The organism is Roseateles flavus, from assembly GCF_039872765.1.
GTDB classification, from domain to species: Bacteria; Pseudomonadota; Gammaproteobacteria; order Burkholderiales; family Burkholderiaceae_C; genus Roseateles_B; species Roseateles_B flavus.
Genome location: NZ_JBDPZC010000001.1, coordinates 785,046 through 841,217 on the forward strand (window position 1 = coordinate 785,046; position 56,172 = coordinate 841,217).

Consider the following 56,172-nt stretch of genomic DNA (forward strand, 5'->3'; position numbering starts at 1 on the left):
TCCTCCAGCTCCGGCGCGCGACCGCCCTGGCGCGCGGCCACGGCGAAGCGCTGCAGGCCGATGCGGCCCAGCGTGGCCGGTGCGCCCAGCAGCTCCAGCGCGCCCTGCGGATGGGCGAAGTGATCGCTGCGTGCCAGGGTCCAGGGGTGGGCGACGGGCACCTCGGCATCGGCCAGTTCGGCGGCGAAGGCGTGCTCCTCGAGGATCTGGGCCTCGGTCCAGCGACCCGGGCGGTAGAACTTGGCCACGGCCACGCGCCCGTCTTCCAGGTGGACCTGGAGCACGCGGTTCTCGTAGGAATTGAGCTGCAGCAGGCGGCCGTCGCCGCGCAGGCCGGCCGCCTCCAGGGCGTCCAGCATGAATTCGGGCGTCAGCTCGCCAAAGGCGCGGTCGGTGTCGGGGGTCATGCGTGGCGCCCGGCGGATCAAGCCGGCAGCATCAGGAAAGGGAAGGGCGCGGCCGGGTCAGCGGCCGTCGGGGAAGCGGGGGCTGTCCACCACCACGCCCACGATGTCCCGGGCGGCATCCGGGCCTTGCGGGGTCTGGTCCAGGCTGATGTCCAGGCCGCCGGAGTCCGTCTCTTCCGCCCCCGCCAGGCTGGGGCGCTCGCCGGTGGCGCTGTCGAAGCGCGGGTCCGGTGCGAAGAAGGAGTCCTGGAACACGGACGAGTCCTGCCACAGGCTGGCGCCTACCGTGTTGATGGGGCGGCCGTTGCCGGCGGGCACCAGCGGTGTGCCAGCGCCAGCGCCTGCGGGGCTGGCGGCCGGCGCGCGTGCGGGCTTGGTGCCGGCCTGGGGGCCGCGCACATGGCTGTTGTTGTAGGGCACCAGCAGCTGCAGCTCGGCCGCGGTGGGCAGCTTGTCCAGGGGGCAGCGCAGGTAGCGCACGCGGCAGGCGTTGAGCACCGACTGCTTGATCTGCAGGCCGCGGCCCTGTTGCTGGCGCTCGGTGTCCAGGTCGATGGCGGCCAGCACCCGGCCGTTGCTGCTGCAGATGGCAAAGCCCACGTTCAGCGCCCCGAGCAGATCGAACCAGTAGCGCGTCTCGCTGGCCTCGCTGGGCTGGCAGAAGCGCACAAGGGGCAGCTTGCACAGGATCACATGGTGAGGCAGGGCCTCGCGCAGCAGGCGGTAGACGCGGCGCTCGTCGGTGCTGAAGACAGGGCGGGGCGTCAGGGGCCACTCATCCGGGAGGCGGCGCCGGGCGCCGCGAGGGCGTTTCCAGAGCCAGACGGCACCCAGGGCTGCAAGCCCCAGGCAGGAGGCCAGGGCAAAGATCCACGGGATGAGGGTCGGCATGGGCGCTGGGGGCTGCTGAGGGACGTGTCGGGCCGTCAGGAAGGAGTCCTGCCGGGCCGGGCGGCCGTCAAAGTGTAACCACGGCGGAACCGCCGTCGCGACCAAGCGTCGCCGCTATTGCTTGGCGGCCTTGCCGGCGTCGCGGTATTGCGACTTGACCTCGGCCACGCCATCGATGAAGTCACCGAAGGCTCGCACGTGGCGCTTGAACTGGAAGTCCAGTTCGGCCATGTGCCGCTCGATGGCCTCGCCCACATGGGAGGACACCGAATCCGGCGGCAGGCGCAGCCAGGCCTCGGACTCGCTGCCGTCGCGCTCCACGGTGGCGCCGGCGCTGCGGGCGATCTTGAGCATGGGCGCGTTCTCGCTCAGCGCATGGATGAAGAGGGTCTCGATGCCGCGGTTGCGCGCATGCAGGGCCGCATGCTCGAACAGCCGGGCGCCAAAGCCTCGCCCGCGGGCGCTGGCCAGCACCGAGACGCCGAACTCGGCCATGGCAGGCTTGCCCTGGCGCTGCGGCGCCGGCTCGTAGGCCAGGTGGGCCATGGCCACCAGCTGCAGCCGGCGGTTGAAGATGCCCAGGACCTCGTCGCGGGCGAAGTCCAGGCTCATCGCGTACTTGCTGATCTGCTCGTCGCTGGCCGGGTAGCCGAAGCGCAGGTAGCGGTCGCCTTCGTTGAGGCTCAGCAGGTGAGTCAGGATGCGCTTGCGATGGCGGCGCGCCAGGGAGCGGATGGGCACCCAGCTGGCAAATCGCTGCAGGCCCAGCTTCTGAGGCAGCCAGGCCAGGGCGCTCGACTCGGGCTCGGGTTCGGTGTGGCCGGGATCGGCCAGGGACGACGGTTCTTGGGCAGTCATGGGGGCCTCCGCTCGGCCAGGAGCACAGCCGGGAGCGCAGCCGGGAGGGCTGCGGCATGGGCGCATATTAGCGGTCCGGCTGCCGGGGGACCTTGATCTGGTCGGCATTCCAGCCTGCTCGCAACTTGCCGGACTGGCCGTACTTGGGTACACTCGCGGGCTTTCCTCGTATTTGGCTGCGGGGAAAGATGCGCCTTGGCGTCATGAACGTGAGAGGCCGCGAGCGGGCTGAACCCCTGAAAAGTGGGTCGGCAGGCAAAGAAGCGGCACCGAACGGTGGCCCAGGTGCAGAAGTTTCAGCCAGCGACTGCTGCGAGCGGGTGTGATGCCGGCCGCAGCCAACGAAAGCAACTCATGAAGACCTTCAGCGCCAAGCCGGCCGAGGTGACGCACGAGTGGTTTGTGATTGACGCCACCGACAAGGTGCTCGGACGTGTTGCCAGCGAAGTGGCACTCCGTTTGCGCGGCAAGCACAAGGCCATTTACACGCCTCACGTGGACACCGGTGACTTCATCGTCGTGATCAACGCAGACAAGCTGCGCGTGACCGGCAACAAGGCCACCGACAAGGTGTACTACCGCCACAGCGGCTTCCCCGGCGGCATCTACGCCACCAAGTTCAAGGACATGCAAGCCAAGCATCCGGGCCGCGCCCTGGAGAAGGCTGTCAAGGGCATGCTGCCCAAGGGTCCCCTGGGCTACGCCATGGTGAAGAAGCTGAAGGTTTACGCTGGTGGTACCCACCCGCATACCGCCCAGCAGCCCAAGGCTCTGGAAATCTAAGGAACGGCAATGATCGGAAACTGGAATTACGGTACCGGCCGCCGCAAGTCGTCGGTCGCTCGCGTCTTCATCAAGAAGGGCACGGGCCAGATCATCGTCAACGGCAAGCCGCTGGATCAGTACTTCGGCCGTCAGACGTCCATCATGGTCACCCGCCAGCCCCTGGTGCTGACCAACAATGGCGAAGCCTTCGACATCAAGGTGAACGTTCATGGTGGTGGCGAGTCCGGCCAAGCCGGTGCTGTCCGTCTGGGCATCACCCGTGCGCTGATCGACTACGACGCAGCCCTGAAGCCCGAACTGAGCCGCGCCGGCTTCGTCACGCGTGATGCGCGTGAAGTCGAGCGTAAGAAGGTCGGTCTGCACGGCGCTCGTCGTCGGAAGCAGTTCAGCAAGCGCTGATCTTCCTGGCTGGCCTGGTGCCAGCCCCGCCTGGAAAGTCTCCTCGGAGCTTTCCAGTGCTCCAAAAGGCCGCTTCATGCGGCCTTTTGTCGTTGTAGAGGCTGTCTTTTGCGGCCTCTTTGCGGACTCTTTGTTTTCACCGCCGCGTGCAGACGTCACGCCGGCCGTCGCCGCTGTGTCATCAAGGCCTCAAAGCCCTTCGTGGCGCCGGGTCATGCAGGCCTTTGGCGAATACCTGAGTCCGACGCTGGGGGATAATCCAGCCATCTGACCTCTCTCAAGCAGGACACAAGCGATGAGCGCAGTTCTCGAATCCACCACCGCCGGCCCCAGCGACATCCCGGCGCCCATCATCTTCACCGACAGCGCCGCCGAGAAGGTGCGGGACCTGGTCGCCGAGGAAGGCAATCCGGAGCTGAAGCTGCGCGTCTTCGTGCAGGGCGGTGGCTGCTCGGGCTTCCAGTACGGCTTCACCTTCGACGAAGTGGCCAACGAGGATGACACCCAGATGATGAAGAACGGCGTCACCCTGCTGATCGATGCCATGAGCCTGCAGTACCTCATGGGCGCCGAGATCGACTACAAGGAAGATCTGCAGGGCGCGCAGTTCGTGATCAAGAACCCGAACGCCTCGACCACCTGCGGCTGCGGTTCCAGCTTCTCGGTCTGACGCTTTTCGCGGGCCGGGTCGCCCAGGTGGCGCCCGGTGATACGCTGACAACGCCGCACGGCCTGGCCGCTGCGGCGTTTTGCATTCCGGGTCGACCCTTGTGCTGCCGCGCGGCCCGCGGTGAATGTGAATGTGGAGGTGAGGGTGCGGGGATGGCGGCGGGCTCAGGCGGGATGCCAGGCGCCCAGGATCCGCGGCCCGCGCGCGCCGGTGACGGCCGGCAGATTGCCCGCCAGGCCCTCGCAATGCCGCATGGCCAGCCAGGCGAAGGCGGCGGCTTCCACCTGCATGGCGGGCAGGCCCAGGGCGTCGCTGGGCTGCAGCGTCCAGCCGGGCAGGGTCTCCGCCAGGCGCTGCATGAGCCGGCCATTGAGCGCGCCGCCGCCGCACACCACCAGCCGACCGCCGGTTCCACCATGGGTCAGCAGGGCCTGGGCAATGGAGAGGGCAGTCAAGTCCAGCAAGGTGGCCTGGACGTCCTCGGGCGCGGCGGGCGGGGCCAGGGCCGTCAGGCACGCCTGCAGCCAGTCCGGATTGAAGAGGTCCCGGCCGGTGCTGCGCGGTGGCGGAAGACGGAAGAAGGGCTCGTCCAGCAGGCGGGTCAGCAGCCCGGGCAAGACCTGACCCTGCGCGGCCCAGGCGCCATCGGCGTCATAGGGCAGGCTGCGGTGCTGGCTGATCCAGGCATCCATCAGGCAGTTGCCGGGGCCGCAGTCGAAGCCACGGGGTGCAGCGCCGGGCGCCGCGTCCAGCAGGCTGATATTGCTGATGCCGCCGATGTTCAGCACGGCCTCGCAGCGCCCTGCAAACACCGCCTGGTGGAAGGCGGGCACCAGCGGGGCGCCCTGGCCGCCGGCGGCCACGTCGCGGCTGCGCAGGTCGGCCACCACGCCGATGCCGCAGCGCTCGGCCAGCAGCGAGGCATTGAGCAGCTGGGTCGTGTAGCCGCTGCCATCGAACTCCCCCGGACGGTGGCGCACCGTCTGGCCGTGGGCGCCGAGGGCGCGGATGGTGAGGGTGGGGTGCCGCAGGGTCAGGGCTTGCGTCAGGTCGGCATAGGCGCGGGCCACGCCATTGGCCGCGAGGGCCGCGCGGTGCAGCTCCTTCTCGCCCGGGGTGTTCAGGGCCAGCAACTCGGCCCGCAGGGCGGGATCGAAAGGCGCAAAGGCGTGGTCCAGCACCTGGAGGGTGCCACCCGGGGCGCAGGCCGCGAGCACCGCGTCCACGCCGTCCAGCGAGGTGCCGGACATCAGTCCGATGTAGTGCTGCATGCCTTGCGGAGCGCTCACGCCGCGGCCAGGGGGGCGATCAGTCGGCGTCGCTGACGCCCTGGCCCAGGGAGCGGGCCACGTCGATCTGCGTGCGGGCGGCCTGGGCCGTCTGCTGGAACAGGCCCTTGGCGTAGCCCGGCAGGGTCAGGGACTCGGAGGCGCGGGCGATGGCGCGCGGGTCCTGGTGCTGGCCCTTCACGCGGAATTCGAAATGCAGGTGCGGGCCGGTGGCCCAGCCGGTGGCGCCCACGGCGCCGATCTTCTGGCCCTGCTCGACGCGCTGGCCCTTCTTGACGTCAATGCGGCTGAGGTGGGCGTAGACCGTGACGCGGTCATTGGCGTGCCGCACATGGATCACGTTGCCGAAGCCGTTCTGCCAGCCGGCGGACTCCACCACGCCGTCACCCACGGCCTGCACGGCGGTGCCCGTGGGGGCGCCGTAGTCCACGCCCAGGTGGGCGCGCCAGGTCTGCAGGATCGGATGCATGCGCATCGAGAAGCCGGAGGTCACGCGCGAGAAGGGCAGGGGGCTGGCCAGGAAGGCGCGGCGCTTGCTCTGCCCGTCCATGGTGTAGAAGTTGCCCTTGCCGGTGACGCTGTCCCGGAACCACACGGCGCTGTAGCTGCGGCCGTTGTTGACGAACTCGCCTGCCAGCACCTTGCCGGCGCCGCCGTCCCATGTGATGGGCTCGCCGTCGGCAGTCAGGCCTTCGTAGACCACGGAGAAGCGGTCGCCCTTGCGGAGCTCGCGGTGGAAGTCGATGTCGCCCGAGAACATCTCGGCGATCTGGGATGCGATGGCGTCGGGGATGCGGGCGTCGTCCGTCGCGGCCCACAGGGAGCTGCGGATGGTGCCGCTGGCCAGGCGCACCTGGGACTGCAGCGGGGCGGTCTCCAGCACGCTGCGCAGGCCCTTGGCGTCGCGCTCGATGCGCAGGCGGGTGAAATGCGTGGCCTGCTGCTCCGGCTTCTCGGCGGGGAAGCGGGCGATGAGGGACTCGACCCGGCCCGAGGGGCGGGCATTGATCTGCACCAGCTTGCCGGCGCGGCCCTGCAGCACGCGGCGGGCCGTGGCGTCGCTGCGCAGGAAGGCCGCGAATTCCGGATCGAAGGCGCCCATGCGCTTGAGCAGGCTGTCGGCGGTGTCGCTGGCGCGGGTGAGGTCGTTGCGGCTCAGGGCCACCTCGTGCTCGGCCAGGTCGGCGAGCTGGGCGGCGAGGTCGTGCGTCTGCACGGCCTCGGCGATGGTGGTCTGGGGCAGGTCCTGGGCGTCGGGCGCCAGCGGTGCCACGCCGAAGGCGGTCACGGCGAATCCGCTGAGCAGGCCTACCAGGCTGCCCGTCAAGGCACGCGGGTGGCGAGCCGCGAAGGCTTCGGCATGCCCCAACACCTTGTTCAGTTCCTTGGTCCAGTCAGTCACGCTTGCGGGTCCCGGTCTTCTCTGTGCTTGTTCTGGACCGCACCTGCGCGGGTAGCCTGGAAGCGACGCGGTCCGAGGGGGACCGTCCACTAGAATCCAGCACTTTTGCGGCCGTCCAAAGATGGCCGCTGAGGCCAAAACTGGCGCCGAGTATACCCAGGGACCCCCTAGATCAAGGGCTGGGAAACCCGTCATCCGGCCGATTTCCGCTGCGCATCGCCCTCACGAGAGCTCTTCATGTCCGAATCGCGAACCGACACCCCCGCCAAGCCGGCCTACCCCGTCACCGAGCGCGTGCAGGAAGCCCTGCGCATCAGCCTGCGCGGCTGCGAAGAGCTGCTGCCGCAGTCCGACTGGGTGCAGAAGCTGGCCCGGTCCGAGGCCACGGGCACGCCGCTGCGCATCAAGCTGGGCCTGGATCCCACGGCGCCGGACATCCACATCGGCCACACCGTGGTGCTCAACAAGATGCGCCAGCTGCAGGACCTGGGTCATCAGGTGATCTTCCTGATCGGCGACTTCACCTCCATGATCGGCGACCCCTCGGGCCGCAACAGCACGCGCCCGCCGCTGACCAAGGAGCAGATCCAGGCCAACGCCGAGACCTACTACAAGCAGGCCAGCCTGGTGCTGGACCCGGCCCGCACCGAGATCCGCTACAACAGCGAATGGAGCGAGCCCCTGGGCGCCAGCGGCATGATCCAGCTGGCCGCCAAGTACACCGTGGCCCGCATGATGGAGCGCGACGACTTCGCCAAGCGCTTCGCCAGCCAGACGCCCATCTCTGTGCACGAGTTCCTCTACCCGCTGATGCAGGGCTACGACTCCGTCGCGCTGAAGTCCGACCTGGAGCTGGGCGGCACCGACCAGAAGTTCAACCTGCTGATGGGCCGCCACCTGCAGGCCGAGTACGGCCAGGAGCCGCAGTGCATCCTGACCATGCCGCTGCTGGAGGGCCTGGACGGCGTGGACAAGATGTCCAAGTCCAAGAACAACTACGTGGGCATCACCGAGCCGGCCAACTCCATGTTCGCCAAGATCCTGTCCATCAGCGACGAGCTGATGTGGAAGTGGTTCAACCTGCTGTCCTTCAAGAGCCTGGACGAGATCGCCGCGCTGAAGCAGGAGATCGAGGGCGGGCGCAACCCGAAGGACGCCAAGGTCATGCTGGCCAAGGAGATCACGGCCCGCTTCCACAGCGCCGCCGCGGCCGAGAGCGCCGAGGCCGACTTCAACAACCGCGCCAAGGGCGGCATTCCCGATGACATCCCCGAGGTGAGCCTTTCCGGCGCGCCGCTGGGCATCGCGGCCGTGCTGAAGTCCGCCGGTCTCGTGGCCTCCAACAGCGAAGGCATGCGCATGATCGAGCAGAACGGCGTGCGCATCGACGGCACCGTGATCAGCGACAAGGCCCTGAAGCTGGAGGCCGGCACCGTGGTCGTGCAGGTGGGCAAGCGCAAGTTCGCCAAGGTCACGATCGCCTGAGATCGAGCGCACCATGAAAAACGGGAGGCCGTCGAGCCTCCCGTTTTGTTTGCGCCGGCCCCTGTCCATCGGGGCCAGGTCTTGCCTCAGGGTTTGACGGGGCGCGGGTAGGGGCCCGGCTTGGGCTGCACCACCGGCTGCTCGGCCATGCGCTTCTTCAGCTCGGCAATGGCGCGGTCCAGCTGCGCGTCCTGGCCCTGGGCCGTGGCGCGCGGCGGGTTGTCCACCTCGATGTCGGGCGTCACGCCCTTGCCTTCGATGAGGAACTTGCCGTTGATGTCCATCTGCCCGGTCTCGGCGGCGCGCATGATGCCGTTGTCAAGCAGGCGGTTGCGGTCAGACAGCCACACGCCCGCGCCCGAGCTGGTCTTGCCGATCACGGGACCGATGCCCAGGCGCTTGAAGCCCTCGGAGAAGGTCTCGCCGTCGGAGTAGGTGTCCTCGTTCATCAGCACCACGGCGTGGCCGCGGAAGACGTGCTGCATGTTCGGATAGGGCTTGGAGCCCTCCGGCGAACGGCGCTGCCAGAAGGCCCAGGCACGGCGCAGCAGCTTCTCCAGGATCCAGCTGTCGATGTTGCCGCCGTTGTTGTAGCGGACGTCGATGATCAGGCCCTCGCGGTCGCTGGCGGCGTAGAACTCGCGGGCGAAGTCGGCGATGTCGTTGGGGCCCATGGCACGCAGGTGCACATAGCCGATGCGGCCCTCGCCGGCCTTCTCCACGGCCTTGGCGCGGCTCACGCGCCAGTCGTTGTAGCGCAGCTCGTTGTCGCGCCGTGCTGCCACGGGAACGACGATCTTCTGCACCGCCTTGCCCTCGGCCGTCTTCACCTCCAGCAGCACCTGCTTGCCGGCCTGGCCGCGCAGCAGCTCGAAGACGTGCGGCGCCTCGGTGGCCTTGCGGCCGTTGATGGCCGTGATCACGTCCCCGGCCTTGAGGCCCAGGCCCGGAGCGGCCAGAGGGCCGGCCTCGCCAGGCAGTTCGGGATCGGCTTCGTAGAGGTGCTCGATGCGCCAGCCCTCGGCCACCTTGGTCAGGCGTGCGCCCAGGCCGGCCAGGCCCGGCTCCTCGGGACCCTGGCGGGTGTCGCCCGGATTGACCTGGCTGTGCAGGGCGCTGACCTCGCTCACCATCTGAGCCATCAGGTCGGCCAGCTCGTAGCGGTCGGTCAGGCGGTCCAGCAGGGGCTCGTACTTGGCACGCACGGCCTTCCAGTCCACACCGTGCATGGCCTTGTCGTAGAAGTGGTCGCGGTGCATGCGCCAGGCGTCGGTGAACATCTGCTTCCATTCGGCGCGCGGCTGGGTGGCGATCTGCCAGTCGCTCCAGCGCACCTGGAACTTGGCGAGCTCCGAGGGCAGCTTGGGCGCGGTCTCGACGATCAGCACCTCGGGTGCGGCCGGGCCGGCGCCCCGCACCAGCATCAGCTTCTTGCCGTCGGCACTGAGCTCGTAGCCGCGCACATCGCCAGACAGCACCTCGGCAGGCGTGCCCTGGTTGTCGATGGCGATGCTCTTGAGGCTGGTCTTGCGCTCCAGGTCCTGGTCCAGGAACCACAGGCGCTTGCCGTCGGTGCGCAGGGCGCGGTAGTTGCCGGCTGGGACCGGCAGCTCGTACAGGCGCTGGGCCAGCCCTTCGGTGACGAGGGCCGGTTTGGCCTTGCTGTCAGGCTTGGCGTCGGCCTTGCCCTCGGCCTTGGGGTCAGGTTTTGCCTCCGGCTTGGCGTCTGCCTTGGGCTCGACCTCCAGCTCGTCCTTGGGCGCGAAGGGCGAGCGCAGGCCCGGCTGCAAGGCCAGGGCGTAGAGCTTGCCGCGCTTGTCGAAGAAGGGGCCCATGTTGCGGTCGCCCCAGGGGCTGCCGTTGCCGGTGGCCTGGAAGTTGCGGTCGGAGGCGAAGTAGAGCCACTTGCCGTCCGGGCTGAAGGCGGGCGAATGGCTGTCGTAGCGGTCGCTGGTGAGGCGGTGCGTCTTGCCGTCCGCCAGCGTGTAGAGCATCAGCTGGTTGCGGTCCGGATTGCGCAGCGGCATCACGAAGGCCAGGGCCTTGCTGTCGCTGCTCCAGGTGAGGTCGCCGGGGCTGCCCTCCAGCTTGTCCTGGGCGATCAGCTGTGTCGTGGGCTGGGGCTGTGCCTTGAGGTCGGTCAGGTAGATCCGGCCTTCCTTGTCGGTGTGGGCGATGTAGCGGCCGTCCAGCGAGGGCACGAGGCCGGTGCGCTGGGTGCTGGCGTCATGGGTGATCTGCTGCGGCTTGCCCAGGCCGTTGGCGGGGAAGCGCCAGATCTCCTGCTCGTCGCTGAAGTCGCAGATGGCGAAGACGCTCTTGCTGTCGCTGCTGAACTCGCCCTTCTTGCAGGCGCCGTCGGCCTGCGCCGGCAGCTCGGCGCGGCGCAGCGGGCCTACGCCCTGGGTGGCCAGGTGGCCGCGCGAGGCCAGCAGCACGCGCTCGCCATTGGGGGCGAAGGCGGTCTCGGTCAGGAAGTCCTGGGGGCGCTTGATCCAGCGGGCGCGTTGCTGGTCGAAGTCGCCACCCAGGGCGATGTCCAGCTTGCGGGGGGCGCCGCCCTGCGCGAGGTCGGTCAGGTAGAGGTCCGCGCCCAGGGCGTAGACCACGCGGCTGCCGTCGAGCGAGGCATGGCGGATGTCCCAGCCCTTGTGCTGGGTGTGCTGGCGCAGGTCGCCGCCGCGGGCGTTGACGGACCAGAGGTTGTAGGTCCCGTCGCGGTCGGAGAGGAAGGCCACGCGATCCTCGCCGCCCACGCGATAGGGCATGGGGCGCCGGTCGTTGCTGCCCTCGGCGACGAAGGGGCGGGCCTCGGCCTCGCTGGAGAGGTCCAGGGCCCACAGCCGGGCGAGGCCGCCGCCGCGGTACTGGCGGGCGTTGTCGCCGCGCAGGCCGCCGCGGGTGAAGTAGAGGGTCTTGCCGTCAGCGCTCAGGGCGCCATCGGCCGCCTGACCTACGGGCAGGGTGCGGCGCTGCAGGGTCTTGGGGTCGACGGCGAAGAGCTGGGTGCCCGGGCGGCTGTCCAGGCCGGTGTAGATCACCTCGCCGCTGGCGCTGAAGCCCCAGACACGCATGCCGCCGCCTTCCCAGGTCAGGCGCTTGGGGACGCCGCCACTGGCGGACATCACGTAGATCTCGGTGCCACTGTCGTACTGGGCGGTGAAGGCCAGCCACTGGCCGTCAGGCGAGACGGCGGGCTGGGTCTCCTGCCCGGCGTGGGAGGTGATGCGCTGGGCCTCGCCGCCCTGGACAGGGACGCGCCAGAGGTCGCCCTCGCCGACGAAGTAGACGGTGTTGCCCTGCAAAGCGGGCTGGCGGTAGAAGCCGTTCTGGCCGGCCTGTGCACCCGTGGCCAGGCCCAGGGCGAGCAGGGTGCAGGCCAGGGTCAGCGGCGCGGGGCGGAAGCGGGATGTTGTTGTCATTGGGTCTCCTCGATGGGGCCGGTGGGGCCGGGGCGCCCGGACGCACCTTCCAACACCGGAGCACCCGCAGCGCGCCGGATTGTGTCGCAGCTCGAGGCCTTAGCAGTTCGTCACACCGCCGCTGACATGTCCGGAGGGGACATGAGGCGCTGCGCTCTGCACATGGCCGACCTGGTCGTCGAAGAAGAAATCCGGCTCGAACTCCCGCAGGAAGGCGCCCTTGGGCAGGCCGCCCAGAAACATGGCTTCGTCGACCTCGATGGCCCAGTCCATGAGCGTGCGAATGGCGCGCTCGTGGGCCGGCGCGCTGCGGGCCGTCACCAGGGCGGTGCGGATGCGCATGTCGGTCTGTGGATGCCGCTGCAGTTCATGCAGGGCCCGCAGCACGGGCTTGAAGGGGCCGTCGGGCAGCGGGCGCATCACGTGCTGCTGCTCGTGGGCCTGGAAGGCGTCGAGCCCCTGGCGCTGGTAGATCAGCTCGGCTTCGTCGGAGAAGAGCACGGCGTCGCCGTCGAAGGCGATGCGCAGCTCCTGGGGGTGATCCGCCGAGGCGCGCGCCGACTGCGGGAAGACCCGGGCCGCGGCCACACCGGCCGCCAGGGCCTGGCGCACGTCGTCCTCGTTGGCCGAGAGAAAGAGCTGGGCGTTCAGCGGTCGCAGATAGCGCCAGGGCGACTGCCCGCGGGTGAAGACGCCGCGCAGGATGGGCAGGCCCAGCTGGCGGGCCGAGCGGAACACGCGCATGCCGGAGATCGGGTCGTTGCGCGAGAGCACCACCACCTCCACGCGCTGCTGCTGCGGCGTGTTGAAGCCCAGCAGCTTGCGCACCAGCGAGTAGGCCACGCCGGGGGTTGCCGGCAGGTCCAGGCGCTGCTGCTGCAGGGCCATGTAGGCGCGGTCGTCCCCGGCCTCGAAGACTTCGTTCTCCTCCTCGAAATCAAAGAGCGCACGGGAGGAGATGGCGATGACGAGCTTGTCGTCCAGGGAGGCAGGCATGGCGGCGATGATAGCCAGCCATGCCTGCCCCGGGCACCCCTCAGTGCATGAAGCCGATCGGCTGGCGCTTCGCGGTGCTGGTCGGCAGGTCCTCGCAGATCACGGTGGCGCGACCGGCGAGCTTGGCATTGCCGAAGGCCGTCATCCAGGCGCGGCGCATCTCGCGCGGGGCGACCTCGGCCATGCGGTCCAGCACGGGATCGCTGGGCGTCTCGTCAAAGCGCTTGCCCCAGTCGTGCTGGCCGCGGATGCCTTCGTAGAGGCGGCGCGCGATGCGCCGTGCGGCCTCGACGTCGGGGGCCTGGACTTCATACACATTGACGCGGTTGAGGATGGGCTCGGGGATGCTGCGCGCTTCGTTGGCCGTGGCCACCCAGATCACCTGGCTGGCGTCCACGGCCACCTCGGCGAACTCGTCGACGAAGCTGCCCGCGGTGTCGTGCTCCAGCAGGCTGTAGAGCGAGCCCAGCGGGTCGTAGGTGGCCTCGCCGCCGGCCTTGTCGATCTCGTCGATCACCATCACCGGATTGGCGTAGTCGCCATCGACCAGGGCCTCGAAGACCTTGCCGGGCCGAGCGCCCTTCCATTGGCTCGACGCGCCGGACAGCACCCAGCCTGCCGTGAGCGAGCTCATGGAGACGAAGCCCATGCCCGTGTTCAGCAGCTGCGCCAGCTGGCGCGCGAAATGCGTCTTGCCGACGCCGGGCGGCCCCAGCAGCAGCAGGGGCGTGATCTCCAGCGCGTCGCCGCTGTCGGCGCACAGGGCGATCTGGCGGCGGATGTCGTCCAGCACCTCGTGGAAGTTGGGCAGCTCGTCGTAGAGCCGGTCCAGGCTCAGCAGGCCGGAGGGCTTGACCTGGAAGCGGTCCGGTCCCTTTTCCAGCATGCGCTGGTAGGTGCTGCGCAGGGGCTCGTGCTCCTGCGGCGCAAGCTTGGCGAGCTTGCGCTCGACGTCCTGGACCTCGAACACCCGCCGCATCTGTGCGATGGGGATGCGCGGCGGCATGCAGGCGATGGCGTGGCTGCTCATGATGAACTCCATGCGGGCTGGCTGAGTTCATTCAAGCAAAAAGCACCCGCCGCCGTGCACTGGAGAAAGCCCGGATTTGCCGGGCTGTGTTCAATACCTCACGGCCGCGCCGCGCCCGCGTTCGCCAGGCGTGGTGTCAGTGCACCATGGCGTTCATCTGGATGATGGGCTGCAGCACCGCCAGCACGATCAGCATCACCACGCCGCCCATGGCCACGATCAGCAGCGGCTCCAGCAGGGTGGCCATGGCCATGGCCCGGCGCTGGACCTCGGCGCTGAGCTGGGTGGCGGCGCGCTGCAGCATCTCGGGCAGCTGCCCGGTCTGCTCGCCCAGCCGGGCGAACATGGCCAGGAGGCCGGGGAAGCGCTTCTTGCCGGCCAGGGCCGGGCCCAGGGGCGCGCCTTCGCGCACGAGCACGAGGGCGTCCATGGCGTCCTCGCGCATGGCGGCATTGGAGAGCGTCTCGGCGGCGGCCTGCAGGGCCTTCAGGATGGGCACGCCGCTGCCGGCCAGCATGGCCAGGGTGCCTGCGAAGCGCGCGGCGTTGTAGCCCCGGGCCAGGCGGCCCAGCAGAGGCAGACGCAGGAGATGAGCATCGAAGCGGACCCGGAAGGCCGGCCGCTGCAGGGCCTGGCGCAGGGCCAGCAGGCTCCCCGTCAGCAGCAGGGCCACGAGCCAGCCCCAGTGCCGCACCAGATCGGAGAGCGCGAGCACGAACACGGTCAGCGGCGGCAGGGCCTGCTTGCCGCTGACGAAGACGGCCGCGACCTTGGGCACCACATTGGTCAGCAGGAAGGTCACGATCAGCACGGCGATCACGCAGACCACCAGCGGATAGGCCATCGCCCCCACGACCTTGGCGCGCAGCGCCTGGCGGTCCTCGAGGTCATCGGCCAGCTTCTCCAGCACGCGGCCCAGCGCGCCGCTCTGCTCGCCGGCGGCCACCACAGCGCGGTAGACGGGATCGAACTCGCGCGGCGCGGTGGCCAGGGCGCGGGCGAAGGCGGCACCGGCATTGACCTCGGCGCGCAGCTGGGCCACCAGCTCGCGCTGGCGCTCGTCCTCGCATTCCTCGGTCAGGGAGGTCAGGGCCCGCTCGATGGGCAGGCCCGCTGCCACCAGGCCGGCCAGCTGGCGCGTCCAGACCGTCAGCGTGGTCTGGTTGAAGACGCGACGTGCGAACAAAGAGGGCTTGGCCTCGGCGCTCTGCTGAGCCACGGCCTCCACGGCCACGGGCACCAGCTTCTGCGCGCGCAGGGCGGCGCGCGCGGCGCGCGGGTTGTCGGCCTCGATCAGGCCCTTGCTGCTGCGGCCGTCCTCGCTGAGGGCTTCGTACTTGTAGGCAGGCATGCGGCCTCACTCACTCGCGCGTGACGCGCAGCACTTCCTCTTGCGAGGTGATGCCAAGCGCCACCAGGCGCTCGCCGTCCTCGCGCATGGTGCGCAGGCCGGCGGCCTGGGCAGCCGCGAGCAGCTCGCTCTCGGCGGCACGGTTGTGGATCAGGTGCTGGACCTGGTCGGTGGCCGTCATCAGCTCGTAGACCCCCGTGCGGCCCTTGTAGCCGCTGTGGCCGCACTCGGCGCAGCCGACGGCGCGATAGCGGATCACCCCGTTCTCATCCGCGGGCTCCGGCCGTTTGCAATGCGGGCACAGCTTGCGCACCAGGCGCTGCGCCAGCACGCCCAGCAGCGAGGAGCTCAGCAGGAAGGGCTCCACGCCCATGTCGATCAGGCGGGTGACGGCGCTGGGCGCATCGTTGGTGTGCAGGGTGGCCAGCACCAGGTGGCCCGTGAGCGAGGCCTGGATGGCGATCTGCGCGGTCTCGAAGTCGCGGATTTCACCGATCATGATCACGTCCGGATCCTGGCGCAGGATGGCACGCAGGGCCTTGGCGAAGGTGAGGTCGATCTTGGCATTGACCTGGGTCTGCCCCACGCCGGCCAGCTCGTACTCGACCGGATCCTCGACCGTCAGCACGTTGGTGGTGCTGGTGTCCAGGGTCTGCAGGCCCGCGTAGAGCGTGGTGGTCTTGCCCGAGCCCGTGGGCCCCGTGACCAGCACGATGCCATGCGGCTGCTGCAGCTGGCGCTTGAATTCGGTCAGCAGCGCGCCGTCCATGCCCAGGCCTTCGAGGCTGAACTTGGACTCCGACTTGTCCAGCAGCCGCAACACCGCGCGTTCGCCATGGGCCGAGGGCAGGGTCGAGACCCGCACGTCCACCGCACGGCCGCCGATGCGCAGCGAGATGCGGCCGTCCTGCGGCAGACGCTTCTCGGCGATGTCCAGCTCGGCCATGATCTTCAGGCGCGAGATCAGCGCGGCATGCAGGGCGCGGTTGGGCTGCACCACCTCGCGCAGCGTGCCGTCCACCCGGAATCGCACGGAGCTGGCGCGCTCGTAGGGCTCGATGTGGATGTCGCTGGCGCCATCCTTCGCGGCCTGGGTCAGCAAGGCGTTGAGCATGCGGATGATGGGGGCGTCGTTGGCCGCCTCCAGCAGGTCTTCCACGGCGGGCAGGTCCTGCATCATGCGCGAGAGGTCCACCGCGCTTTCGACCTCGCCGACCACCGTGGCTGCGCTGCTCTCGGCGCCGGCATAGGCATTGCTGATGCGCTCGGCCAGCAGGGCCTGGGGCTGGGACTCCATGCGGTCCACCTGGTAGAGGCGCTGCACCTCGGACAGGGTCGCGAAGCTCACCTCGGGCGCGGCCCAGAGGGTCAGCTGCTGGCCGTCGTCTTCCAGCAGCACCGTGTGGCTGCGGGCGAAGGCATAGGGCAGGGGATGACGGCTGGCCATGGGGTCAGTTCTTGCTGGGGCCCAGGGGCAGGCCGGGCTTCTTCTCGTCGGCACCGGGCAGCAACGGCGCGCCGGTGTTGGGCAGGGCGAACTTGGACTCCGGCTGGCCCGCCTGCTGCAGCGCGCGGATGAACTCGTAGCGGTCCAGGGTGATCTCGTCGGCCGACTTCTGGTCACGCATGATCACCGGGCGCAGGAAGACCATGAGGTTGGTCTTCACGCGGCTGCGGCCGGTGTTCTTGAACAGGTTGCCGATGATGGGAATGCTGCCCAGGCCGGGCACGCGGCCCTCGCTGTCGGCGAACTCGTCCTTCAGCAGGCCGCCCAGCACGATGATCTCGCCGTTGTCCACGGAGACGGTGGTCTCGATGGAGCTTTTCTCGGTGGCCGGGCCGCTGGTGTCGGCCTTGGTGGTCGGGTCGATGGAGGAGTTCTCCTGGTAGACCGTCATGCGCACCGTGCCGCCCTCGCCGATCTGGCTGCGGATGCGCAGGGTGATGCCCACGTCCTTGCGGTCAAAGGTCTGGAAGGGATTGACCGTGCCGGAGCTGCTGCCGGTGTTGGTGAAGGAGCCGGTCACGAAGGGCACGTTGCGGCCCACGACGATCTTGGCTTCCTCGTTGTCCAGCGCGACCAGATTGGGCGTGGACAGCACATTGGCGCCGGCCTCGGTCTCGAGGAAGTTGGCGATGGCGCCGAGGGTGTACTTGTCGCCGATCTTCTTCAGCAGGCCGAAGTTGAGGCCGGCCGGCGCATCCTTGACGGCAGAGGCCAGGCTGGCCGAGCCGCCATAGAGCGCGGCCGAACCCTGGATGATGTTGCCGGCGCCGGTGCCGAAGTTGGTGCCCAGGCCGGGGAGGGTGTTGTCCCCCTTGGTGCCGAAGAGGTTCTGCCACTGCACGCCGAAGGCCCCGGTCTTGGAGGCGTCGACCTTGACGATCAGGGTCTCGACATAGACCTGCGCGCGGCGGCCGTCGAGCTGGTCGATGACGTTGCGGATCTGGCGGTACAGCGGATCCGGCGCGGTGATGATCAGCGCATTGGTGGACGGGTCCGCCTGCACGAAGCCGCCGGTGGAGGGGCTGGGCGAGGACGAGACGGGCTGCGTCGCCGCTGCGGAAAGACCCGAGCTGCTGGTGGTGCTGTTGCTGCCCTGCCCGCTGCTGGTCATCGGGGCGTTGGGATTGCTGCCGGTGCCGAAATTGCCCAGTCCCGAGCCGCCCGGCGTGCTGCTGCCGCCGCCGGCGGAGCCACTGCCGCCGGCACCAAAGGCTGCGCGCAGCACGGTGGCCAGCTTGGTGGCATCGGCGTTCTTCAGGTAGACGACACGGATGTTGCCGGTGCTGTCGCTGCCCGGCACGTCCAGCTTGGCGATGATGCTGCGCACGAAAGCGAGCTTGGCCGCATTGGGGGCGCGCACGATCAGCGAGTTGCTGCGCGGATCGGCCACCACGCTGGCGCTGCCGCCGCTGGACAGGGCGGGCTGGTTCGGCGCCGCTGCCGCGCCGCCGCCATCGGACAGGCGGGCCACGAGGGCGGCCATGTCGGAGGCCACGCTGTGCTTCAGCGGGATGATCTCCAGGTCTGTCGAGGCCGGGGTGTCCATGGCCGCGATGATCTTGGCGATGCGCTGGAGGTTGTCGGCGTAGTCCGTCACCACCAGCGTGTTGTTGCCGGGATTGGCCTGCACCGTGTTGTTGGGGCTGATCAGCGGGCGCAGCACGGGCACCAGGTTGTTGGCCTGCTCGTAGTTGAGGCGGTAGACCTGGGTCAGGATCTGGTCGCCGCGCGGTGCACCGTTGTCCAGGATGACGGCGCTGCTCTGCAGCTTGGCATCGGCCTCGGGCAGCACCTTCAGCAGGCCGCCGCTTTCCACCACCGTGAAGCCCAGGCCGCGCAGGCCGGCCAGGTAGTTGAGATAGGCCTCGTGCACAGACAGCGGCTGCTCGCTGTAGAGCGTGATCGTGCCCTTGACGCGTGGGTCGATGACGAACTGCTTGTCCATCATCACGCCGATGGCGCGGGTCACGGCCTCGATGTCCGCATTGACGAAGTTGAGAGTGACCGGGGTCTGGGCCTTGACCGCGGCGCCAGGCTTCTTGGCCTTGTGGGCGCCCGCGGTGGGCTGCGAGGGGGCCTGGGCCAGGGAGGGCGTGGACTGCGAGGCGAGGGCGGCCAGGGCCAGGGTCAGGACGCTGAGGCGGGGACGCGTGTTCATGCTCATCCGATCGTGATGACGGAGCGCGCGCCTTGGCGCCGCCCGATGATGTTCAGGAGATTGTTGAGGGCCGTCTCGCGGCCGGTGGCGGCCGAAGCCTCGCCCTGGAACTGCAGGCGCTGGCCTTCGCCGACACGACCCTGGCCCTGCAGCTGCAGGGCACCGTCCAGGGTCTGCAGCTCGATGCGGGTCAGCCCGGGCTTCTGGGCATCGCCCACCAGGCTCAGCTTGTAGCTGCCCAGCGGGGCGAGCGTGGAGACCCGCGAGCCGATGTTGACGAGTTCGAAGTCCAGCTGGCCCTGCTGCTGCCATTGGCCGCCCTGGTACTGCAGGCTGAGCTGGCGCGCGCTCAGGCGCAGCGAGCCGGAGAGCTGCAGGGTGTTCCAGGGCGTGCCCAGGCCGCCCAGCCAGGCCGCCGGCACGCGCGCCAGCCACTGGTCCTGGGCCGGCAGATCCAGGCGCAGGCGGCCCCAGCCGGGCTGGACGCGCAGCGAGAGGGTGTCGTTGATGCAGCAGTCCTGGCGCAGGCGCAGCACCGGTTGCCAGCCGTCCAGGCCCACGGACCAGGACAGGCGCCCCGGCAGGCTGGCTGCGTCACGGCTGCCGGGGCCGCCCTGCAGGACCAGCACGCCGGAACCGTTCCAGACGCTGCCGCTGGCATCGGCCAGCAGGAGGTGCTCGCCGCTGGATTGCGCCAGGCCCTGGGCCAGCCATCGGGCCGGTGCGCACAGGACCAGGCCGACGAGGCCGCCCACGAGCGCACCGCCCAGGGCCCAGCGCCGCGGCAGCCGCGGCTCGGCACTGGCGAGCTTGCGCGTGGAGCGACGGGTCATGGAGCGGCTCCGCCGTCCAGGGCCAGCACGATCACGCCGTTGTAGCCGGTGGGGCTGCGCTGCATCTGGGCTTCGATGGTGCGGGCGCGGGCCGCGCTGCGGGCCTCGGCCAGCCAGTTCTGCAGCTGCTCGGGACTGATGTTGCGCAGCTGCAGGGTGGCGCGATCGCCGCTGACCTGCAGCTGGGCGCTGCCGCCCAGGCGTTCGGTGGACGCCTTCAGCGCCTGCTCGGCCTGCGCGGGCGGCACGGGCGGCAAATCCTTCAGGGTCTTGCTTTCCTGGGCCAGGCGGCGCATCTGCTGCAGCTGCTCCTCGGCTTGGGCCAGGCGCGGCGGGGTCTCGCGCAGGCCGCGCAGGGCGGGCTGCAGGGCGAGCAGCCACAGCAGCAGGGCCGCCAGGGCGATGCCGCCCAGCTGGAGCATCGTGCGCTCGCGAGGCTGCAGGGCCTGCCAGTGCTGCTGCAGAGCCTGGAGCTGGGGCGGGAGGGGGCGTCGGGTCGGGGCGTCCATGGGTCTCTTCCGTGCCAGGGGCTCAGGAGCCCGCAGCGGTGCCGCGCTGGCGGCTGATCTGCAGCTGGCCGTTCTGGTTGTCCAGGGTCCAGCCCTCGCTGGCCAGCTGGCGCTTGAAGGCCTCGATCTGGGCCGGGCTCCAGCTCGTGGCGGGGAAGGCCAGGCGGCCGTCCTCGAATTTCAGGGCCTCGGCGGGCGGCATGTCAGCGGGCCAGGCGGTGGCGGCTGCGCTCAGCAGGGCCTCGAAGTCACGCTCGCCGATCAGGCCGGCGCGGGCACGCAGGGCATCGGCGGCCTGGCGCATCTGCAGGGGGGCGTCATGCACCACGCGGGTCGCCGGGAACGCGCCCATCAGCAGGCTGCTCATCTCGGCCTGCACCCCCCGCAGCCGGCTCTTCAGCTGCCAGGCCTGCACATTCATGGCCAGCAGCTGCACCAGCACCAGGCCCGCCAGGCCCAGCCGGGCCGGCCGCCAGGCGGGGCTCATCAGCTGCCGGCCCCACTGGCGCAGGGCCTGCAGGCCGCGCGTGCGGGGCAGGAGGTCGAACTGACGCAGGTTCCAGGGGCTCTGCAGGGCCTGCAGGGCGCGAGCGCTGGCGGCCAGCACGCTCACAGGGTGACCCTGCCAGCGCTCGGCAGCCTGCACGGCGTCGGGCGAGGCCGTCCAGGCCAGCTCGCCCACACCGGGGCTCAGCAGCTGGCGGGTCAGCGGGCCGTCCAGGGGCAGCAGGGTGACGCCGCGGGCATCGCTGAGGATCAGGCTCAGCACGTGATCCTGGGCCTCGGCATCGCCCAGACGGTCCAGCACATGGGCGCGCGCTGCTTCGCCGGGCCAGCTCAGTGGCAGCACGCGCTCCACCAGCCGACCTGCCTGTTCCAGGGCGTTGAGATGCTGCTGCAGCCAGCTCTTGTGGCAGGCGCAGACCCAGGAGCGTTCGTCGGCATCTGCCTGGGTGGCGACGGCGAAGTGAAGCTCGTCCGCTTCTTCAAGCAGCTGCTCTTCCAGCATGCCGGCGAGGGCCGCCTGCAGCTTGCCACGTGCCGCCTTGGGCAGCTTCAGCTGGTGCCAGCTCAGCTCGCCGTCGGGGACCACGGCGACGCAGGCCGACGCAGCAGGCAGCGCGTCAGGCAGGGCGCGGCCCTGGGCCGTGAGCCCCAGGCCGTCCGTGCTCAGCAGGTATTCGAATTCCATAGGCTCGGCGCCCTGCCCGGCTCGCGGGGGCGCGTCGCTGTGCGCGGCGCGGCCCAGGCGGGCGCGCGGCGGCAGAAGGATCAGCAGGGTCGAACTCATGGTCTCTCTTGAAAGGCGGCCATTCTAGGAGTGCGGCAGCCCGGGGACTTTGGGGGCGGGCGCGGCCCGCACGCGTGCGGCCGTGTCGCTCCTGGTCCTCCGGCACGGCGCTCGCACGCGCATTCTGGCGAAGCTAGGGCGCTTGCAACATCAGGTTTACACGCTCCCTTGCAACAACACGCATCTCCAGGCCGTTGCGCCAGACCAGGGAACGCTCTTGCAGCACCCGCTCGTCCAGCCGCAGCGTGCCGGTGATGAAGAAATAGGCCGAGGCGACGCCCGCGCGGCTTTCGTCCGGCGGCACGCCCTGGGGCAGGTAGCGCTGGATGTCGTTCTGAGACTTCAAGGGCTGGTTGATGCGGTCGCGCACGATGCGCTCGGCGCTGCCCAGGTCCATGCCCTCGAACAGCGCGGCGATGACCTCCCGCGGCGCGGTATTGAGGTTCACCGGGGTCTTCTGCGGCAGCAGGGTCACGAAGGGCTTGAGGCGCTTGACCACGTCGGGCGCCAGGCCCAGCCAGCTGAGCTCGTCCACGGTGTTGGGCATCAGCGGTGCCTGGCTCTTGTCCTCGATGAGACCGGCGGCGGCGCGCAATTGCTTGACCAGCAGCTGGGCGGTGCCGGAGGGCACGCCGGCGCTGTCGCACAGGCGCTGCAGGGTGCGCAGTTCGGCGGCGGGGACCTGCTCGCCCAGGGTCAGATTGCGCAGGTTGTAGAGGGCCTGGGCATCGCTCAGCTGACCGGACAGGAAGGCCTCGGGGCCGTCGACGGCCTCCTCGCCGGGCGGCTTCTTGCCGTCCTGGTCGGCGGCCAGGAAGGTGGACAGGCGGGCCTCGGCCAGGGGCACCGCCCAGACCTCGCCCAGGTGGTCGACGGCCTCGCGCTGATTGGCCCGGGCGTCCTCGCGCAGGATCAGGCGGGCCCAGTCCAGGGCGCCCTGGAGGATCCAGGCGGACTGGGCGCGGGCCCGGTCCGCGGTCTCGATCTGCACGGCGCGGTACTGGCGCCAGATCATGGCGGCCGCAAGGCTGGTCACCAGGGTCACCAGCAGCAGCGCCGTCAGCAGGGCGGCGCCGCGCTGCCGTGGCAGGGCAGGGGTCAGGGCGGGCCTCATGACTGCGGTCCCAGCATGACCTGGCGCAGCAGCGGGCCGCCATAGCCCTGGCCGTCCTGGAACTGCAGCTGCATGCGCACGCCGGTGGGCAGCTTCTTGCGGGCGGGGGCGCCGGGGTTCTTGTCGGTGCCGGCGTCCGAGCCCTGGCCGCCCGTGCCCGATCCTGCGCCGCCGGTCTGGCCGGCGCCGCTGCCGGTGCCAGCGCTGGTCCCTGTGCCCGTGCCGGTACCTGTGCCCGTGCCCGTGCCCGTGCCCTTGCCGGCCCCTGTGGCGGGCGGCGGCGGGCTGTCCTTCTCGACGTCGTCGGCGGACTGCGCATTGCTCCAGCTGTTGCCCCGGAAGAAGTACATCTGCCAGCCCTGCACCCCATCGAGGGCCTTGAGCCGTCGCTCATCCAGTACCAGGGCCTGCTGGCTCTGGGCCCAGGCCGTCCGCAACTCACTGCGGGTGCGGGCGATGCGTGATTCCCAGCGGTAGAGGCTGCCCTCGCGCACACCCCAGGCCACCAGTTGCAGGCCCTCGGGGCGATGGCGGGTGATGCGCAGGGTGGCGCCGTCGAAGCTCAGGGCATCGATGCCGCTGTCGCGGCCTTCCTCGAGCTGCAGAAGGTCCTGCTCCCACTGGGACAGCACCGTCTGCAGGCGGGCCGTTGACTCGAGGTTGGCCTGCGCGATCTCGCGGGTGCGCAGCATGGCCTCGATGCCGCGCCAGCCCATCAGCGCCATCACGGACAGCACGACGAGGGCGACCATCACCTCGATCAAGGTGAAGCCGTTGCGGATGCGGCGGTGTGCGTGCATCAGTTGCGCCCCATGATGGTGGTGATGCTCAGCAGACCCTGGCCCTGCTCGTCGCGCATCTGGGTGTCGACGCGGCGGAAGTTGGGGTTGGGCGTGGCCCGCACCAGCATGTGCCCGGTGAAGTTCTGGCCCAGCTGCTGGCATTGGAAGTCGGTCTCGCCGATGTCGGGGAACTGGCCCGAGAGTCGCAGCTCGGTCAGCTGGTTTTCAGCGCACCACTGGGCGGAGGTCATCTGGGCCAGCCGCGCCGCATGGTTGCTCAGTGCGCCCGCAGCCTTGAGGCCGGCCGCCAGCGTGACGGCCACGATGGCCAGCGCGACCAGCGCCTCGATCAGCGTGAAGCCGCGCAAGAGGCGGCGTGCAGAAGCCCGTTGATTCATCAGGGCTCCTGGGTCGCGGGCTGCACCGCGAAGGCCGACAGGCCGTCACTGCTGATGCGCACGCTGTAGTTGCCATGGCGCAGGCGCAGCGCCTGCGCCGGGATGAGGGGCTCGGGCCCGAGCAGCAGGCTCTGCGCGCCCTCGATCTCGGCATGCATGTCCTCGCCCAGCCACTGCCGCGGCAGCTGGATGCGCTCCGGCAGGCCCTCGAAGCGGAAACCGCTGCCGCTGGCGTCCTCCACCGGGCGCCAGCGTACGGGGAGACCGGCCACGCGCGCCTCGGCCCGCGCCGATTCCAGCAGGGCCGCCAGGCGCTCGGCCTCGCGTTCCACCTGGGTCTGGCTGCTGTCGCGCAGGGCGAGGGTGACGGAGACGGAGGCGATGGCGACGATGAGCATCACCACCAGGATCTCGATCATGGTGAAGCCGCGCTGGCGGCTGGTGCGCATGGGAAGGGCCTGCGGCGGGCTTACTGCCAGGAGCCGACGTCGGCGTCGTCGCCCTCGCCGCCAGGCTTCTTGTCAGCGCCGTAGCTGAAGACGTCGATCTCGCCCTTCACGCCGGGATAGGCGTACTGGTAGTCGCCACCCCAGGGATCCTTGGGCAGCTTCTCGAGGTAGCTCTTCCAGTTGCTGGGCACGGGACCGCTGCTGGGCTTCTGCACCAGGGCCTGCAGGCCTTGTTCGGCCGTGGGGTAGCGACCGTTGTCGAGCTTGTACAGCTTCAGGGCCTGCATGATGGCGCTGATGTCCCCGCGCGCGGCCGTGGTCTTGGCCTCGCCCACGCGGTTCAGCACCGTGGGGCCGATCATGGCGGCGAGCACACCGATGATGACCAGCACCACCATGATTTCGATCAGGGTAAAGCCGCGCACTTGGCCGGCACGGTAGGAACGGACGCGAAGGGATTGCATGACGACAGGAGCCACAAAGAATTGGACGAAGCCACCGGGCATGGTTTACCCGAGGGCCATGGCGGCACTACAGCGCTGAATCATAATCGCCGCATGATTGCTCGATTGAGTGCCTTTCTTGTCTGGGCCCTGCTGGGTCTGGCCATCGTCTATTGGGGTATGGCTCTGGGGCTGCGCTCGCCCGCCGCGCCGGCCCAGACCGTGGCGGTTGCCGACACCGCGGCTCCGCGTTCGGACCTCAGCCGCCTGCTCGGCGCCACGCCGGCGCAGGCCGAGGCAGCGCCCTCGCCCGACGAGAGCCGCTTCAAGCTGATGGGCCTGGTGGCGCCCAAGCGTGTCGATGGCCATGAGCAGGAGGGCGTGGCCCTGATCTCCGTGGACGGCGGCCCGCCGCGCACCGTGCGCGTGGGCGCGCTGGTCGATGGCGAACGCCAGCTGCTGTCCATCCAGGGCAATTCGGTGAGCATCGGTCGTCCAGGCCAGCCCGCCTTCACCCTGACGCTGGCGCCCCTGCTGCCGGCCCAGGGCGTGCCCATGAACACGCAGCCGCCGGCGACCTATGCCCTGTCGGCACCGATGGCACCGGCCGCGGCCCCCCTCGCGCCGCCCATGGGGGTCCAGCAGGATCCCGGCGTGGTGCCTGGCGTCATGCCGCCCGCGGCCCTGCCGCCGACGCGCCCCCACGCCGCCATGCCGCCGCAGCCCAACCAGGTCCCGCCGCCGCAGCCGGGGCCCAACAGCCTGCCGCTGCGCTGAACAGGAACAGGAACAGGAACAGAAGAAGGCCGCCTCGGGCGGCCTTTCTCATTGCGTAGGCGCAGGTCAGGGTCCGGTGTCGCTCGGCAGGCCCAGCAGGCCGGGCCTGCTGCTGAGGCGCCCCGGGCCCGAGACCCGGACCGATGGGGGTGCGGGGGGCGGCATCAGCGTGTCGGCGGAGTCGTGCAGGTCGGTCAGCAGGGCCGCGGCCGAACGCAGCATGGGCCAGGCGAGCAGGGCGCCGCAGCCATCGGCGCTGTCCAGGCCCAGCTCCAGCAGCGCTGCCGCGTGGAACTGTGCCAGCGCCTGATCGATGCCATGGTGCGTGTGGCTGCGGCAAAAGACCGCGTAGTCGGTGACGGGCGCGGCGATCATGGAGGCGGCCTTGAGCGCCGCGCAGGCCGGCAGGCCGTCGACGATGATCAGATGCCTCTTGCTGGCCGCCACCAGCATGGCGCCCACCATCACGGCGGTCTCGAAGCCGCCGAAGGCCGCCAGCACGTCCATGGGGTCGACGACCTCGCGGTGCCGCGCCTGGCAGGCCAGCAGCAGGCTCAGCAGCGGATCGAGCTGGTCCTGGCGCATGTCCGGGCCGGACACGATGAAATCCTTCACTGGCAGGTCGCACAGGCGTGACATCACCAGGGCGCTGGATTCGAAGGCACCCTGGCCCAGACCGGCGCAGATCAGCACATTGCCGCTGAATTTATCGGCGATTTCCATGCCCACGCGCACGGCGGCATGGGCATGCTCCAGACTCATGGCCGGGCCCAGCCGGCAGTTGCGCGTGCCGTGGGCGATCTTGCGTGACTGCAGGCGGGGATTGGGCTGCATCTCGTCGGCGATGCCGCAGTCCACCACCGACAGCTGCAGGCCCTGCGTGCGTGCCAGCACGCTGCTGGGCAGGCGGTTGTGCAGGAGCAGGTCGGCGTGCGCCTTGGTGGTCCGGCCCCACATGAGCGGCAGGCCATCGACGGCCAGGCCATGGTCGGCCACGAAGAGGGCCAGGGTCGGGTCGCGGAAGCGGGGCGTCAGGCTGTCCTGGATCAGCCCCAGGCGGATGGCCAGCGGCTCCAGTTCGCCCAAGCCGCCGGCCAAGGCAGCACGGCGCTGCAGGCGCTCGCTCAGCGCGCGGCGCAGCTCGGGGTTGGCTGTCGGGGAGATCAGGGACTGGTGGATGGACATGGACGCTGACGGGCCGGCGACTGGCGCCGCTGGCCCGGATTGTGCGTCATGCCGACCGCCTTGCCTCCGCGAACTTCCCCGCTGTGGCGCTCAGCGCAGGAACAGCCGGTAGACCGGGTTGTCCGTTTCTTCCACGAAGGGGTAGTTCAGCGAGTCCAGGAAGCGCTTGAAGGCGGCGTTGTCCCGGCGCGGCACCTGGATGCCGACCAGGATGCGGCCATAGTCCGCGCCCTGGTTGCGGTAGTGGAAGAGGCTGATGTTCCAGTCCGGATGCATGCTGGAGAGGAACTTCATCAGCGCGCCCGGCCGTTCCGGGAAGATGAAGCGGAACAGGCGCTCGTTCTCGGCCAGCTCACTGCGGCCGCCGACCATGTGGCGAACGTGCTGCTTGGCCAGCTCGTCATCCGTCAGGTCCACGGTCTCGTAGCCCTGGCGGCTCAGCTGGCGGATCACCTTCTGGGCTTCCTCGCGCCTTTGCGTGGAGACACCCACGAAGACATGCGCCTGCTGGCTGTCAGAGATGCGGTAGTTGAACTCGGTGACGTTGCGCGGCCCCAGCAGCTCGCAGAAACGCTTGAAGCTCCCGCGTTCCTCAGGGATGGTGACCGCGAAGACGGCTTCGCGCTGCTCGCCCACCTCGGCCCGCTCGGCGACGAAGCGCAGGCGGTCGAAATTCATGTTGGCGCCGCAGGTGATGGCCACGAAAGTCTGGCCCTTGACGCCCTGCGCAGCGCAGTACTGCTTGACCGCGGCCACGCCCAGCGCGCCAGCGGGTTCCAGGATGCTGCGTGTGTCCTCGAAGACGTCCTTGATGGCGGCGCAGACGGCGTCGGTGTCAACGACCACGAAGTCGTCCACCAGCTCGCGCGTGATGCGGAAGGTCTCCTCGCCGACGAGCTTGACGGCGGTGCCGTCGGAGAACAGGCCGACATCGCTGAGCTGCACGCGCTTGCCGGCGCGCACGGAGCGCACCATGGCATCGGAGTCGCGGGTCTGCACGCCGATGACCTTGATGTCCGGCCGCACGGCCTTGATGTAGGCCGCCACGCCCGAGATCAGGCCGCCGCCGCCAATGGCCACGAAGATGGCATCGATGCGACCCTCGTGCTGGCGCAGGATCTCCATTGCGATGGTGCCCTGGCCGGCAATGACGTCCGGATCGTCGAAGGGATGGACGAAGCACAGGCCCTGCGCCTTCTCCAGCTCCAGGGCGTGAAGATAGGCATCGGAGAAGCTGTCGCCGTGCAGCACGACCTCGCCGCCCAGGGCCTGGACTGCATTGATCTTGACGGAGGGCGTGGTGGTGGGCATCACGATCACCGCGCGGCAGCCCAGCTTGCGGGCCGACAGAGCCACGCCCTGGGCATGGTTCCCAGCGGAGGCGCAGATGACGCCGCGCTTGAGCTGCTCAGGCGCCAGATGGGCCATCTTGTTGTAGGCGCCCCGCAGCTTGAAGCTGAAGACCGGTTGCTGGTCCTCGCGCTTCAGGTAGACCTTGTTGCCGACGCGGCGCGACAGGTTGCGGGCGGCGTCCAGCGGCGTCTCGATGGCGACGTCGTAGACCTTGGCGTTCAGAATTCGTTGCAGATAGCTGTTGCCGGCCGTAATCAGGGCGGGCGACTGCGGCGGGGTGGACGGGGAGCGGCGCTTGCGAACCTGGCCAGCCATCTGCGAACTCCAATGCGGGTGTTGCGGCACTGCATCATAAGCGGCGGCCTCCACGCGGCAGCGGGGGCGGCCGGCCCGAGATGTCGCCCTTGAGCAAGTGCCCTGAGACGGTGCACGAATGCTGTCCCGCCAGCCATGCGGGCAAAAAAAACCCGAAGCCTTGCAGCTTCGGGTTGAATCCACCATGGAGGCGGTGGAGGAGACAAAGGGCAGGGGCCAGAGTGGTGCAATTCAATGCACAAAACGAGTGCGCATACGTTTGCGCCTTCGTCATCCCCAATGAAATTGATTCTATGTTGCGTGATGCTGCGGTGCAATATCAAAAGCGCCCTGGTATTGGAGCAGCATCTCTAGTTGGGCGATGGGCGTGAAATCCTGCGAATTTCCGCCGTGAACCACCGCCAGCGCGGCGGCCGGCAGGCGGCGACGCGGATTTCGAATTGGGCCCACAATGCGCGCCATGGAATGCACGATCAATTGGATGGGCGTGGACGGCATGAGCTTCGTCGCCCAGACCGGCAGCGGCCACATGCTGGCCATGGATGGCGCGCCCGAGGGCGGCGGCCACAACCTGGCCCCGCGCCCCATGGAGACGGTGCTGGCCGGCACGGGGGGCTGCACCGCCTACGATGTGGTGCTCATCCTCAAGCGCGGTCGCCATGACGTACGCGGCTGTCAGGTCCAGCTCAAGGCGGAGCGTGCCGCCACGGATCCGAAGGTCTTCACCGGCATCCACATGCATTTCGTGGTGAGCGGCAAGGCGCTGGACCGCGCCGCGGTGGAACGCGCCGTGGCCCTGTCCCACGAGAAATACTGCTCGGCGAGCATCATGCTGGCCAAGACGGCTGCCATCACCACCTCGGTGGAGATCGTCGAGGCCTGACGCGCGCCGGTCAGGCGCCACGACCTCAGAGCCGGTGCGCCACCGTGGTCATCACGCGGGCGGCCAGGCGCATCAGGCCGGGCACCGGCGGTGGCAGTTTGGTCGCGCCGGCGTCCAGGGCATGCTGCGCATGCGCGGCCTCGTCCTCTTTCATGCGGTCCACGATCTCGCGGGAGCGCAGGTCCTCGGCCGGCAGGCGATCCAGATGGGAGGCCAGATGCTGCTCCACCTGGCGCTCGGTCTCGACCAGAAAGCCCAGGCTGATGCGGTCTCCCATCAGCCCGGCCAGGCTGCCCAGGGCAAAGGCGCCGCCATACCAGAGTGGATTCAGCAGGCTGGGGCGGTCCTGGAGCTCGTCCAGGCGTGTGCGCGTCCAGGCGAGGTGGTCGATCTCTTCTGCGGCGGCGGCCTCCAGCTGGCAGCGAAGCGAGTCTTCCCGCGACAGCAGGGCCTGCGACTGGTAGAGCGCCTGTGCGCAGACTTCGCCGACATGGTTCACCCGCATCAGCGCCCCGGCCAGCTGACGCTGGGCCTCGTCCAGCTCCGCAGCCGGGCTGTGTGCCGGACTGGGACGGCCCGCGGCGGGGCGCCCGAAAACAGTCAACAGGCTGTGGCCAGCGGCGGACAGCAGGCGGTCCTTGAAGTCGAGGGTGGGTGACATGGCAGGGCAGGGAGCGGGAAGCCGGAAGTGTAAATAGGCTTGGGAATGCCTGCAGTTGCCGACGTCTTGCAGGACATCTGTCGCAAATCCCCGCCGCCGTCCTTGTCTTGGTTCGTGACGGTCATATGAACATAAGCAAATGTTTGATCGTCGTTGCCACGCGACAACGGATGACAAACTGTCATGATTTCCAGGTGGCGCATCAGGGAAAACCTTTGGTTCAATCACGCCAACTTCCATGCGGCCTGCTGCTCGAAAGCCTCAGATCGTCATGGTTGCCTGACCCTTGATGACTCTTTCGGAGCTACAAATGAAAAAGACTGTCCTGGTGGGAGCCGTGCTGGCCGCCTTCGCTGGTGCCGCTGCGGCCCAATCTTCCGTGACCCTGTTCGGCGTGATCGACGCCAACGTGCGCTCGGCCAAGTCTGGCAGCGCCAGCATCAAGCAAGTCGGTACTGACGGCCTGAACGCCAGCCGTCTGGGTGTGCGTGGCACGGAAGACCTCGGCGGCGGCCTGAAGGCTGGCTTCTGGCTGGAGTCTGCCCTGAACCCCGACACCGGTAGTGCCGACGGCAGCCGCTTCTGGGGCCGCCGTGCCACCGTGAGCCTGAGCTCCGCCGACATGGGTGAGCTGCGCATCGGCCGCCACAAGGTCGCTGCCCGCCTGGCCATCGACGGCTTCACGCCCTTCGAGACCACCGGCATCGGCGAAATCACCAAGGCCTACTCGGCCCTGGGCAGCGGTGCTGACACGCTGAACCGTTCGGACAACCAGGTCGCCTACAGCCTGCCCGAGAACCTGGGTGGCATCTACGGCACCTTCGAGCTGGGCGCCGGCGAAGGCACCGATGGCAAGAAGTACACCTCGGCTCGCCTGGGCTACAAGGACAAGGAGCTGAACGTTGCTGGCGCCTATGCGCAGACCGACGCCAAGGGCAGCAAGTACAAGCTGTCCGTGCTGGGCGCTTCCTATGATTTCGGCGCTGCCGTCGTGATGGCCACCGTGGCCAATACCAAGTTCGACGCCTACAAGCAGTCGATCTTCACGATCGGTGCCAAGGTGCCCGTCACCAAGGAAGGCTCGGTGCGCGTGCATTACGCCCACTCCAACGCCAACGATGCCGTGGCCCTGGCCAAGGTCGCTGACGACCTGAACATCCTGTCCTTCGGCTATGTCCACGACATGTCCAAGCGCACGGCTCTGTACGCCACCTACTCGCAGATCGACAACAAGGGCAACTCCAAGGTGGCCATCGCTGGTGCTCCGGCTGCTGCCGCGGGCCAGAAGTCCTCTGCCTACGAAGTGGGCGTGCGCCACAGCTTCTGATCGAGCCCTCGGCGGGCCGTTGCAGCCCGCCACGCTCGACGTGCAAGCCGCCCTCCGGGGCGGCTTTTTCATTGGCGCGTTCCGCTGCAAACAGGGGGCGAACAGCAGGGAACGGCGTTGATTGTCAGCTCCAATTCAGCCTTGTCACCGCGGCGACAGGGTTAGTGCTTGTGGGTGGCCTGCAACGAACCGGCTAGGCCTTCAGGGGCATCTGTCACAGAATCCAATGCGACTCTTCATTCTTAAAGCAGGAGACAGATTCATGAAGAAGGCTACTCTGGTTCTGGGTTTGCTGGCTGCCAGCGTGAGCGCTGCTTACGCCCAGTCGAGCGTGACGCTCTACGGCATCGTCGACGGCGGTGTGCGCATGACCACGAATGAAGGCGTGGGCGGCAGCGGCTCCATCACTCGCGTGGTGGGTGGCGGCTTCTCCCAGAGTCGTCTGGGCGTCAACGTGACCGAAGACCTCGGTGGCGGCATGAAGGTGCTGGGCAACCTGGAGCACCGCCTGAATCTGGACACCGGCTCGGCCAACCCGGCCCCGCTGCCTTTCTGGATGCAATCCTGGGTCGGCCTGCAAAGCAGCGACTTCGGGCGCGTGACCATCGGCCGCCAGTACAACGTGCTGTTCGATCTGGTCACCAGCACCTACGTTTCCTACCCCTATTCGCCCTATTTCGACGTCTACAAGCCTGAAGTGGGCCTGGCGCTGAGCGCTCGTGCCGACAACATGGTCAAGTACCTGTTCGAGCAGGGCCCCATCCGTGGCGAGCTGCAGTTCTCGGCGGGTGAAGGTGGCGCTGGCCGCACCTTCGGCGGCATCTTGCGCTACTCGGCCGACGGCATCTCCGCCGGCGCGGGCATGCAGGACTACCGCCTGGCCTCGGGTGCCAAGATCAAGGCCACGACCTTCGGCGGCTCCTACAAGATGGGCGACTGGTACCTGAACGCCGGCTGGGGCGAGAACAAGGTGGACGGCACGCCCACCGCGGCAGACGGCGCCACCATTGCCAGCACCCTGCTGTGGGCATCGTTCAACAACGGCGGCACTGGCTACGACGCCGCCCTGGGTGGCAACGCCGCCCTGCTGGGCCTCAAGAAGCGCACGATGTGGACCCTGGGCATGGGCTACCAGATGTCGCCTCAGCTGAACCTGGGTACGCACTTCTACAGCGCCAAGCAGACCGGCGCCGTGTCGGCCCTGGAGCTGAAGGCTACGTTCTGGTCGGCCGTGGCTGACTATGCCCTGTCCAAGCGCACCGACCTGTACGCCGAGATCGACCGCACCTCGCTGACGGGCGACCACGCCAGCCTGAACAGCAGCGCCGGCACGCCCAACAACGCCAAGTCGCGCATGGGTTACACGGTGGGCATCCGCCACCGCTTCTGATCTGCGCACTTCTTCGCGCAATCCAGGGCCCTTCGGGGCCCTTTTTCATCGTGTCTACCGATGTTGTGCATAGCATCACGGCGCTGGGACGCGAAGCAGCTAGTCTTGGCTGCAGCGGGTCTGGAGTAGTACATGAGCGCCTTAAGGAAATGGTTGTTGTTGGGTTGGGTGTTGAGCCTGGTGGCTTGCGCCCATCGCCCCGCCTCTGAGCCGGCCCAGACTGAGCCTGAGGCGGGCAGGGCTGCCTTGCCGCAGGACTGGTCGGTCCGTGAGCTGCCAGGCAAGGCGCGCACGCACTACAGCATGAACGTGCGGGCCAGCCGGCCCTGTGTGCAGGCAAACGCCCGCGGTTCGGCCAGCCTGCTGCGCCGGCGGCTCAGTCTGCCCGTCGAGCAGTTGCAGGAAGTTCGCTTTGAATGGTGGATAGATCGCTTCGAATCCAGCCGGGAGGTGGACGATCCCGACATCGACGACGCGCCGGCGAGCCTGGTGCTGGCCTTCGACGGCGATGTAGGTCAGCTGTCACTGCGCAATCGCATGCTGTTCGAGCTGGCGCAGACCATCATGGGCGAAGCGCCACCCTATGCCACGCTGATGTACGTCTGGGACGCCAAGGCGGCGCCTGGGACGGTCAAGGTCAGTCCGCGCAGCGACCGCATCCGCAAGATCGTCATCGGCTCCGGCCATGACAAGCGGGGCGGCTGGCTCAGCTTCAGCCGCAATGTGGCGGAGGACTACCGGCTGGCCTTTGGCGAGGCGGCTGGTCCGCTGGTCGGGGCGGCGCTGATGACCGATGCCGACAACGGCCATGGCTCTGCGCAGGCCTGCTATGGCCCCGTGCAGTTCCTGGATGCGGCCTACCGGGACCTGCCAGGCAGCCTTCGGTTCTGAGAACCCGCCCGGCGGTGTGACGGCCCTGGTTCAGCGCGCAGGGCTGGATGCAGCCGCTTGGGTGGCTGGCGCCGCGGCGGGAGTCGTGGCCGGGGCCTTTGCCGGTGGCAGGCTCAGGGGGCCCTTCTGCCCGCAGCCCGGAAGCCCCAGCACCGCGCACAGCAGCGACGCCGCCATGACGGCTCGGCGCGACCGCATCGACGGCAGGGCCATGCGGGCCAGGCGGCCCGGCATGGCGACTAAACTGGCATCTTGATCAGTCTTCATAGCTGCAAGTTTATCGGTCATGAGTGCTCTCACCGCCACGCCCCTTGATGATGCCGACTACCACGCGCGCACCGACGCGATCCTGCAAGGCATCGAGTCCCGGATCGACGCCTGGCTGGACGGCGACGTGATCGACATCGACACCCACCGCACCGGAGGGCTGCTGGAGCTCAGTTTCCCCAATCGCAGCAAGATCATCATCAACACACAGCCGCCCCTCCAGGAGCTCTGGGTGGCCGCCAAGGCTGGCGGCTTTCACTTCCGCTACGTGGACGGGCGCTGGCTGGAGCGGGGTGGTCGCGAGTTCCATGCCCTGTTGTCCGAGGAAGCCTCGGCTCAGGCCGGGCTGGCGCTGCGTTTCGAGGCCGTTCAGGCCTGAACGGGGTTGGCGCTTGGTGCGCCGGCATCCGGTCCATGACAAAGGCCGCCCTGGGGCGGCCTTTGTGCTGTGAGGTGCCTGTCGGCGCTCAGCGCCTGAACAGGTCCAGGATGCTTTTCTTTTCCTCGTCGCTCGCGGGGGGCGGAATGCCCGCATCGTTGCTTAGGGCGCGGACGCCCGAGGTGCCGGCGTACTCGTCATAGAACCACTCGCCGTTGACCTGCACCACGCCCTCGGGCGGCGGGATCTCGGCCACGGCGACGTTCTTCAGGGCGAAGCCCATGAACTCGATCCAGACCGGCAGGGACAGGCCACCGCCGGTCTCGCGATCGCCCAGTTTGCGCGGCTGGTCATAGCCGATCCACACCACCGCGACCAGGCTCTGCTGATAGCCGGCGAACCAGGCATCCATGGAATCGTTGGTCGTGCCGGTCTTGCCGTAGATGTCAGGGCGCTTGAGCAGGGCCTGCGCCTTGGCCGCCGTGCCGCTGCGCGTGACCTCCTGCAGCAGGCTGCTCATCAGGAAGGCATTGCGGGGCTCCACCGCCCGGGCGTCGTCGCCCAGGGGGCGGGGCTGGGCCTCGTACAGCACGCGGCCCTTGTGGTCCGTCAGCTTGGCGATCAGCTGGGGCGAGACCCGGTAGCCGCCGTTGGCGAAAACGGCATAGCCCTGCGCCATCTGCATGGGGGTCACCGAGCCGGCCCCCAGTGCCATGGTCAGGTAGGCGGGGTGCTTCTCGGCCTCGAAGCCGAAGCGGGTGATCCAGTCCTGCGCGTAATGCACGCCAATGGACTGCAGCACGCGGATGGACACCATGTTCTTCGATTTGGCCAGCGCCTTGCGCAGCGGCAGGGGGCCGTCGAAGGTGCCGTCATAGTTCTTGGGCTCCCAGGGCTGGCTGCCCGTGGTGGTGGCGTCGAAGAAGAGCGGGGCGTCGTTGACCACCGTGGCGGGCGTGAAGCCCTTCTCGAGGGCCGCCGAGTAGATGAAGGGCTTGAAGCTGGATCCCGGCTGGCGCCACGCCTGGGTGACATGGTTGAACTTGTTCTTGTTGTAGTCGAAGCCGCCGACCATGGCGTGGATGCGCCCGTCCCGCGGGTCCATGGCGACGAAGGCCCCTTCGACTTCGGGCAGCTGGGTGATGCTCCAGTCTCCCTTGGGCAGCTTCAGCACGCGGATGATGGCGCCGCGGCGGATGCGGGTCTTGGGGTTGCCTCGCTCCGACAGGCCGGAGGTGGCCGGCTTGAGGCCCTCGCCGGTGATGGTCAGGCTTTCACCGCTCTGCAGCACGGCCACCACTTTCTTGGGGTCCGCCTCGAGCACGGCGGCGGCCAGCAGCTCGTCGTTGGCCGGGTGGTCGGCCAGCGCTTCGGCGATGCGCACGTCCATGTCCTTGGGGTCGGCCGGCAGGTCGATATAGGCCTCGGGGCCGCGGTAGACCTGGCGACGCTCGAAGTCCATGATGCCCCGGCGAAGTGCGCGGTAGGCCACCATCTGCTCGTCATGGCGCAGGGTCAGGTAGACGTCCAGCCCGCGGCTGTAGGCCTCTTCGCCGTACTGGTTGAAGATCAGCTGGCGTGCGGCCTCGGCCACGTACTCGGCATGGCTGGTCGTGTCGCTGAGCGAGCGGTAGCGCAGCACCTCGCTCTTGGCCTGGGCGTGCTGTTCCTCGGTGATGTAGCCGTTCTCCAGCATGCGATCGATGATGTACTGCTGGCGGATCTTGGCGCGGCGCGGATTGTTGATGGGGTTGTAGGCCGACGGGGCCTTGGGCAGGCCGGCCAGCATGGCGGCCTCGGCCACGGTGATGTCCTTGAGCGGCTTGCCGAAGTAGACCTCGCTGGCGGCCGCAAAACCGTAGGCCTTGTGCCCCAGGAAGATCTGGTTCATGTAGATCTCAAGGATCTGCTCCTTGCTCAGGGCCGATTCGATCTTGAGCGCCAGCAGGATCTCGTAGATCTTGCGCGTCATGGTCTTCTCGGTCGAGAGATAGAAGTTGCGTGCCACCTGCATGGTGATGGTGGAGGCGCCCTGGCTGCGCGCCTCGCCCACATTGGCCAGGCCGGCGCGGATCACGCCCAGATAGTCGACGCCGCCATGCTGGTAGAAGCGCGCATCCTCGATGGCAAGAATGGCTTCCTGCATCACCTTGGGGATGACCTTGATGGGCTGGTAGTTGCGCCGCTCCTCGCCGAACTCGGCCAGCACCACGCCGTCGGAGGAGATGACGCGCAGCGGCAACTTGGGGCGGTAATCCGTCAGGCCCGAGATGTCCGGCAGATTGGGGTAGGCCATGGCCAGGCCCAGTGCCAGCAGCAAGGCGACTGCAGCGGTGCCGCCAAGGGCCAGACCACCGAGCCACATCAGGGGCCGCCAGAGGAATCGGTGGCGCGGTGTGTGGTGACGACGCGACGCCGTCGGGCCATCCTTCGCGTCCATCTCTGGCGTAGTGGACACGTTTGATGATTTGGATTTGCTCATGGGGCTCCAGTGAGGGCAAATCATTATAGAAACGGCACTCTGCTGCGCTTTGAATCACCGCTCCTCCTTTCGAAGGTCTGGAACCGTTACGAAAGGGCTTCTTTTCGGGGACAGATGGGCGTAGAAAGCCGTGTATGTTTCGCAACGTGGTGTTACGTGCTGGCAGCCGTTTTTCGAACGGTGTCATAGGCTTTACTGCTAGCATTCAAGTAACTTATTAACAATCCGACGCCTGCAAAGCGTGTTGGGGGAACCGCGTCATGGGAATTCTTGACGTACTGCTGGGTCGCAAGCATCCGCCCGTGATTGGCTTGGACATCAGCTCATCCAGCGTCAAGCTGGTCGAGCTCAGTCAGAACAAAAATGGCGAGATGGTGCTCGAGCGCTTCGCGATGGAGTCGTTCGAGAAGGGCTGGATCGCCGACGGCCAAATCGAGAAATTCGACGAAGTGGCCGACGCCGTGCGTCGGGTGGTGGCCCGCAGTGGCACCAAGACGCGCGATGCCGTGCTGGCCATGCCTCAATCGGCGGTGATCACCAAGAAGATCATGCTCCCCGCAGGTCTGCGGGAAGAAGAGCTGGAACTCCAGGTCGAAGCCGAGGCGAATCAGTACATTCCGTTCTCGCTGGATGAAGTCAGCCTGGACTTCTGCGTGCTGGGCCCCAGCCCCACATCGGTCGGCGATGTGGAGGTGCTGATCGCCGCCTCGCGCAAGGACAAGGTGCAGGACCGTCAGGGTCTGGCCGAGGCCGCTGGCCTGCGTCCCGTGGTGCTGGACATCGAATCCCACGCCTCGCGTCTGGCCATGGGCCGCCTGGTTGCCGCCCTGCCGGGCGAAGGCAAGGATGCCCTGGTGGCGCTGTTCGAGATCGGAGCGGACACCACCAGCCTGAAGGTGCTGCGTGACGATGAAATGCTCTACGACCGCGATCAGGCCTTTGGCGGCTCGCAGCTGACGCAGCTCATCTCGCGCCAGTACGGTTTCTCCTTCGAGGAGGCCGAGCAGAAGAAGCTGGCCAATGAACTGCCCGAGGACTTCGAGACCGTGGTGCTGCAGCCCTTCGTGGACAGCCTGTCCCAGGAGATCGGCCGTGCGCTGCAGTACTTCTTCACCAGCACCCCGCATCACAAGGTGCACTACGTGATGCTGGCTGGCGGGACCGCCACGCTGCCCGGGCTCAAGGATCGTGTCACTGAGCTGACCGGCTTTGCCTGCATGGTGGTCAACCCATTCGAGAGCATGGAGCTGGGCTCTGCCGTGCGCGAGTCCAAGCTTCGTCGTGAGGCTCCGGCTTACCTGACCGCCTGCGGGCTTGCGATGCGGAGGTTCTTCCAGTGATTTTGATCAACCTCCTTCCGCATCGTGCGGAGAAGCGCAAGCGTCGCAAGACGACCTTCTTCGTCTGGCTGGGTTTGTCGGTGGTCTTCGGCGGGCTGATTGTCGGCGCCGGGCTGCTGCTGCTTCAGCAACTGACGGACCAGCAGATTGCCCGCAACGAATACTTGAAGCGCGAGAACAAGCTGCTGGATGACCAGATCAAGGACATCGCCACCCTCAAGGCTGAGATCGAGGGCCTGAAGTCCCGCCAGAAGGCCGTCGAGGATCTGCAGACGGATCGCAACATGCCGGTGCACCTGCTCAACGAGCTGGTGCGGCAAGTGCCCGAAGGCATCTTCCTGACCAGCATCCGTCAGCTTGACAAAGTGGTGACCGTCAACGGTCTGGCTCAGACCCAGGACCGGGTCTCGGAGTTCATCCGCAATACCTCGCGGTCTTCCGAGTGGCTCTTCAATCCGGATCTCGTTGAAATCCGTCAGGCCGCTGTCGTGAACTCCAAGGACCAGAAGCGGCTGTTCGAATTCACGATGCGTGTCTCCATCAAGGCTCCGGTGGCGGAAACGCCGGCCAAGGGGCAGCCTCCCAAGAAGCCCTGACGACATGGCCAAGAACTCATCCGCCAAATTCGATCTGAACGTCTGGTTCCAAGAGGTCCAGGATCAGTTCAGGGGACTCAACCCGCAGGAGCCGGGCCAGTGGCCCTTGGCGCCGCGCCTGCTGGCTTTCCTGGTCGCGGCTGCGCTGGCTGTGACGGCCGGCTGGTTCCTGGTGCTGGCTGACGCCCAGACGGCCCTGGACGCCGAAGCGGCCAAGGAACCGGGCCTGCGCCAGGACTTTCGGAACAAGCTGATCCAGGCTGTGAACCTGCCCGAACTGCGCAAGCAGAAGAGCCAGGTCGAGGAATACGTGAATCAGCTGGAGAAGCAACTGCCGGGCAAGGCTGACATGGATGCCCTGCTGTCGGACATCAACAACGCCGGTGTGGGCCGAGGCCTGCAGTTCGAGCTCTTCCGCCCCGGTGCGGAAGTGGTGCGGGACTACTATGCGGAGAAGCCCATTTCGCTCAAGGTGTCGGGCCGATATCACGATATTGGCTCCTTCGCCGCTGACATTGCCAACCTGTCGCGCATCGTGACGCTCAGCAACGTCAACCTCACCGCCATTCAAGCGCGGGATTCCGGCGTCTCTGGCGCCCTCACCATGGAAGCCATGGCGCGGACCTACCGATATCTGGACGCGGGCGAAGTCGCCGAGCAACGCAAGGGCAAGGCGGGCGCCGGTTCGGGAGCCAAGAAATGAAGCGCCTGACAGTCATCACCTTGAGCCTGACGGCATTGAGCCTCAGCGGCTGCGGCAACGACCTGTCCGAACTGCAGGACTGGACTGCCCAGCAGCGACGCGAGACGCGTGCCACCGTGCAGCCGCTGGCGGCGCCGAAGAAGTTCTCGCCTGAGCCCTACGATGCGGCATTGAGCGTGGACCCGTTCAGCACCCAGAAGCTGCGCGTCGCAGTCAAGCAGGAAGCGGCGCAGCCGAATTCCCTGCTCACGGCGGAAATGAACCGGCGCAAGGAACCGTTGGAATCCTTCCCCCTTGATTCGATGGTCATGGTGGGCAGCCTGGTGCGTCAGGGGCGTCCATTTGCGCTGCTGAAAGTGGACGCGCTTTTGTACCAGGTCAAGCAAGGTGACCATCTCGGTCTCAACTTCGGGCGGATCACCCAGATTTCCGAAACCGAGATCACCCTGCGGGAAGTCGTCCAGGACGCTGCGGGCGAATGGATAGAACGCACAAGCACCCTCCAGTTGCAGGAGAAGGGACGATGAAGAATTTGTCGGAGATGAGCGGTATGACTCAATGGCGTCGGTGGGCGGTTGGCGTAGTGGCGGTGGCCTTGCTGCCGCTTCAGGCTTGGGCGCAAAACGCCATCAAGTCCATCAGCACTATGCAGCAATCGGGCGTGGAAGTCGTTCGAATCGAGCTCAATGAGAGCTTGAAAGAGATCCCCGCAGGTTTCGTGGTGCAGGCGCCTCCCCGCATTGCGCTGGATCTGCCGGGCATTGCCAACGGCATGGGGCGCAACACGGTGGAAATCAACGCAGGCAATCTGCGTTCCGCCAGCGTCGCCCAGGCAGGTGAGCGCACACGTGTGGTGCTGAACCTGCGACAGGCTTCCAGCTACCGTGCGCAACTCGACAACAAGGCACTGCTGGTGATCCTTGAGAACGGGGCGACGCAGACTGCGGCGGTGGCTTCGCCATCGAAGCCGGCCGAACCCTTGCATTTCGCTCCCAGCCTCAATGCCGCCAGCCAAACCCTGCGCGATATTGACTTCCGCCGCGGTACGGATGGCGCGGGTCGCGTGGTCATCAGCCTGCCGAGCAACCAGGTGGGGGTGGACATCCAGCAGCAGGGGCAAAGCCTGGTGCTGGAGTTCCCCAAGACCAGCCTGCCGCCCGAGCTTCGCCGTCGCCTTGACGTGGCCGACTTCGGCAGTCCCGTGCAGTACGTGAGTGCCAGCCAGGTGGGTGACAAGGTCCGCGTGGTCGTGGAACCCAAGGGTGTCTGGGAGCACAGCGCCTACCAGAGCGACAACCAGTTCGTCCTGGAGGTGCGTCCTCAGAAGGTCGATCCCAACAAGCTGGTGCAAGGCCCCGGCTTCGCGGGCGACAAGCTGTCGCTGAACTTCCAGAGCATCGAAGTGCGCGCGCTGCTGCAGGTCATTGCCGATTTCACCAACTTCAACGTGGTGACCAGCGACACCGTGACCGGCAACGTAACCCTGCGCCTGAAGGATGTGCCCTGGGATCAGGCCCTGGACATCATCCTGCAGGCCCGCGGCCTGGGGCTGCGCAAGTCCGGCAATGTGCTGTGGATTGCACCCAAGGAAGAGCTGGCCAACAAGGAAAAGGCCGACCTCGAAGCCAAGGCCCAGCTGGCTCAGCTGGAGCCCCTGCGCACGCAGTCCTTCCAGCTGAACTACGTCAAGGCTGAGGACATCCTGAAGGGCCTGACGGGTACGAGCAGCGGTGGGGGCGCCAACTCCCGCATCCTGTCGCCGCGCGGCAGCGTGATCTCCGAGTCCCGGACCAACCAGCTGTTTGTCAATGACACCTCCAGCAAGCTGGAGGAAGTTCAAGCCTTGATTGCCAAGATCGACATCCCGGTTCGCCAGGTGCTGATCGAGGCACGCATCGTGGAGGCGGATGACAGCTTCGGCCGCTCCCTGGGCGTGAAGCTGGGCGTCAACGACGTGCGGGCGTCGCAAGGCGGCATTCCCGGCTACAACATGGGTGGCAACAACTATGTGGCCATCGGCGGCAACTACAACGCCGTTGGCGGTCAGACCCTGCAGCCCGGTGCCACGCGTACCTACAACGATACGCAGCTGATCAGCCTGCCGGCACCGAGCGTGCTGGGCGGGGCGCCCCAGACCTTCGCGCTGACGCTGTTCAACGCCACCGCCAACCGCTTCCTGAACCTGGAGTTGTCGGCCCTGGAGGCAGATGGCCGCGGCAAGATCGTGTCCAGCCCCCGTGTGGTGACGGCAGACCAGGCCAAGGCACTGATCGAGCAGGGTGAGGAAATTCCTTATCAGCAGGCGACCTCGGCAGGCGCGACGGCCGTGACTTTCAAGAAGGCTGTGTTGAAGCTTGAAGTGGTGCCGCAGATCACGCCCGAGGGCAACGTCATCCTGGACGTTGATGTCAACAAGGACAGTCGTGGCGTTCTCACGCCCCAGGGCTATGCCATCAACAACAAGCATGTGAAGACTCAGGTGCTGGTTGAGAATGGCGGCACTGTCGTGCTGGGTGGCATCTTCACCCAGGAAGAGCACGAGGACGTGAAGAAGGTGCCGTTCCTAGGCGACGTGCCGGTGGTTGGCAATCTGTTCAAGAACAGGGCCAAGACCTCGAGCAAGACGGAATTGCTGATCTTCATCACCCCCAAGGTGGTGACGGATCGGGTGAGCGGAAAATAAGTGCTACTGGTGCCTCGCACAGCGCGTGGCACCCTAGGAGAGTGAAATGTTGAAGTTGTTCCGAGGACTTGGCTCGCGGTGGTTGCAAGGCCTGATGGGTCTGGCCATGGTGACGAGCCTGGTGGCTTGTGGCGGGGGAGGCAGCGCGGGATCGCCCGTGCTTGGCGGTGGTGGCACTGGCGGTACGACAACGCCTGCGCCCAAGGTCAGCCTGAGCCTGTCGTCTGATACCGTTGCGCTGGCCTCGCCGGCCACGGTGACCGCCGTGTTCAAGGATGCAACCGGCGGTGCAATCAGCGGGCAGGTGGTCACCTTCACCACCACGGGCGGCCTCGGCGTGTTCAGCGCTGCGACGGCCCTGACGGATGCCAGCGGCGTGGCGTCGGTCACTCTGTCTCCCAAGGACAGCACCAGCACCGGCGCTGACACGGTGACGGCCTCGGTGACCTACAACAACGCGACCTACAGCGCGTCGGCCGGCTTCAAGCTGACCGCCACGACGGTCACCATTGCTTCGGTAACGTCGGACATCACGGCCCTGGGTGCCTACGCCCAGACCTCCATCAACGTCACCCTGGCAGGCACGAGTTCCGCGACGCCTGTGAAGGTCACCATCGCCTCGCAGTGCGTGACCAGCGGCCGTGCGACGCTGGTGCCGGCGGACGTGACCACCACGACCGGCTCGGCCAGCTTCACCTACCGTGACAATGGCTGCGGCGCCTACCAGAAGGAAGACAACCTGCAGATCGCGGTGGTCGGCACGACGCAACTGGCCTCGCTCAAGTTCAGCCTGAGCTCGCCGGCTGTCGCCAGCATCTCCTTCATTTCCTCGTCGCCGCAGAGCATCTACCTGCGCGGGTCCGGCTATGTCGAGAACTCCGACGTCAAGTTCCAGGTCAAGGATGCCAGCGGCCAGGGCGTGCCCGAGCAGCTGGTGGTGCTGGAGCCGACCACGCTGGCCGGCGGCCTGCTGATCGAGGGCGGCAGTGCCCCCGTGACCAAGAAGACCGATTCCAAGGGTGAAGTTACCGTCCGCATCAATTCGGGCACGGTGCCGACCCCGGTTCGCGTCAAGGCCACGCTGAAGGACAGCGCCATTGCGACGGTATCCAGCAGCCTGTCGATCGCCGTGGGCCTGCCTTCGCAGCTGCGCTTCTCGGTGGCCCCGGCGGCTTTCAACATCGAAGCCTACGACTTTGACGGCACGCCCAACAACTACACCGTCATCGCTTCGGACCGCCTGGGCAACCCCGTTCCGGATGGTACGGCGATCAACTTCGTGACCGAGTCCGGTCAGATCGAGGCCCTGAAGTTCACCTCCCTGACCGGCGGGATCGCCAAGGCGACTGCTGCGACGGCCTCGAACGGTCAGCGTCCGCTGGATGGTCGTGTGACGATGGTGGCCTACGCCCTGGGCGAGGAGTCCTTCATCGACCGCAACGGCAACAACATCTACGACAAGGCCGGCGAGAACGGTGCTACCCAGGATGAAGACTTCCAAGATCTGGGCGACATCTTCCTGGACCGCCTCTACAACGGCAAGTTCGATGTCGAGAAGGATCAGTTCCTGTCGCTGTCCCTGGGTGGCAACAAGGAATGCAAGGAAGGCAACGACAGCGTTCTGAAGCTGATCAAGGATCCGGCGACCGGACGCCAGCTCGAAATCTATCCGTCGCGCCCCGGTTCTTGCGACCAAGCTTGGGGTCGTGCCTATGTGCGCCAGGCGGTCCAGACGGTCTGGTCGCGTTCCACAGCGAATCCGATGTGGGGCACCAAGAACCATCCCAATGCAGCGGCATCTTCGCTTGCGGCCTGCCCGACTGCGGCCACTCGTCTGTATGACTACGACACCAATGGCCAGCCGATGAACGCTGTCCTGTATCCGGTGTCGGGCACGCAGCTGTATTCGATGCCTGGTCAGTCCACCATCTCCTTCTACGTCTCGGATTCGAACGAGGTCGCGTTCAATCCGGTGGCGGCGGGATCGGTCGTCTCGGCGTCGGCAACGGACGGCATGTCAGTTTCCATCGCCGCGGGTTCGCCGATTCCCAGCACGACGGCACCCAGCGTCGTTGTGGTGAACTACAAGTTCGACAACGTGAATTCAGGCGTCATCACGGTCAAGGTTCAGTCGCCCCTGGGGGTTGTCAGCGCCCATGGCATCTACGTGACGACGGTTGCCAAGCCGGACGGCTACGTCAACTGCACCCCTTGATCGTTTCCCTCGTCGGCATGCCCGGCGGTGGCAAGTCCACCGTCGGGCGTAGTCTTTCCCGGCAGGCCGGGATGCGCTTTGTCGACTCCGACACCGAGATCGAGAAGCAGCTGGGCGAAAGCATCCGCAGCTTCTTCGACCGCGAGGGCGAAGCCCGGTTCCGCGACATCGAGCAGGCCGTGATTGCCGACCTGCTGCAGCGCCCGGGCGACATGGTCCTGGCGACCGGCGGCGGGGCCGTTCTGCGCGAGGCCAACCGCCTGGCGCTGCGCCAGCAGTCCACCGTGCTGTACCTGCGCTCGACGCCCGAAGAGCTGTTCCGGCGTTTGCGGCACGACACCCAGCGCCCCCTGCTGCAGGTGAAGGACCCCCTCCAGAAGCTGCGCGAGCTCTATGCGCAGCGCGATCCCCTCTACCGAACGACTGCCCACTACACCATCGAGGTAGGCCGCCCGTCCGTGGCGACCCTGGTCAATATGGTGCTGATGCAGCTGGAGTTGGCGGGCCTGATCTCTGCAGAGCGCGTAGCCGCCACCGTGGGCGCCGGGCGTGGGGACGAAGAGCAAGCCTGAGATCGGCACAGTCGAAGGCGTGTCTGTTCTTCGGGCCGTACACTCGGCCGATATGAACGCCACTCCCTCCAGCCCGGGCGCTGCCGGGCTCGCTGCTGCCGGCCATCTCCGGGTCCCCATCGCCCTGGATGACCGCAGCTATGACATCCACATCGGCCGCAGCCTGCTGACCAATGCCAGCAGCTGGGAGGGCCTTCCCAAGGCTCGATGCGCCGTGATCGTCAGCAACGAGACCGTCGCCCCGCTGTATCTCGAGACCGTGGCCGCCCGCCTGCGCGATCACTACGCGCAGGTCCTGTCCGTCGTGCTGCCCGATGGTGAGCAGTACAAGGGCTGGGACGCCATCGAGCGCATCGCGTCCACCCTGCTGGAGGCCGCAGCCGATCGCAAGACGGTGCTCTTCGCACTGGGCGGCGGCGTGATCGGTGACATGACCGGCTTTGCGGCGGCCATCTACATGCGTGGCGTGCCCTTCGTCCAGATTCCCACCACCCTGCTGGCCCAGGTCGATTCCTCCGTGGGAGGCAAGACCGCCATCAACCATGCCCTGGGCAAGAACATGCTGGGCGCCTTCTACCAGCCGCAGCGCGTCATCGCTGACCTCGACACGCTCCGTACCCTGCCGGATCGGGAGCTGTCTGCCGGCCTGGCCGAGGTGATCAAGTACGGGCCCATCGCCGACGCCAATTTCCTGGCCTGGCTGGAGGCCAACATGGATGCGCTCCGGGCGCGTGATCCCTCGGCACTGGCCTACGCGGTGCAGCGCAGCTGCGAGATCAAGGCCTGGGTCGTGGGCCAGGACGAGCGCGAGTCAGGCCTGCGAGCCATCCTCAACTTCGGTCACACCTTTGGCCATGCCATCGAGACCGGCCTTGGCTACGGCGAGTGGCTGCATGGCGAGGCCGTGGGCTGCGGCATGGTCATGGCCAGTGATCTGTCCGTTCGGCTGGGACTCATGCCGCCCGAGTTCCTGGCCCGCATGACGGCCCTCATCGGCCGGGCCGGCCTGCCGGCGAAGGCGCCGGCCTCGATCGGTGTCGAGCGCTTCTTGAACCTGATGCGGGTCGACAAGAAAGCCGAAGATGGCGAGATCCGCTTCGTGCTGATCGAACGCCTGGGGCAGGCGGTGATGCGCAGCGCCCCGGATGCCCTGGTGACCGACGTCATCCGGCAGCACAGCGCCTGAGCCTTGAAAGACCGTTGCGCATGACCCTGAAGCCCTACGCCTGCCATGCCAACGCCTCCCGCGGTCGCCGCTTCCCGGAGCCGGCTGCGCCCACGCGCAGCGAATTCCAGCGCGACCGCGACCGCATCGTCCACAGCTCCGCCTTTCGCCGCCTGGTCTACAAGACCCAGGTCTTCCTCAACCATGAAGGCGACCTGTTCCGCACGCGGCTGACACACTCGCTGGAGGTGGCCCAGCTGGGGCGCTCCATTGGCCGCAGCCTGGGCCTGGACGAGGACCTGATCGAGACCGTGGCCCTGGCCCATGACCTGGGCCACACCCCTTTCGGCCATGCCGGCCAGGATGTTCTCGACGATTGCATGAAGGCCCATGGCGGCTTCGAGCACAACCTGCAGAGCCTGCGTGTTGTGGACCATCTGGAGCAACGCTACCCGGCCTTCGACGGGCTCAACCTCACGTTCGAGAGCCGGGAGGGCATCCTCAAGCACTGCGCGCGGCGCAATGCGGAGCAGCTCGAGGCGCGCGAACCCGGCGGCATCGCACAGCGCTTCCTCCGCGGCGGCCAGCCCAGCCTCGAGGCCCAGCTCTGCAACCTGGCGGACGAGGTGGCCTACAACGCCCACGATATCGATGACGGTGTGCGCTCCGGGCTGCTGACACTGGAACAACTGGAATCGGTGCCCCTGGTGCAGCACTACCTGCGTGAGACGCTGGCTGCCTATCCCGCCCTCCAGGGCAAGCGCCTGCTGTTCGAGACCATCCGCCGCATGCTGTCGCAGCAGGTCTACGACATCATCGAGGCCAGCGAAGCCGCCCTGGCTGAGCACAGACCGTGCGATGTCGACGCCGTCCGGCGGGCGCCCCCCCTGATCCGCTTCACGCCGGCCATGCGCCAGGCCAGCACCGAGCTCAAGCGCTTCCTCTTCGCCAACCTGTACCGGCATGCCCAGGTCCGCGACACCCGCCAACGGGCGGAGACCGTCCTCCGGGACCTGTTCGCCGCCTATCTGCAGGACCGCCAGCACCTGCCGCCGGACTTCGCAGAGCAGATGGACCACCCGCGCGCCTGTGCCGACTACATCGCCGGCATGACCGACCGCTTCGCTCTGAAAGAGCACGAAAGGCTGACGGGGCAGCGTCTTTTTGCCTGAGCTGCCTTTCAGCGATTCCCTGGGGAATAATTGGGGACAGATTGACGCAGCCCCCGGCTGCAAGGAGCGCCGCCATGGCTCGACTGTCCCGCCTTGCCATTCCGGGCGAGGTCCATCACCTGATCCAGCGCGGCCACGACCAGCAGCCCATCGTGCGGGATGATGAGGACCGCCGTGCCTTCGTCGATGCCCTGCGCGAATGCGCGGCCCTGCACAAGGTAGCCATCCACGCCTATGTGCTGATGGACAACCACCTGCACCTGCTGGCCACGCCCCCCGCGCCGGAGAGTCTCAGCCGGATGATGCAGTCGCTGGGGCGGCGATACGTGGCCCGCTTCAACCGGAGGCATCAGCGCAGCGGCGGACTGTGGGAAGGGCGCTTCCGCGCGGCACCGCTGGAGCCGAGCTGGCTGCTGTCGTGCATGCGCTACATCGAGCTCAACCCGCAGCGCAGCGGCCTGGTCGAGCGCCCGGAGGCCTATGCCTGGTCCAGCGCGGCCCACCATCTGGGCGCTGTGCGTGATCCGCTGGTACACGACCACGCCGGCTTCTGGGCCATGGGCAACACGCCTTTTGAGCGCGATGCCAACTACCGGCGCTACCTGGAGGAGGGCAGCAGCCCCGAGGAGATGGAGGCCCTGCTGGCGGCAGCCCTGCGCGGCTGGCCCCTTGGTTCTCCCGCCTATCGCGCCCAGTTGGCCAAGCAGACCGACCGGCCGCTGGCGCCCCGGCCGCGCGGCCGTCCGCCGCGCCAGATCAATAAGACTGTCCCCAATTAATTTGGAGCTTGCACTCTGGAATCTATATAAAAGAGTCTGACCCCATTTAATCGTTCTTGTCCTGTAACGGTTCGACGACTAATCTGCACGGCAATCCTCCCGCGCTGCAGCAATCGCGTAGCGCAGGCCCCACGGGGCCGGAGCTACAGCCTTTTGAATGCGGAGTCGCCATGGCAGTCGAGATGAGCCACCCCCAGAGTCCTTCCACCCAAGGGCCTGACCACGCCGAAATCCAGTCCCTGGCGCAGCAGGGCCTGTACCGGACCCAGAACGAGAAAGACGCCTGCGGCCTGGGCTTCGTGGCCCACATCAAGGGTCAGAAGGCGCATGCCATCGTGCAGCAGGGCCTGAAGATCCTGGAGAACCTGGATCACCGGGGCGCCGTGGGCGCGGATGCCCTGATGGGCGACGGTGCCGGCATTCTGATCCAGATCCCGGACCAGCTCTACCGTGAAGAAATGGCCAAGCAGGGCGTCACGCTGCCGCCGCTGGGCGAATACGGCGTGGGCCTGATCTTCCTGCCGAAGGAACATGCGTCCCGCCTGGCCTGCGAGCAGGAGCTGGCGCGCGCGATCAAGGCCGAGGGTCAGGTCTTGCTGGGCTGGCGTGACGTGCCGGTGGATGCCGAGCTGCCCATGTCGCCCACGGTGCGGGAGAAGGAACCCATCATCCGCCAGGTCTTCATCGGCCGCGGCCCGGACATCATCGTGCCGGACGCGCTGGAACGTAAGCTCTACGTGATCCGCAAGACGGCCTCCAGCGCCATACAGGCCCTGAAGCTCACGCACAGCCGCGAGTACTACGTGCCCAGCATGAGCTGCCGCACCGTCATCTACAAGGGCCTGCTGCTGGCCGACCAGGTCGGCAAGTACTACAAGGACCTCTCGGACCCGCGTACCGTTTCGGCCATCGCCCTGGTGCACCAGCGCTTCTCCACCAACACCTTCCCCGAATGGCCGCTGGCCCACCCTTACCGCATGGTCGCCCACAATGGAGAGATCAACACGGTCAAGGGCAACTTCAACTGGATGCGCGCCCGTGAAGGCGTGATGAAGTCGCCGGTGCTCGGTGACGACCTGAAGAAGCTCTATCCCATCAGCTTCGAGCACCAGTCCGACACGGCCACCTTCGACAACGCCATCGAGCTGCTGACCATGGCCGGCTACCCCCTGGCCCATGCCGCGATGATGATGATCCCGGAAGCCTGGGAGCAGCATGAGCAGATGGACGAGCGCCGCCGCGCCTTCTACGAGTACCACGCCGCCATGATGGAGCCCTGGGACGGCCCCGCTGCCATGGTCTTCACGGATGGCCGCCAGGTCTGCGCCGCGCTGGACCGCAACGGCCTGCGCCCGGCGCGCTACTGCGTGACCGACGACGACATGGTCGTGCTGGCCTCCGAATCCGGCGTGCTGCCCATCCCGGAAAGCAAGATCGTCAAGAAGTGGCGCCTGCAGCCGGGCAAGATGTTCCTGATCGACCTGGAGCAGGGCCGCATCGTCGACGATGAGGAGCTCAAGACCCAGTTCGCCAACGCGCGCCCCTACCGGCAGTGGATCGAGAACGTCCGCGTCAAGCTGGACAGCATTCCCGTGGCCGAACCGGTGCCCGCCAGCTTCGAGTCCAGCCTGCTGGACCGCCAGCAGGCCTTCGGCTTCACCCAGGAAGACATCAAGTTCCTGCTGGCGCCCATGGCCGCCAACGGCGAGGAAGGCATCGGCTCCATGGGCAATGACTCGCCCCTGGCCGTGCTCTCTGACAAGAACAAGCCGCTCTACAACTACTTCAAGCAGCTGTTCGCCCAGGTGACCAACCCGCCGATCGATCCGATCCGCGAGAACATCGTGATGTCCCTCAACAGCTTCGTGGGCCCCAAGCCCAATCTGCTGGACATCAACGCTGTCAACCCGCCCATGCGCCTGGAGGTGAGCCAGCCTGTGCTCGACTTCAAGGACATGGCCCGCCTGCGCGCCATCGAGCAGCACACGAACGGCAAGTTCAAGCCCTATGAGCTGGACATCACCTATCCGCGCGCCTGGGGCCGTGAAGGCGTGGAGGCCCAGCTGGCCTCGCTGTGCGCCGAAACCGTGGACGCCATCAAGAGCGGCCACAACATCCTCATCATCAGTGACCGCCACCTGAGTGCCGGCCGCGTGGCCATCCCCGCGTTGCTGGCGCTGTCCGCCGTGCACCACCACCTGGTGCGCGAGGGCCTGCGCACCACGGCCGGCCTGGTCGTCGAGACGGGCACGGCGCGCGAGGTGCACCACTTCGCGGTGCTGGCCGGTTTCGGTGCCGAGGCCGTCCACCCCTATCTGGCGCTGGAGACCCTGACTCAGATGACGGCCGAGCTGCCGGGCAATCTGTCGGCCGAGAAGGCCATCTACAACTACATCAAGGCCGTGGGCAAGGGGCTGTCGAAGATCATGTCCAAGATGGGCATCTCGACCTACATGTCCTACTGCGGCGCGCAGATCTTCGAGGCCATCGGCCTCAAGGCGGACTTTGTCGAGAAGTACTTCCGCGGCACGCCCACGCAGGTCGGCGGCATCGGCGTGTTCGAGGTGGCTGAGGAGGCCCTGCGTCTGCACGAGGCGGCCTTCGGCAACGATCCGGTGCTGGCCACCATGCTCGAGGCGGGCGGCGAGTACGCCTGGCGCGCCCGCGGCGAGGAGCACATGTGGACGCCCGACGCCATCGCCAAGCTGCAGCACAGCACGCGCTCGGGCAAGTTCGAGACCTACAAGGAATACGCCCAGCTCATCAATGACCAGAGCAGGCGCCACATGACGCTGCGCGGCCTGTTCGAGTTCAAGTTCGATCCGGCCAAGGCGATCCCGCTGGAGGAGGTCGAGTCGGCGGCCGACATCGTCAAGCGCTTCGCGACCGGGGCCATGTCCCTGGGCTCCATCTCCACCGAGGCCCATGCCACGCTGGCCGTGGCCATGAACCGCATTGGCGGCAAGAGCAACACGGGCGAAGGGGGTGAGGATCCTGCGCGTTATCGCAACGAGCTCAAGGGCATCAAGATCGTCAAGGGCACCAAAGTGTCCGACGTCATCGGCAGCAAGGTGATCGAGGCCGACTACGAACTGCAGGACGGCGATTCGCTGCGCTCCAAGATCAAGCAGGTGGCCTCGGGCCGATTCGGCGTGACGGCCGAGTACCTGGTCAGCGCCGACCAGATCCAGATCAAGATGGCCCAGGGCGCGAAGCCGGGCGAGGGCGGCCAGCTGCCGGGCGGCAAGGTGTCCGAGTACATCGGCTTCCTGCGCTACTCGGTGCCGGGCGTGGGCCTGATCTCACCGCCGCCGCACCATGACATCTACTCCATCGAGGATCTGGCTCAGCTGATCCACGACCTGAAGAACGTCAACGGCCGCGCTGACATCTCGGTCAAGCTGGTGTCGGAAGTGGGCGTGGGCACCATTGCGGCCGGCGTGGCCAAGGCCAAGGCCGACCACATCGTGATCGCCGGTCACGACGGCGGCACGGGCGCCTCGCCCTGGAGCTCCATCAAGCACGCCGGCACGCCCTGGGAGCTGGGCCTGGCCGAGGCGCAGCAGACCCTGGTGCTGAACCGCTTGCGAGGCCGCGTGCGCGTGCAGGCCGACGGCCAGATGAAGACCGGCCGTGACGTCGTCATCGGTGCCCTGCTGGGTGCTGATGAATTCGGCTTTGCCACCGCACCGCTGGTGGTCGAGGGCTGCATCATGATGCGCAAGTGCCACCTCAACACCTGCCCGGTGGGCGTGGCCACGCAGGATCCGGTGCTGCGCGCCAAGTTCTCCGGCAAGCCCGAGCACGTGGTGAACTACTTCTTCTTCGTCGCCGAGGAAGCGCGTCAGATCATGGCCCAGCTGGGCATTCGCAAGTTCGACGAGCTGATCGGCCGCTCGGACCTGCTGGACACCCGCAAGGGCATTAGCCACTGGAAGGCCCGCGGCCTGGACTTCAGCCGCGTCTTCCACCGCCCCGCGCTGGCCGCCGACGTGGCTCGCCTGCACAACGCCACGCAGGACCATGGCCTGGACCGCGCGCTGGACGTCAAGCTGATCGAGAAGTGCCTGCCCGCCTTCGAAAAGGGCGAGAAGGTGCAGTTCATGCAGGAGGTCAGCAATGTGCGTCGCACGGTGGGCGCCATGCTCTCCGGCGAGCTGGTGCGTCGCCATCCGGAGGGCCTGCCGGACCACACCATCTTCATCCAGATGGAAGGCACGGGCGGCCAGAGCTTTGGTGCCTTCCTGGCCCCGGGCATCACGCTCTACCTGATCGGCGACGCCAATGACTACACCGGCAAGGGCCTCTCCGGCGGCCGTGTGGTGGTGCGCCCCTCCATCGACTTCCGCGGTGACGCGACCAAGAACATCATCGTGGGCAACACCGTGCTGTACGGCGCGACCCGCGGCGAGGCCTTCTTCCGCGGCGTGGCCGGCGAGCGCTTCGCGGTGCGCCTGTCCGGCGCCTCTGCGGTCGTCGAAGGCACCGGCGACCATGGCTGCGAATACATGACCGGTGGCACTGTGGTCGTGCTGGGCAAGACCGGCCGCAACTTCGCCGCGGGCATGAGCGGCGGCCTTGCCTACGTCTTCGACGAGGACGGCAGCTTCGCCAAGCGCTGCAACACCAGCATGGTCAGCCTGGACAAGATCCTGCCCTCGCATGAGCAGGAGGCCAGCGTCGACAAGGCCATCTGGCACCGCCTCACCCAGGGCGGGGAGGCCCAGACCGACGAAGCCATCCTGAAGAAGATGATCGAGGACCACCACCGCTGGACCGGCAGTCAGCGCGCCCGCGACATCCTGGACCACTGGGCCGATTCGCGCGCCAAGTTCGTCAAGGTCTTCCCCAACGAATACCGCCGGGCTCTGGGCGAGCTGCACGCCGCCCGCGAAGCCGCCGAGACCATTGCCCACGCCAAGGCCCCCGCTGCCTCGGTGAAGGCTTGAGAGATTAGGAGTACACAATGGGAAAAGTCACCGGCTTCATGGAGTACGAGCGCCTGGAGGAGGGCTACGAGCCCGTTCCGGCCCGCCTGAAGAACTACAAGGAGTTCGTCATTGCGTTGAGCGCCGATCAGGCCAAGCAGCAGGGCGCGCGCTGCATGGACTGCGGCACGCCGTTCTGCAACAACGGCTGCCCGGTCAACAACATCATTCCGGACTTCAACGACCTCGTGTACCGCGGTGACTGGCAGAACGCCATCACGGTCCTGCACAGCACCAACAATTTCCCGGAGTTCACCGGCCGCATCTGCCCCGCGCCCTGCGAGGCGGCCTGCACGCTGAACGTCAATGACGACGCGGTGGGCATCAAGTCCATCGAGCACGCCATCATCGACCGCGCCTGGCTCGAGGGCTGGGTGAAGCCGCAGCCGGCCGCCGTGAAGACAGGCAAGCGCGTGGCCGTCGTGGGCTCGGGCCCGGCCGGCCTGGCCGCGGCGCAGCAGCTGGCGCGTGTCGGTCACGAGGTCACGGTCTTCGAGAAGAACGACCGCGTGGGCGGCCTGCTGCGCTATGGCATCCCCGACTTCAAGATGGAGAAGTCCCACATCGACCGCCGTGTGCAGCAGATGGAGGCCGAGGGTGTCGTGTTCCGCACCGGCGTGCTCGTGGCCAGCCTCGGTGAGGACAGCAAGGTCACCAACTGGGCCAAGGAAACGGTCAGCGCCGAGGACCTGAAGGCCCAGTTCGATGCCGTGCTGCTGTGCGGCGGCGCCGAACAGTCGCGAGACCTGCCGGTGCCGGGCCGTGACCTGGCGGGCATCCACTTCGCGATGGAGTTTCTGCCCCAGCAGAACAAGGTCAATGCCGGCGACAAGCTCAAGGGCCAGTTGCGGGCGGAAGGCAAGCACGTCATCGTCATCGGCGGTGGGGACACCGGCAGCGACTGCGTGGGGACCAGCAACCGCCATGGCGCCAAGAGCGTCACCCAGTTCGAGCTGATGCCCCGCCCGCCCGAGGAAGAGGACCGCCCGCTGACCTGGCCCTACTGGCCCTACAAGCTGCGCACCTCGTCCAGCCACGAGGAGGGCTGCGAGCGCGAGTTCGCCATCGCCACCAAGGAATTCATCGGCGAGAAGGGCAAGGTCACCGGCGTCAAGACGGTGCGCGTGGAGTGGCAGGGCGGCAAGATGGTCGAGGTGCCGGGTTCCGAGCAGATACTGAAGGCGGATCTGGTGCTGCTGGCCATGGGCTTTGTCGCGCCGGTCTCACCGGTGCTGGAGGCCTTTGGCGTGGGCAAGGACGCCCGCGGCAACGCCAAGGCGAGCACCGAGGCCCAGGGGGGCTACGCGACGAACGTCGACAAGGTCTTCGCCGCGGGTGACATGCGCCGGGGCCAGTCCCTGGTCGTCTGGGCCATCCGAGAGGGCCGCCAGGCCGCCCGGGCCGTGGACGAATACCTGACCGGCAGCAGCGTGCTGCCGCGCTGACCCCGTCTGACCGCTCCCGGGCCTTGCCCGACTGCCAGCCGCCCCGCGTGACGCGAGGGCGGCTTTTTCATGGTCGACCGGAAACTGTTTGCGGCTGGTTACAAGCTTTTGCCATTCGTCCGCGACGGGCGGCCGCTGGTCGGGCGGTGTGTCGCCACCGTGGAAAACGCCCCCTCGCCTTGCCTATGCTTCGGCCGACACTACGCTCAGGCCCATGCCAGGCTCCCTGTGGGGGCACGGTTCTGGCGTCCCGAACGAACCTGCGAGCAACCATGACACATATTCGATTTGCCGGTGCGAAGCGCGCTTCCCAGTCAGGCTTCACCTTGATGGAAGTCCTGGTGGTGACGGCCATCCTGGGCATCCTGCTGGGCCTGGCCTTGCCCTCCTATCGTGACTATGTGCGGCGAGGCAGCATCCCGGAGGCGACGGCAGCGCTGTCGGACTACCGAGTCAAGATGGAGCAGTACTACCAGGACCACCGCAACTACGGCTCCAGTACCAAGTGTGCCAATGATGCTCCGGCGCCGGCCTGGAAGGACTTCTCTCCCGCGGGCAAGAAGAACTTCGACTACGGTTGCGAGACCCCGGCGGATGGTCAGGACTACAAGTTGACCGCCACCGGCAAATCGACGTCCGTCGTCGCGGGCCATACCTACGAGCTGACCTCCAGCACCACCAAGACGACGTCCTTCAAGGGCGAGTCGGTGGACAAGAGCTGCTGGGTCGTACGGGGCGACGAATGCTGAGCACCGCCGTTCCCAGGCGCCACCGAGCTGCCGCCGGCTTCACGCTCATCGAGTTGGCCGTCGGGCTGGCCATCATGGGCCTGCTCGTGGCGGTGACGGTCCCAAGTGCGATTGAGTGGGTCAAGAATCTGCAGGTCCGCAGCGCCACCGAGTCGCTGCGTGCGGGCCTTGAGCGAGCCCGCCTGGATGCGCTGAAGAACAACCGGGCGGTCAGCTTCTGGCTGATTTCTGATGACGCCGCGGTGCCAGGTAGCGGCTGCGCGGTATCCAACATCGGCCGCCACTGGGTGATCAGCGTGAAGGACCCCGCCGGCAAGTGCAACGAAACCGTTGCCAGCGCGGACCCCCTGCTGGTCGCGCGGTCCGAGGCCGTCTCCGGCTCGGCGCAGGTCAAGGTCGCGGCCGTCGATGCCGACGACAAGGACGCCTCCCGGGTGATCTTCAACACCCTGGGGCAGGTGGTCAACGCGGATGCCATCAACCGCATCACCATCAAGCCGGCCTCCGGCACGGCACGGGAACTCCAGATCCGTGTGGAAAGCGGGGGCGCGATCCGCAGCTGCGATCCCAAGGTGTCTTCCAGTGATCCGAGGGCCTGCCCATGAGCACGATGACGTTTCAACAGGGCCGCCGCCGCCCGCGCCAGCGGGGCATTGCGCTGATCGAGGCCATGATCGGTGTGCTGATCTTCGCCTTCGGCGTGCTGGGCCTGATCGGGCTGCAGGCCGCCATGACCCGCGCCCAGACCAACACCAAGTTCAGGGCCGACGCGGCCAACCTGGCTGCCGATCTCATTGCGCTGATCCAGACGGACACCATCGCCAATATGAAGCAGTATGAGAAGGCGTCCTGCGCCGCCTATCCGCGCTGCAAGGAATGGCGGACCAAGGTGAAGTCTGTCCTGCCGTCTGCCGAGGATCCCGAGGTGACCGTGGACACCGGCACCAGCAAGGTCGACATCATCATTCGCTGGCAGCAGGGCTCGGACACGAACCAGTACCAAACCGTCCTGATGTGGCAGCCATGAGCAAGAAGAGACTTCAAACCATGCCCCGCAAGCGCGGCAGCGCCGGCTTCACGCTCGTCGAGCTGATGGTGGGGGTGGGCGTGGGCCTGCTGTCCACGGTGGTCATCGCCACCATCCTGGCCCGTTCGGAGCAACAGAAGCGCAACACCATGTCGGGCTCCGATGCCCAGGTGTCGGGTGCGCTGGCGCTTTTCGAGCTTGAGCAGGTCGTCAGAGAGGCGGGCTACGGGCTCACCTCGGACACTGCGGGCACGGGCTGCACCCTGACAGCCACGTATGCTGGGGCTGTGATCGCCGGCATGCCAGCCGACCTGGCACCCGTCGTGATTACCAAGACGGCGGACAAGCCAGACACGGT

51 protein-coding genes (2 of these 51 running past the window's edge) are annotated in these 56,172 nt (G+C 67.4%); 26 read left to right on the forward strand and 25 right to left on the reverse strand.

The genetic code is table 11. The features are described 5' to 3' along the window. From ABDJ40_RS03505 to ABDJ40_RS03515, 3 genes are all read right to left on the reverse strand, one after another. Window positions 1-407 carry the 5' portion of a serine/threonine protein kinase gene (locus tag ABDJ40_RS03505; protein WP_347606131.1) on the reverse strand. Its footprint begins 694 nt before the window's first position, so the window shows 407 of its 1,101 coding nt (coding positions 1-407); the start codon lies at window positions 405-407; its stop codon lies off the left edge, out of view. A 57-nt stretch (window positions 408-464) separates the two neighbouring features. Then, window positions 465-1,298: a DUF2726 domain-containing protein gene (locus ABDJ40_RS03510; RefSeq protein ID WP_347606134.1), complete on the reverse strand. Its 834-nt coding sequence runs from the start codon at window positions 1,296-1,298 to the stop codon at window positions 465-467. 114 nt (window positions 1,299-1,412) lie between these two features. After that, window positions 1,413-2,156, reverse strand: coding sequence for a GNAT family N-acetyltransferase (locus tag ABDJ40_RS03515; protein WP_347606137.1), 744 nt, complete (start codon window positions 2,154-2,156; stop codon window positions 1,413-1,415). Between the two features lie 354 nt (window positions 2,157-2,510). Here ABDJ40_RS03515 and rplM point away from each other — a divergent pair, with 354 nt between their 5' ends. From rplM to erpA, 3 genes are all read left to right on the forward strand, one after another. Continuing rightward, window positions 2,511-2,939, forward strand: a complete 429-nt coding sequence (gene rplM, locus ABDJ40_RS03520) for a 50S ribosomal protein L13 (RefSeq protein WP_183103683.1) — start codon at window positions 2,511-2,513, stop codon at window positions 2,937-2,939. A 9-nt stretch (window positions 2,940-2,948) separates the two neighbouring features. Then, entirely contained in the window at window positions 2,949-3,341 is a 393-nt protein-coding gene (rpsI, locus tag ABDJ40_RS03525; RefSeq protein WP_269631806.1) for a 30S ribosomal protein S9, read from the forward strand. Between the two features lie 295 nt (window positions 3,342-3,636). Next, window positions 3,637-4,011, forward strand: coding sequence for an iron-sulfur cluster insertion protein ErpA (gene erpA / locus ABDJ40_RS03530; protein ID WP_269631805.1), 375 nt, complete (start codon window positions 3,637-3,639; stop codon window positions 4,009-4,011). Window positions 4,012-4,175: 164 nt separating this feature from the next. Here erpA and ABDJ40_RS03535 read toward each other — a convergent pair whose 3' ends face one another. Continuing rightward, on the reverse strand, window positions 4,176-5,282 hold the full coding sequence (locus ABDJ40_RS03535) for an anhydro-N-acetylmuramic acid kinase (protein WP_347607349.1): 1,107 nt from the start codon (window positions 5,280-5,282) through the stop codon (window positions 4,176-4,178). A 37-nt stretch (window positions 5,283-5,319) separates the two neighbouring features. Next, entirely contained in the window at window positions 5,320-6,702 is a 1,383-nt protein-coding gene (locus ABDJ40_RS03540) for a peptidoglycan DD-metalloendopeptidase family protein (RefSeq protein WP_347606142.1), read from the reverse strand. Between the two features lie 237 nt (window positions 6,703-6,939). On the opposite strand from ABDJ40_RS03540, the gene tyrS reads away from it, so the two are divergent. Next, window positions 6,940-8,187, forward strand: a complete 1,248-nt coding sequence (tyrS, locus tag ABDJ40_RS03545; RefSeq protein ID WP_347606145.1) for a tyrosine--tRNA ligase — start codon at window positions 6,940-6,942, stop codon at window positions 8,185-8,187. A gap of 86 nt (window positions 8,188-8,273) precedes the next feature. Here tyrS and ABDJ40_RS03550 read toward each other — a convergent pair whose 3' ends face one another. From ABDJ40_RS03550 to gspG, 14 genes are all read right to left on the reverse strand, one after another. Continuing rightward, window positions 8,274-11,609 carry a S41 family peptidase gene (locus tag ABDJ40_RS03550; RefSeq protein WP_347606148.1) on the reverse strand — a complete coding sequence of 1,112 codons (3,336 nt, stop codon included), beginning with the start codon at window positions 11,607-11,609 and terminating at the stop codon, window positions 8,274-8,276. 99 nt (window positions 11,610-11,708) lie between these two features. After that, window positions 11,709-12,605: a 5'-nucleotidase gene (locus ABDJ40_RS03555; protein ID WP_347606151.1), complete on the reverse strand. Its 897-nt coding sequence runs from the start codon at window positions 12,603-12,605 to the stop codon at window positions 11,709-11,711. A 40-nt stretch (window positions 12,606-12,645) separates the two neighbouring features. Beyond that, a complete protein-coding gene (locus ABDJ40_RS03560; RefSeq protein WP_347606154.1) occupies window positions 12,646-13,635 on the reverse strand; it encodes an AAA family ATPase in 990 nt (329 codons plus the stop codon). A gap of 136 nt (window positions 13,636-13,771) precedes the next feature. Next, window positions 13,772-14,986 carry a type II secretion system inner membrane protein GspF gene (gene gspF / locus ABDJ40_RS03565; protein ID WP_347606157.1) on the reverse strand — a complete coding sequence of 405 codons (1,215 nt, stop codon included), beginning with the start codon at window positions 14,984-14,986 and terminating at the stop codon, window positions 13,772-13,774. A 10-nt stretch (window positions 14,987-14,996) separates the two neighbouring features. Continuing rightward, window positions 14,997-16,433, reverse strand: a complete 1,437-nt coding sequence (gene gspE / locus ABDJ40_RS03570; RefSeq protein WP_347606160.1) for a type II secretion system ATPase GspE — start codon at window positions 16,431-16,433, stop codon at window positions 14,997-14,999. Window positions 16,434-16,437: 4 nt separating this feature from the next. Continuing rightward, window positions 16,438-18,651: a type II secretion system secretin GspD gene (gene gspD / locus ABDJ40_RS03575; protein ID WP_347606163.1), complete on the reverse strand. Its 2,214-nt coding sequence runs from the start codon at window positions 18,649-18,651 to the stop codon at window positions 16,438-16,440. Between the two features lie 2 nt (window positions 18,652-18,653). Next, window positions 18,654-19,484, reverse strand: a complete 831-nt coding sequence (gene gspN / locus ABDJ40_RS03580; RefSeq protein ID WP_269631796.1) for a type II secretion system protein N — start codon at window positions 19,482-19,484, stop codon at window positions 18,654-18,656. After that, entirely contained in the window at window positions 19,481-19,993 is a 513-nt protein-coding gene (locus ABDJ40_RS03585; RefSeq protein ID WP_347606168.1) for a type II secretion system protein M, read from the reverse strand. Before ABDJ40_RS03585 ends, gspN begins: the two co-directional genes overlap by 4 nt. 22 nt (window positions 19,994-20,015) lie before the next feature. Beyond that, entirely contained in the window at window positions 20,016-21,284 is a 1,269-nt protein-coding gene (gene gspL / locus ABDJ40_RS03590) for a type II secretion system protein GspL (RefSeq protein ID WP_347606171.1), read from the reverse strand. A 133-nt stretch (window positions 21,285-21,417) separates the two neighbouring features. Then, a complete protein-coding gene (gene gspK, locus ABDJ40_RS03595) occupies window positions 21,418-22,398 on the reverse strand; it encodes a type II secretion system minor pseudopilin GspK (RefSeq protein ID WP_347606175.1) in 981 nt (326 codons plus the stop codon). Further along, complete coding sequence (locus ABDJ40_RS03600; protein WP_347606178.1) at window positions 22,395-23,198, reverse strand: PulJ/GspJ family protein; 804 nt, start codon at window positions 23,196-23,198, stop codon at window positions 22,395-22,397. Before ABDJ40_RS03600 ends, gspK begins: the two co-directional genes overlap by 4 nt. Beyond that, window positions 23,198-23,578: a type II secretion system minor pseudopilin GspI gene (gene gspI, locus ABDJ40_RS03605; protein ID WP_347606181.1), complete on the reverse strand. Its 381-nt coding sequence runs from the start codon at window positions 23,576-23,578 to the stop codon at window positions 23,198-23,200. Before gspI ends, ABDJ40_RS03600 begins: the two co-directional genes overlap by 1 nt. Then, a complete protein-coding gene (locus tag ABDJ40_RS03610) occupies window positions 23,578-24,027 on the reverse strand; it encodes a GspH/FimT family pseudopilin (RefSeq protein ID WP_347606184.1) in 450 nt (149 codons plus the stop codon). The genes gspI and ABDJ40_RS03610 overlap by 1 nt, the downstream gene beginning before the upstream one ends. 20 nt (window positions 24,028-24,047) lie before the next feature. Next, a complete protein-coding gene (gene gspG / locus ABDJ40_RS03615; RefSeq protein WP_269631789.1) occupies window positions 24,048-24,491 on the reverse strand; it encodes a type II secretion system major pseudopilin GspG in 444 nt (147 codons plus the stop codon). A gap of 105 nt (window positions 24,492-24,596) precedes the next feature. Between gspG and ABDJ40_RS03620 the strand changes: the two genes are divergently transcribed. Beyond that, window positions 24,597-25,247, forward strand: coding sequence for a hypothetical protein (locus tag ABDJ40_RS03620; protein WP_269631788.1), 651 nt, complete (start codon window positions 24,597-24,599; stop codon window positions 25,245-25,247). A gap of 66 nt (window positions 25,248-25,313) precedes the next feature. Here the strand turns inward: ABDJ40_RS03620 and ABDJ40_RS03625 are convergent, their stop codons facing one another. From ABDJ40_RS03625 to ABDJ40_RS03635, 3 genes are all read right to left on the reverse strand, one after another. Beyond that, the gene (locus tag ABDJ40_RS03625) at window positions 25,314-26,432 is read right to left on the reverse strand and encodes a nicotinate-nucleotide--dimethylbenzimidazole phosphoribosyltransferase (protein ID WP_347606189.1); all 1,119 of its coding nucleotides are present in this window, start codon (window positions 26,430-26,432) and stop codon (window positions 25,314-25,316) included. Between the two features lie 90 nt (window positions 26,433-26,522). Further along, window positions 26,523-28,100 carry a threonine ammonia-lyase, biosynthetic gene (gene ilvA, locus ABDJ40_RS03630; RefSeq protein ID WP_347606192.1) on the reverse strand — a complete coding sequence of 526 codons (1,578 nt, stop codon included), beginning with the start codon at window positions 28,098-28,100 and terminating at the stop codon, window positions 26,523-26,525. 291 nt (window positions 28,101-28,391) lie between these two features. After that, entirely contained in the window at window positions 28,392-28,598 is a 207-nt protein-coding gene (locus ABDJ40_RS03635; protein ID WP_347607419.1) for a hypothetical protein, read from the reverse strand. Here ABDJ40_RS03635 and ABDJ40_RS03640 point away from each other — a divergent pair. Beyond that, on the forward strand, window positions 28,561-28,983 hold the full coding sequence (locus ABDJ40_RS03640) for an OsmC family protein (protein ID WP_269631785.1): 423 nt from the start codon (window positions 28,561-28,563) through the stop codon (window positions 28,981-28,983). The two genes, ABDJ40_RS03635 and ABDJ40_RS03640, sit on opposite strands and share 38 nt — an antisense overlap. Window positions 28,984-29,008: 25 nt before the next feature. On the opposite strand, the gene coq7 is transcribed toward ABDJ40_RS03640, so the two are convergent. Next, the gene (gene coq7, locus ABDJ40_RS03645; RefSeq protein ID WP_347606196.1) at window positions 29,009-29,644 is read right to left on the reverse strand and encodes a 2-polyprenyl-3-methyl-6-methoxy-1,4-benzoquinone monooxygenase; all 636 of its coding nucleotides are present in this window, start codon (window positions 29,642-29,644) and stop codon (window positions 29,009-29,011) included. 310 nt (window positions 29,645-29,954) lie between these two features. On the opposite strand from coq7, the gene ABDJ40_RS03650 reads away from it, so the two are divergent. The 3 genes from ABDJ40_RS03650 (at window position 29,955) to ABDJ40_RS03660 (ending at window position 33,252) form a co-directional block, all read left to right on the forward strand. Next, window positions 29,955-30,971: a porin gene (locus ABDJ40_RS03650; protein WP_347606199.1), complete on the forward strand. Its 1,017-nt coding sequence runs from the start codon at window positions 29,955-29,957 to the stop codon at window positions 30,969-30,971. Between the two features lie 262 nt (window positions 30,972-31,233). Continuing rightward, a complete protein-coding gene (locus ABDJ40_RS03655) occupies window positions 31,234-32,361 on the forward strand; it encodes a porin (RefSeq protein WP_347606202.1) in 1,128 nt (375 codons plus the stop codon). A 246-nt stretch (window positions 32,362-32,607) separates the two neighbouring features. Next, on the forward strand, window positions 32,608-33,252 hold the full coding sequence (locus ABDJ40_RS03660) for a DUF3047 domain-containing protein (RefSeq protein ID WP_347606205.1): 645 nt from the start codon (window positions 32,608-32,610) through the stop codon (window positions 33,250-33,252). Between the two features lie 30 nt (window positions 33,253-33,282). Here the strand turns inward: ABDJ40_RS03660 and lptM are convergent, their stop codons facing one another. Next, window positions 33,283-33,540 (reverse strand): LPS translocon maturation chaperone LptM, encoded by a 258-nt coding sequence (gene lptM, locus ABDJ40_RS03665; protein WP_347606208.1) that lies wholly within the window; start codon window positions 33,538-33,540, stop codon window positions 33,283-33,285. Here lptM and cyaY point away from each other — a divergent pair. Next, window positions 33,539-33,898: an iron donor protein CyaY gene (gene cyaY / locus ABDJ40_RS03670; protein WP_347606211.1), complete on the forward strand. Its 360-nt coding sequence runs from the start codon at window positions 33,539-33,541 to the stop codon at window positions 33,896-33,898. The genes lptM and cyaY overlap by 2 nt on opposite strands. Window positions 33,899-33,986: 88 nt before the next feature. Here cyaY and ABDJ40_RS03675 read toward each other — a convergent pair whose 3' ends face one another. Then, window positions 33,987-36,338 (reverse strand): penicillin-binding protein 1A, encoded by a 2,352-nt coding sequence (locus ABDJ40_RS03675; RefSeq protein WP_430765603.1) that lies wholly within the window; start codon window positions 36,336-36,338, stop codon window positions 33,987-33,989. A gap of 302 nt (window positions 36,339-36,640) precedes the next feature. On the opposite strand from ABDJ40_RS03675, the gene ABDJ40_RS03680 reads away from it, so the two are divergent. The 16 genes from ABDJ40_RS03680 to ABDJ40_RS03755 form a co-directional block, all read left to right on the forward strand. Next, complete coding sequence (locus ABDJ40_RS03680; protein WP_269631779.1) at window positions 36,641-37,720, forward strand: pilus assembly protein PilM; 1,080 nt, start codon at window positions 36,641-36,643, stop codon at window positions 37,718-37,720. Continuing rightward, window positions 37,717-38,316, forward strand: a complete 600-nt coding sequence (locus ABDJ40_RS03685) for a PilN domain-containing protein (protein ID WP_347606218.1) — start codon at window positions 37,717-37,719, stop codon at window positions 38,314-38,316. Before ABDJ40_RS03680 ends, ABDJ40_RS03685 begins: the two co-directional genes overlap by 4 nt. A 4-nt stretch (window positions 38,317-38,320) precedes the next feature. Next, on the forward strand, window positions 38,321-39,019 hold the full coding sequence (locus ABDJ40_RS03690; protein ID WP_347606221.1) for a type IV pilus inner membrane component PilO: 699 nt from the start codon (window positions 38,321-38,323) through the stop codon (window positions 39,017-39,019). Continuing rightward, on the forward strand, window positions 39,016-39,546 hold the full coding sequence (locus ABDJ40_RS03695; RefSeq protein ID WP_269631776.1) for a pilus assembly protein PilP: 531 nt from the start codon (window positions 39,016-39,018) through the stop codon (window positions 39,544-39,546). The genes ABDJ40_RS03690 and ABDJ40_RS03695 overlap by 4 nt, the downstream gene beginning before the upstream one ends. 14 nt (window positions 39,547-39,560) lie before the next feature. Further along, window positions 39,561-41,702, forward strand: a complete 2,142-nt coding sequence (locus tag ABDJ40_RS03700; protein WP_430765587.1) for a type IV pilus secretin PilQ — start codon at window positions 39,561-39,563, stop codon at window positions 41,700-41,702. 46 nt (window positions 41,703-41,748) lie between these two features. Then, window positions 41,749-43,917 (forward strand): Ig-like domain-containing protein, encoded by a 2,169-nt coding sequence (locus ABDJ40_RS03705; RefSeq protein WP_347606225.1) that lies wholly within the window; start codon window positions 41,749-41,751, stop codon window positions 43,915-43,917. After that, window positions 43,914-44,489: a shikimate kinase gene (locus ABDJ40_RS03710; RefSeq protein ID WP_347606228.1), complete on the forward strand. Its 576-nt coding sequence runs from the start codon at window positions 43,914-43,916 to the stop codon at window positions 44,487-44,489. Before ABDJ40_RS03705 ends, ABDJ40_RS03710 begins: the two co-directional genes overlap by 4 nt. 52 nt (window positions 44,490-44,541) lie before the next feature. Next, window positions 44,542-45,675 carry a 3-dehydroquinate synthase gene (aroB, locus tag ABDJ40_RS03715; RefSeq protein WP_347606231.1) on the forward strand — a complete coding sequence of 378 codons (1,134 nt, stop codon included), beginning with the start codon at window positions 44,542-44,544 and terminating at the stop codon, window positions 45,673-45,675. A 20-nt stretch (window positions 45,676-45,695) separates the two neighbouring features. After that, a complete protein-coding gene (locus ABDJ40_RS03720; RefSeq protein ID WP_347606234.1) occupies window positions 45,696-46,826 on the forward strand; it encodes a deoxyguanosinetriphosphate triphosphohydrolase in 1,131 nt (376 codons plus the stop codon). 74 nt (window positions 46,827-46,900) lie between these two features. Beyond that, complete coding sequence (locus tag ABDJ40_RS03725; RefSeq protein WP_347606237.1) at window positions 46,901-47,605, forward strand: transposase; 705 nt, start codon at window positions 46,901-46,903, stop codon at window positions 47,603-47,605. A gap of 170 nt (window positions 47,606-47,775) precedes the next feature. Then, window positions 47,776-52,554: a glutamate synthase-related protein gene (locus ABDJ40_RS03730; RefSeq protein ID WP_347606239.1), complete on the forward strand. Its 4,779-nt coding sequence runs from the start codon at window positions 47,776-47,778 to the stop codon at window positions 52,552-52,554. A 17-nt stretch (window positions 52,555-52,571) separates the two neighbouring features. After that, window positions 52,572-54,038, forward strand: a complete 1,467-nt coding sequence (locus tag ABDJ40_RS03735) for a glutamate synthase subunit beta (RefSeq protein WP_347606242.1) — start codon at window positions 52,572-52,574, stop codon at window positions 54,036-54,038. A gap of 272 nt (window positions 54,039-54,310) precedes the next feature. After that, window positions 54,311-54,787, forward strand: a complete 477-nt coding sequence (locus tag ABDJ40_RS03740; RefSeq protein WP_347606245.1) for a type IV pilin protein — start codon at window positions 54,311-54,313, stop codon at window positions 54,785-54,787. Then, entirely contained in the window at window positions 54,781-55,392 is a 612-nt protein-coding gene (locus tag ABDJ40_RS03745) for a pilus assembly FimT family protein (RefSeq protein ID WP_347606248.1), read from the forward strand. The genes ABDJ40_RS03740 and ABDJ40_RS03745 overlap by 7 nt, the downstream gene beginning before the upstream one ends. Before the next feature lie 5 nt (window positions 55,393-55,397). After that, on the forward strand, window positions 55,398-55,814 hold the full coding sequence (locus tag ABDJ40_RS03750; RefSeq protein WP_347606251.1) for a type IV pilus modification PilV family protein: 417 nt from the start codon (window positions 55,398-55,400) through the stop codon (window positions 55,812-55,814). Between the two features lie 20 nt (window positions 55,815-55,834). Then, on the forward strand, window positions 55,835-56,172 hold the start of the coding sequence (locus ABDJ40_RS03755; protein WP_347606254.1) for a PilW family protein. Its footprint extends 790 nt past the window's final position; the window shows 338 of its 1,128 coding nt (coding positions 1-338); its start codon is at window positions 55,835-55,837; its stop codon lies beyond the right edge, outside the window.

Bases quoted from the DNA above. Each gene is read 5' to 3' on its own strand.
- ABDJ40_RS03510 (WP_347606134.1), bottom strand. From the start codon at position 1,298: ATGCCGACCCTCATCCCGTGGATCTTTGCCCTGGCCTCCTGCCTGGGG.
- ABDJ40_RS03515 (WP_347606137.1), bottom strand. From the start codon at position 2,156: ATGACTGCCCAAGAACCGTCGTCCCTGGCCGATCCCGGCCACACCGAA.
- rplM (WP_183103683.1), top strand. From the start codon at position 2,511: ATGAAGACCTTCAGCGCCAAGCCGGCCGAGGTGACGCACGAGTGGTTT.
- rpsI (WP_269631806.1), top strand. From the start codon at position 2,949: ATGATCGGAAACTGGAATTACGGTACCGGCCGCCGCAAGTCGTCGGTC.
- erpA (WP_269631805.1), top strand. From the start codon at position 3,637: ATGAGCGCAGTTCTCGAATCCACCACCGCCGGCCCCAGCGACATCCCG.
- ABDJ40_RS03535 (WP_347607349.1), bottom strand. From the start codon at position 5,282: ATGCAGCACTACATCGGACTGATGTCCGGCACCTCGCTGGACGGCGTG.
- tyrS (WP_347606145.1), top strand. From the start codon at position 6,940: ATGTCCGAATCGCGAACCGACACCCCCGCCAAGCCGGCCTACCCCGTC.
- ABDJ40_RS03550 (WP_347606148.1), bottom strand. From the start codon at position 11,609: ATGACAACAACATCCCGCTTCCGCCCCGCGCCGCTGACCCTGGCCTGC.
- ABDJ40_RS03555 (WP_347606151.1), bottom strand. From the start codon at position 12,605: ATGCCTGCCTCCCTGGACGACAAGCTCGTCATCGCCATCTCCTCCCGT.
- ABDJ40_RS03560 (WP_347606154.1), bottom strand. From the start codon at position 13,635: ATGAGCAGCCACGCCATCGCCTGCATGCCGCCGCGCATCCCCATCGCA.
- gspF (WP_347606157.1), bottom strand. From the start codon at position 14,986: ATGCCTGCCTACAAGTACGAAGCCCTCAGCGAGGACGGCCGCAGCAGC.
- gspE (WP_347606160.1), bottom strand. From the start codon at position 16,433: ATGGCCAGCCGTCATCCCCTGCCCTATGCCTTCGCCCGCAGCCACACG.
- gspD (WP_347606163.1), bottom strand. From the start codon at position 18,651: ATGAACACGCGTCCCCGCCTCAGCGTCCTGACCCTGGCCCTGGCCGCC.
- gspN (WP_269631796.1), bottom strand. From the start codon at position 19,484: ATGACCCGTCGCTCCACGCGCAAGCTCGCCAGTGCCGAGCCGCGGCTG.
- ABDJ40_RS03585 (WP_347606168.1), bottom strand. From the start codon at position 19,993: ATGGACGCCCCGACCCGACGCCCCCTCCCGCCCCAGCTCCAGGCTCTG.
- gspL (WP_347606171.1), bottom strand. From the start codon at position 21,284: ATGAGTTCGACCCTGCTGATCCTTCTGCCGCCGCGCGCCCGCCTGGGC.
- gspK (WP_347606175.1), bottom strand. From the start codon at position 22,398: ATGAGGCCCGCCCTGACCCCTGCCCTGCCACGGCAGCGCGGCGCCGCC.
- ABDJ40_RS03600 (WP_347606178.1), bottom strand. From the start codon at position 23,198: ATGCACGCACACCGCCGCATCCGCAACGGCTTCACCTTGATCGAGGTG.
- gspI (WP_347606181.1), bottom strand. From the start codon at position 23,578: ATGAATCAACGGGCTTCTGCACGCCGCCTCTTGCGCGGCTTCACGCTG.
- ABDJ40_RS03610 (WP_347606184.1), bottom strand. From the start codon at position 24,027: ATGCGCACCAGCCGCCAGCGCGGCTTCACCATGATCGAGATCCTGGTG.
- gspG (WP_269631789.1), bottom strand. From the start codon at position 24,491: ATGCAATCCCTTCGCGTCCGTTCCTACCGTGCCGGCCAAGTGCGCGGC.
- ABDJ40_RS03625 (WP_347606189.1), bottom strand. From the start codon at position 26,432: ATGTCCATCCACCAGTCCCTGATCTCCCCGACAGCCAACCCCGAGCTG.
- ilvA (WP_347606192.1), bottom strand. From the start codon at position 28,100: ATGGCTGGCCAGGTTCGCAAGCGCCGCTCCCCGTCCACCCCGCCGCAG.
- ABDJ40_RS03640 (WP_269631785.1), top strand. From the start codon at position 28,561: ATGGAATGCACGATCAATTGGATGGGCGTGGACGGCATGAGCTTCGTC.
- ABDJ40_RS03635 (WP_347607419.1), bottom strand. From the start codon at position 28,598: ATGCCGTCCACGCCCATCCAATTGATCGTGCATTCCATGGCGCGCATT.
- coq7 (WP_347606196.1), bottom strand. From the start codon at position 29,644: ATGTCACCCACCCTCGACTTCAAGGACCGCCTGCTGTCCGCCGCTGGC.
- ABDJ40_RS03650 (WP_347606199.1), top strand. From the start codon at position 29,955: ATGAAAAAGACTGTCCTGGTGGGAGCCGTGCTGGCCGCCTTCGCTGGT.
- ABDJ40_RS03655 (WP_347606202.1), top strand. From the start codon at position 31,234: ATGAAGAAGGCTACTCTGGTTCTGGGTTTGCTGGCTGCCAGCGTGAGC.
- cyaY (WP_347606211.1), top strand. From the start codon at position 33,539: ATGAGTGCTCTCACCGCCACGCCCCTTGATGATGCCGACTACCACGCG.
- lptM (WP_347606208.1), bottom strand. From the start codon at position 33,540: ATGACCGATAAACTTGCAGCTATGAAGACTGATCAAGATGCCAGTTTA.
- ABDJ40_RS03675 (WP_430765603.1), bottom strand. From the start codon at position 36,338: ATGGACGCGAAGGATGGCCCGACGGCGTCGCGTCGTCACCACACACCG.
- ABDJ40_RS03680 (WP_269631779.1), top strand. From the start codon at position 36,641: ATGGGAATTCTTGACGTACTGCTGGGTCGCAAGCATCCGCCCGTGATT.
- ABDJ40_RS03690 (WP_347606221.1), top strand. From the start codon at position 38,321: ATGGCCAAGAACTCATCCGCCAAATTCGATCTGAACGTCTGGTTCCAA.
- ABDJ40_RS03695 (WP_269631776.1), top strand. From the start codon at position 39,016: ATGAAGCGCCTGACAGTCATCACCTTGAGCCTGACGGCATTGAGCCTC.
- ABDJ40_RS03700 (WP_430765587.1), top strand. From the start codon at position 39,561: ATGAGCGGTATGACTCAATGGCGTCGGTGGGCGGTTGGCGTAGTGGCG.
- ABDJ40_RS03705 (WP_347606225.1), top strand. From the start codon at position 41,749: ATGTTGAAGTTGTTCCGAGGACTTGGCTCGCGGTGGTTGCAAGGCCTG.
- aroB (WP_347606231.1), top strand. From the start codon at position 44,542: ATGAACGCCACTCCCTCCAGCCCGGGCGCTGCCGGGCTCGCTGCTGCC.
- ABDJ40_RS03720 (WP_347606234.1), top strand. From the start codon at position 45,696: ATGACCCTGAAGCCCTACGCCTGCCATGCCAACGCCTCCCGCGGTCGC.
- ABDJ40_RS03725 (WP_347606237.1), top strand. From the start codon at position 46,901: ATGGCTCGACTGTCCCGCCTTGCCATTCCGGGCGAGGTCCATCACCTG.
- ABDJ40_RS03730 (WP_347606239.1), top strand. From the start codon at position 47,776: ATGGCAGTCGAGATGAGCCACCCCCAGAGTCCTTCCACCCAAGGGCCT.
- ABDJ40_RS03735 (WP_347606242.1), top strand. From the start codon at position 52,572: ATGGGAAAAGTCACCGGCTTCATGGAGTACGAGCGCCTGGAGGAGGGC.
- ABDJ40_RS03740 (WP_347606245.1), top strand. From the start codon at position 54,311: ATGACACATATTCGATTTGCCGGTGCGAAGCGCGCTTCCCAGTCAGGC.
- ABDJ40_RS03745 (WP_347606248.1), top strand. From the start codon at position 54,781: ATGCTGAGCACCGCCGTTCCCAGGCGCCACCGAGCTGCCGCCGGCTTC.
- ABDJ40_RS03750 (WP_347606251.1), top strand. From the start codon at position 55,398: ATGACGTTTCAACAGGGCCGCCGCCGCCCGCGCCAGCGGGGCATTGCG.